Here is a 55052-nt window from a genome sequence, read left to right as displayed (position 1 = left end):
TGCACCGGTTCCAGCCCGAACAGCCCCAAAAATCCGCTCAGCCAGCCCGCCCGGCCAAAGACCGCCAGCAGCCCGAGAATGGCGACAATGACAGGCAGGATAAAGGGCGCGCCCAGCAATGCAATCAGCAGCCGCCGCCCAGGAAACCGCCGCCGCGCCAGCGCGCGGGCGACCGGAATGGCAAGGCCAACGCTCAGCAGCGCCGACAGGCACGCCTGGGTCAGCGTGAACCGCAGCGCGACATAGTCGCTGGCGGCAATCCCAGTCCCGGCCTCAGCCCTGAAGGCAACTGCCGCAAGGGTGCCGAGGATCAGCGCAGCAACAAGCACGGCTGCGCTGATCCCGGGCCATGCGCTTACTGGCTGAGCGCGTCCAGCCATTCGCCCAACGCCGCATCGCGCACTTCAGCGGCTTCGTTTTCGCTCAGCAACAGCGACTTCCCCGGCGCGATCAGGGTGTCAAACCCTTCCGGCAGACCCGCCGCCGGAGTGACCGCCGGATACATCCAATTGGTGGTCGGGATGATCGACTGGAACGCATCCGTCACCATGAAAGCAAGAAACTGATCCGCCAATTCCGGCTGATCGGTGTTTGCCAGCTTGCCAGCAACTTCCACCTGCATGTAGTGGCCTTCGCCGAATGCCGCGGCAGCCTTTGAACCATCTTCCTCCGCAATAAGGTGATAGGCGGGTGAGGTCGTGTAGGAGAGCACCATGTCGGCCTCGCCTTCCAGGAACATGCCGTAGGCCTCGGACCAGCCCTTGGTCACGGTCACCACGTTGTCAGAGAGGCCCTTCCAGATCTCTGGCGCCTCATCGCCATAGGCCGCCTTCACCCACAGCAGCAGGCCCAGCCCGGGGGTCGAGGAGCGCGGGTCCTGAATGACGATCTTGGTGTCGCTGGCGGCCAGCGCCTTGAAATCTGCAGGCGCCGCGGCGTCAGCATTATGGACAAAGGCAAAGTAGCCCCAGTCATAGGGCACAAAGGTCGCGTCGTTCCATTCAACCGGCAGCGCATAGTCAGCGCTGACCGAATGCTCGGCAAACAAGCCGGTTTCCTTAGCCGCCGCGGTCAGGTTGGTGTCGAGCCCCAGCACGACGTCGGCGTCCGAACGTTCGCCTTCCAGCTTGACCCGCGCCAGCAGCGCCGCGCCGTCGCCCGCGCCGACCAGTTTCAGGTCGCAGCCGCAGACCTCTTCAAAGGCCTTCTCCACTGCCGGGCCCGGGCCCCAGTCGGAAACAAAGCTGTCATAGGTGTAAACGACCAGTTCGGGCGTATCGGCAAACGCTGCCGAGGCGCCGAGCAGTCCCGCTGCAAATGCAAGATGTTTCATGCCATCCTCCTTTGCGGCTTTGGGCAAGGGTGGAGGCTGTCCAGTACCTTCCCTCCGCCGGTGTAATCCGGTTCAGGTTCAACGGGTGTCATCTCAGCGCTGCCGCGCACCCCGAGGTGGCGCGGACATTATGCCTCAGGTGCAGCAAAGACAAGCCAAACTCCGGTCAAGACCTATTGTTCAGGCCAACTGGAAAGCCCGGAATCAGGATCCCCTGTTCTTCTGGCCGAAAATATCCCGGGGGAGCCGCCGCAGGCGGCGGGGGCAGCGCCCCTGCCCGGTGTGCCGCACAGGAATCCTCTTGAGGCACACGCCCCTGCCCGCTAAGCACGGCCCAAAGGAGACCGCGCCGCATGTCGATGAACAGCTTTGGACACCTCTTCCGCGTCACCACCTGGGGCGAAAGCCACGGGCCCGCGCTTGGCGCCACCGTCGACGGCTGCCCGCCGAACGTGCCGCTGGAGCCGGAAATGCTGCAGCAGTGGCTCGACAAGCGCCGCCCCGGCCAGAACAAGAACACCACTCAGCGCAACGAGCCGGATGCGGTCAAGATCCTGTCCGGCGTGTTCGACGGCATGACCACCGGCACGCCGATCCAGCTGATGATCGAAAACACCGACCAGCGGTCCAAGGATTACGGCGAGATTTCCCAGACCTTCCGTCCGGGCCACGCCGACATCACCTATTTCCAGAAATACGGCAACCGCGACTACCGCGGCGGCGGCCGGTCCTCGGCGCGCGAAACCGCGGCGCGAGTTGCCGCGGGCGGTGTTGCACGTGAAGCAATCAAGGCGCTGGTGCCGGGACTGGAGATCAAGGGCTACATGACCCAAATGGGCGAGCTGGAGATCGACCGCAGCCGGTTCGACTGGGATGCGATCGAGCAGAACGATTTCTGGATTCCAGATGCTGGCGCGGTGCAGGAGTGGGAAAACTACCTGCAAGGCTTGCGCAAGGCGCATGATTCCGTTGGCGCCGTGGTCGAGGTGGTGGCCCGCAATGTCCCCGCAGGCATCGGCGCGCCGGTCTATGGCAAGCTGGACACCGACCTGGCCGCCGCGATGATGTCGATCAACGCAGTCAAAGGCGTCGAGATCGGCGAGGGCATGAACGCCGCGCGCCTCAAAGGCTCGGAAAACGCAGACGAAATCTTCATGGGCGATAACGGTCCGGAGTACTCCTCCAACCACGCCGGCGGCATCCTCGGCGGGATCTCCACCGGGCAGGATGTTGTGGTGCGCTTTGCGGTCAAGCCGACCTCCTCGATCCTCACCCCGCGCAAATCGATCCGCAAGGACGGCTCCGCTACCGAGGTGATCACCAAAGGCCGCCACGACCCCTGCGTCGGCATCCGCGCGGTACCGGTGGCCGAGGCAATGATGGCCTGCGTGATCCTCGACCATCTGCTGCTGCACCGCGGCCAGATCGGCAAAAACCAGGGCCGCATCGGCTAAGGATCAGGCTCTAACAAAGGGGTTTGCCCGAGTGCAGTTCGGGCAATTCCTCTCAGCCTGCGTACTCAACCGTGCTCGCCCGCGCATTGGCTGTGGTCGCCCAGCGCCGTCAGCACCTTGCAGCAGCCGCCATTGCCGCCGTCGCACAGGTGGCTGATCCGCTCCAGCTCAGACGCCAGTTGCTGCAGTTTGCGGATGCGGTCGCGGACATTGGCCAGCTGGCTGCGCGCAATCCGGTCGGCTGCGGCACAATCCGCACCCAGCTGCCCGTCCAGCCCCATCAGCGCCTTGATGTCCTCCAGCGAGAACCCGAGGTCGCGGGCATGTTTGATGAAGCCCAACGCCTCCATCCCGTCCTGCCCGTAGCGGCGCTGGTTGCCGGCATTGCGGCCCGGCTGCGGCAGCAGGCCGATCTCCTCGTAGTAGCGGATGGTGGGCACCTTGACGCCGGTGGCCTTGGACAGCTGGCCGATGGAAAACATTTCAAAGACCTCTTGATGCTCTAGTGACTAGAGGCCCTACATTGATCTCGAATCAGGAATGAGGACAAGAGCAATGGCAGGCTGCTGCAATCATGAGGCCCGGTTTGACGGAGTATCGGCGGACTACAAACGCAGGCTTTGGCTGGTGATCGCCATCAACGCCGGTATGTTCGCGGTGGAAATGGGTGCCGGGCAGATGTCTGGCAGCCAGGCGCTGAAGGCAGACGCGCTGGATTTTCTGGGCGACGCACTGACCTATGGCATTTCACTGGCGGTGATCGGCGCCACCCTGCGCACACGCGCACTGGCGGCCCTGGGCAAGGGTTTCAGCCTGTTGCTAATGGGAGCCTGGGTGTTCGGCTCCACCGTCTATCAGGTCTTCTACGTTGGCGTGCCGCAGGCACAGATCATGGGTGTGATAGGCTTCATGGCGCTGGCGGCGAACCTGATCTCGGTGCTGCTCTTGGCCCGTTACAAGGACGGTGACGCTAATGTGCGCTCGGTCTGGCTGTGTTCCCGAAATGATGCCATCGGCAATGTAGCGGTGATGATTGCAGCACTGGGGGTCTGGGGCACCGCTACCGGCTGGCCGGACCTCATTGTGGCCGGGATCATGGGCGGACTGTTCCTGAACTCCGCCTTCCAGATCCTGGTGCAGGCGGTTCGGGAATGGCGCGAGGAAGAGGCACACCACGCGGCGCATCAAAACTGAGGGCAGCACCCTCCCGTGGGGAGGGGCGGGCGCTGACCGGTCTGCCGGCCGGATGGAACAGTGCTTCAGCCAAACAGCCCTGCGTATTCCTCACGCAGGGCTTTTTTCTGCACCTTGCCCATGGTGTTGCGCGGCAGGGCCTCCAACAGGAGGATCTCCTTTGGCTGCTTGAACTTGGCCAATTGCCCGGTCAGAGCCGCTTTGATGGCCTCAGCGCTGGTGCCCTCCCCTTTCGGCACCACCACGGCCACCACACCCTCGCCAAAGTCGGGATGCGGCACCCCGATCACCGCGCTTTCCAGCACGCCGGGCAGGTCGTCGATCAGGCTTTCCACCTCCTTGGGGTAAACGTTGAAGCCGCCGGTGATGATCAGATCCTTCTCGCGCCCGACGATGGTGACATAGCCATCGGCATCGATCTTCGCCATGTCACCGGTGATGAACCAGCCATCAGCCTGCAATTCCTCCGCCGTCTTCTCCGGCATCTGCCAATAGCCCTGGAACACGTTGGGGCCGCGGACCTCCAGCACGCCGATCTCGCCGGCGGGCACCTCAGCCCCGTCCTTGATGACCCGCGCTTCCACCCCCGGCAGCGGAAAACCGACGGTGCCGGCCCGGCGCTCTCCGTCATAGGGGTTCGACGTGCTCATATTGGTTTCGGTCATCCCGTAGCGTTCCAGAATACGGTGTCCGGTGCGGGCCTCCCATTGCTCATGGGTATCCACGAGCAAAGGTGCGGAGCCGGAGATGAACAGGCGCATGTTCGCGGCACGTTCCGGCGTCAGCCGCGCATCCGCGAGCAAACGGGTATAGAACGTCGGCACCCCCATCAGCGCAGTCGCCGTCGGCATCGCGTCCAGAATCGCATCCGCATCGAACCCCGGCAGGAACACCACCTGGCAGCCTGCAAACAACGCCACATTGGTTGCCACAAACAGCCCGTGGGTGTGGAAGATCGGCAGCGCATGGATCAGCACGTCGTCCTTGGTGAACCGCCAGTAGCCCCGCAGGGTGAGCGAATTGGATGCCAGATTGTCATGGCTCAGCATCGCGCCTTTGGAGCGGCCGGTGGTGCCGGAAGTGTAAAGGATCGCCGCCAGATCATCCGCCTGCCGGACAACGGGTTCAAACCCGGGCTGCCCGTCAGCCAGATCCCGCAAGGTCCCCTGCCCCGCCGCATCCAGTGTCAGCACCTTGGCCTCCCCGGAGATCGCGCTGATCTCCTCCTTCCGCACAGGATCGCAGACCACCACCCGGGGCGTTGCATCGCCGACGAAATAGGCGACCTCCGGCCCGGTATAGGCAGTGTTCAAGGGCAGAAAGATGCCGCCCGCCATCACCGTGCCAAGGTAAAGCTCAATCGCCTGGATGGTCTTCTGAACCTGCACCGCCACCCGGTCCCCCGGCTGCACACCCTGCCCCGCCAGCGCCGACGCCATCCGCTCCGCCCCGGCAAACAGCGCATCGAATGTGACCGTGCCGCCACCGGGAAGCCGGGCAAAAACATCCTCCTCGCGACCCAGCGAGGATTCACGCAGCTGGCGGATCAAGTGGTTGGCGTCATACATCGGCGGCTCCTTCATCTGGCGGCGCCATTTGCGCGCCTTGACCTGCCGAAATCAAGCCATTGATCTTTGCGGCGCATGGGCGCAGGGTCGCGCCATGGCAGAATCCTTAACATCGCATCGGCCTGTGATGGCGGTCCTGCTGAAAGTGACCGCGATTGCACTGTTCACCGCGCTGTCAGGGATCATCAAGGCCACCTCAGAGACCGTGCCGGCAAGCGAGGCGGTGTTCTTCCGCTCCTTCTTTGCCATTCCGGTGATTGTGGTCTGGCTGGCGGCGCGGGGCCAGCTGCGCCAGGGGTTGATCACCAAAAAGCCGATGTTTCACGTGTGGCGCGGGCTGGTCGGCACCTCGGCGATGGGCATGACTTTCATGGGGCTGGCGCTGCTTCCGCTGCCGGAGGTCACCGCCATCGGCTATGCCACCCCGATCTTCACCCTGATCCTTGCGGCGCTGTTCCTGGGCGAGACCATCCGCCTGGTACGCATCAGCGCCGTCGCCATCGGCCTCTTGGGCGTGCTGATCATGATCTGGCCGCGCCTCGGCGGCGACCTGGGCGATGGCGCCATGCTGGGGGTTCTGCTGGTGGTCGGCGCCACGGTGGCGCGCGGCTTTGTGCAGATCCACATCCGCCGCATGGTGCAATCGGAGCATACCGCGGCCATCGTGTTCTATTTTTCGCTGACTGCCTCGGGACTCGCACTGCTGACCGCGCCTTTCGGCTGGGTGATGCCGGATGCGCAAACCGCCGCGCTGCTGGTCAGCGCCGGTCTGGTTGGCGGGGTGGCGCAGATCCTGGTCACGTCCTCCTACCGGTTTGCGCCGGCCTCAATGCTGGCACCTTATGACTATGCCTCGATGATCTTTGCCATCGTTATCGGCTATGTCTGGTTCGACGAATGGCCGACTCTGGTGATGCTGGCCGGTGCGGCGCTGGTGATTGTCGGCAATGTGCTGGTGATCTGGCGCGAGCACCGGCTGGGCCTGCAGCGCGGCAAGGCCAAGCCGTTGATCGACCCCAAGGGCGGATAACAGGCTCTAACTTGACCAAAAGCCTGCAATCATCGCCCCTAGCGCCACCACGTGGATCAGCATGATCGCGCGGTCATTCCACAAAACGCCAACCAGGAACCAGCCGGTGAGGCCCGCCAGGAACAGATAGATGTTCCAAGGGTGCAAACCCCAGGCGGTGGCAGAGTACCCAAGGATCTGCACGATGGACGCGGCCCATTTCAGAAGAAACGCCGGGCTGACCGTGGCCTGCCTTGGCAGGGACTGAACGTCAGATTGCACGGGTCAGTCCCCCGTCGACGCGGATGTTCTGCCCGGTGGTATAGGCCGCATCATCCGAGGCCAGATAGGCTACCAGCGCAGACACCTCGCGCGCGGTGCCATAACGCCCCATCGGAATGCGCGCCTTGCGGTCCTCGGTCTCCGGCAGGCTATCGATGAAGCCCGGCAGCACGTTGTTCATCCGCACACCCTGGCCTGCAAACTTGTCAGCAAACAGCTTGGTAAAGCTCGCCAGCCCGGCCCGGAACACGCCGGAGGTCGGGAACAGAGGATCCGGCTCAAACACCGCAAAGGTGGAGATGTTGATGATCGACCCCTTGCCCTGCGCGGCCATGATGGGCGCCACCAGCCGCGAAGGGCGGATCACGTTCATCAGGTAGTATTCCATCCCCAGATGCCAGTCGTCGTCGCTGATCTCCAGGATATCGCCCTTGGGCCCGTGGCCGGCCGAGTTGACCAGCACGTCGATCCGCCCCCAGCGATCCATCGCCTTGTCCACCAGCGCCTGCAGATCGCCTTGCTCCAGGTTGGAGCCTGTATGCCCCACTCCGCCCAGCTCCTGCGCCAGGGCCTCGCCCCTGCCGGAGGAGGAGAGGATCGCAACCTCATACCCCTGGTCGTGAAGGTGGCGGGCAGCATCCGCGCCCATGCCGCTGCCTGCGGCGGTGAAGAGAGCAACCTTGGTCATATCCATACTCCTTTGCTTGCTCCCAAGATGGCGGCTGAAGGCGCGCTTGACCAATCATGTCTCATCGCGCCAGACTGTAGCAAAACTACTGGCTGAGACCTCATGCGCCTGCCCAACCTCAATGCCCTGCGGATGTTCGACGCCGCCGCCCGCCACCTGAACTTCGGCCGCGCGGCCGAGGAGCTGCACCTGACTCAAGGCGCCGTTGCGCAGCAGGTGCGCAGGCTGGAGGCGGATCTGGGCCACAAACTGTTCCACCGCCACGCCCGCGGGCTGACGCTGACCGACACCGGGCGCAGCTACCACGTGCCGGTGCAACAGGCCCTGGCGCTGATCCGCGAAGCAACCGACAAGCTGGCCCCGGCTGTACAGCGGGTGACGCTGTCGGTGCCGCCCTCCTTTGCCTCAAAATGGCTGGTGCCGCGGCTGCCGGAGTTCGAGGCGCGGCATCCGGACATCGACCTGCGGGTGGTCGCCGAGGAAAGCCTGACAAATTTCAAGCGGGACGGCATCGACATTGCCATCCGCCAGGGCAGCAAACCGCAGGAGAGCAGTTTGAACTCCGCCCTCCTGTCGCTGGTGGATCTGGTGGCCGTGGCCAGGCCCGAGTCGGCTCTAACACAGGAAAAATCCCTGGAACTGGCCGATCTCGCCCAGCACACGCTGATCCAGGACGGACACCGGCACTGGGACCTTCTGCTGCGGCAGGAGGGGCTCACGGCCAAGGGCCGGGTCCTGCAATTCAACCAGACCGCGCTGGCCATGGATGCTGCGGTAAATGGCCAGGGCATCGCACTGGTGCCGCGGATTTTCCTGGGCGGCCAGCCGCTGGAGATCCTGTGGCAGGCACCACGCTTGGGAGACCAGGGATTCTACGTGATCTGGCCCAGCGCACAGGGCCGGGCCAAGACAGTGGTGGATTGGCTTTTGCGCCAGTAGCCCGCAAAGGCGGCACGGGGAGGCGCCGGACTGCTGTCAGCCGCAGCTTGCATCATTTACAAGGCATTGCATCATTCGCTGATATCCGGCCGGTCCTCACTGCCGCGGGTGCTCATCAGCCGGCTCATTGCAAGAATGCCTGCAGCCGCAAGGGCCAGAACCACCGCATGAACGTAATAGCCGAGCCCGGAGGCCATACCGACACTGCCGGCGACCCAAAGGCTGGCAGCTGTCGCCATGCCTCCAACCCGTTCTTCGCCTTGGATGATTGCCCCGGCACCCAGAAACCCGATCGCCCCTACCAGCCCCTGCATGATCCGCGTTGGATCCGCCCCCATCTCAAGGGTGAGCGCCTCCATCGACATTTCCATGGTAATCAGCGTGAAGCCAGCCGCCCCAAGCGAAACAATCATGTATGTCCGCATGCCCACCTTTCGGTGCCGCAGCTCCCGGTCCAATCCCAGAAACGCCCCGGCGGCGGCGGCGCAAATCAGGCGCAGGCCCAGTTCAAGATAATTCACATAGGCAATGTTCAGATCCATCGCGTTCCCGTTCCTCCTTTTCAGCCGCCGACTGCACATGACATGCAATGACCTTTTGGCATTGTGCCCGACTATGGCACAGTCCCGGAATGAGTGCAGGATTTTGGGATCAGCCGCTGCGCGCCGTTACCTGAAGTATTGCGCTGCAACCGAAAAGAAAAACCCCCGCTCAAGGGCGGGGGTTGTCGACTAATTCGCAGCCTAGGGCTTACGCACGAACCAGCTTCTCGTAATCTTCGGCGATTTCCCGGGTCAGGGCACCAACCTCGAACGTGTAAGGCCCGATCTCGCCCACCGGGGTCACTTCGGCGGCGGTGCCGGTCAGCCAGCACTGCTCGAACCCTTCCATTTCTTCCGGCTTGATGCGGCGCTCGTGCACGGTGATGCCCTTGTCCTTCAGCATCTGGATCACGGTCTGGCGGGTGATGCCATTGAGGAAGCAATCGGCCAGCGGCGTGTGCACCTCGCCGTCTTTCACAAAGAACACGTTGGCGCCGGTCGCCTCGGCCACATAGCCGCGCCAGTCCATGAACAGCGCGTCAGAGCAGCCCTTAGCCTCGGCCTTGTGCTTGGAGATGGTGCAGATCATGTAGAGGCCCGCTGCCTTGGCGTGAACCGGAATGGTTTCCGGGCTCGGGCGCTTCCATTCCGCGATGTCGAGCTTGGCGCCCTTCATCTTGGCGTCGCCGTAATAGGCGCCCCAGCCCCAGACCGCAATCGCCATGCGGACCGGGTTCTTGGCGGAGGCCACGCCCATGTCCTCGCCCGAGCCGCGCCAGACCAGCGCCCGCACATAAGCGTCCTGCAGGCCCGAAGCTTTCAGGGTCTCTTCCTTTGCCGCCTCGATCTGGTCGACAGTGTAGGGCATCGGCATGTCCAGCGCTTCGGCCGAGGCGATCAGCCGCTCGGAATGCTCGCGGCTCTTGAAAATCTTGCCGTTATAGGCCCGCTCGCCCTCGAAAACGGAGGAAGCGTAGTGCATTGCGTGGGTCAGGATATGCACCTTGGCATCCCGCCAGTCGACCAGCTCTCCATCCATCCAGATCACACCGTCGCGGTCGTCGTAACCAGCCATGCCGCACCCTCCTGAATTCTGCGGTGATTTTCATTTATTGCGCAAGTTGAGGCCGGAGCGGACACAATCTTGCGCCAAAGCTGCGATTCGATACATCTTCACCCTTGGAATGTCAACAACACTGACATAAACTCACCGCAAGACAGACGAGGGGGCACCACATGCCTGAGGGCCGGACAGGGCAGGGATATGGCAGCGAAAGCCTGCTGTTTCTGACAGATGAGCAGCTGCGCCAGGGGATAGAGGCAATGTTTTTTGCCTACCGCGGCTTTACCGCGGATCCGGACCGGATTCTGGCCGAAATGTCCTATGGCCGGGCGCATCACCGGGCCATCCACTTCATCAACCGCTCCCCCGGCACCACGGTGAACAACCTGCTCAGCATCCTTGGCGTCACCAAACAGTCGCTGAACCGGGTGCTGCGCACGCTGATCGGAGACGGGCTGGTGATCAGCAAGGTGGGGGAGCTGGATAAACGCGAACGGCACCTGTACCTGACCGATCAGGGCGCCGCGCTGGAGGCCACACTGTCGGACGCCCAGCGTGCCCGGATGCGCGCTGCCTACAAGGACGCCGGGCCCGAAGCGGTGCAGGGCTTCAAGAAAGTGCTTGAGGCGATGATGGATGCGGATATGCGCCGCGCCTACGCCAAGCTGCGGGACTGATCCGGCATGAGCACCCATGACGCCCATCTGCTGATCATCGATGATGACGAGCGCATCCGTGGCCTTCTGAAAAAGTTTCTGATGCGCTCCGGCTTTCTTGTGACCGCTGCACGCGACGCCGCCCATGCACGGCGGGTGCTGGCCGGACTCGATTTCGACCTGATCGTCATGGATGTGATGATGCCGGGAGAGGACGGAATTTCGCTGACCCGTGCGTTGCGCGAAACCATGACCACCCCGATCTTGCTGCTGACCGCCAAGGGGGAGACCGAGGACAGGATCGCGGGCTTTGAGGCCGGCGCGGATGATTACCTGCCAAAACCTTTCGAACCCAAGGAACTGCTGCTGCGCGTCAACGCGATCCTGCGGCGGATGCCGGACACCGTGGCACAGGAGGCCGCCCCCAAGGTGCTGCACCTGGGCGCTATCCGCTACGACATCGAGCGCGGCGAGATGTGGCAGGGGGATGAGCTGATCCGCCTCACCGGCACCGAGAGCCAGCTGATGAAGATTTTCTCGGCCCAGCCCGGCGAGCCCGTCTCCCGTACCAAGCTGGTCGAGGATCTGGGCCGCGACCGCGGCCAGGCGCAGGAACGCGCGGTAGACGTGCAAATCACCCGCCTGCGCCGCAAGATCGAGCCGAACCCGAAACAGCCGCAATACCTGCAAACGGTGCGCGGCGCCGGCTACATGCTTGCCCCCGATTGAAGCGCCCGCCTCTTCCTCTTGCGAAAAATTCCCCGGGGTCCGGGACAGCGCCCCGGGGTTTTCCCTTGCAGCCACGGCATACCCCCTCCTAGGGTCGCGCCAAGCCCCGCAGCCGGAGGAACGCGCCTATGACCACCGCCCTGATCACCCACGCGGATTGCCTGAACCACGTGACGCCCGAAGGCCACCCCGAACGGGTTGCCCGGCTGGAGCACATCCTGCACGCACTGGAGCCGCTGGACCTGAAACGGGTCACAGCGCCGATGGCCGCCGAGGACGACATCCTGCGCATCCACCCGGCTTCTTACCTCTCGGACTTGCGCAAGGCGTCCCCGGTAGAAGGCTGGGCGCAGATTGACGGGGATACCTTTATGTCTCCCGGTTCTCTGGATGCCGCCTTCCGGGCTGCCGGAGCGGTGGTGCGTGGTGTCGATATGGTGCTGGGCGGCGAGGTGCAGAATGCTTTTGCTGCGGTGCGCCCGCCGGGGCATCACGCCGAAACGGACACTGCCATGGGATTCTGCCTGTTCGGTAATGCCGCACTGGCAGCGAAACACGCGCTGGATCATCACGGGCTCAGCCGTGTTGCTGTGGTGGATTTCGACGTGCACCACGGCAACGGCACCCAGGACCTTTTGTGGGATGAGCCGCGCGTGCTGGTGATCACCAGCCAGCAAATGCCGCTCTGGCCCGGATCCGGCCGCCCGGATGAGGACGGCGCCCACGGCCAGATCCTCAACATGCCGCTGCCTCCGGGATCAGGCCGGGCGGAAATGCAGGCAGCTTATGAAACCCAGGCTTTCCCGCGCCTGCGCGACTTCAAACCGGAGCTGATCATCATCTCCGCGGGCTTTGACGCCCATCAGGACGACCCGCTTGCCAGTCTGAATTGGGCGACTGCCGATTTTGCCTGGATCACCGCCGAACTCTGCAAACTTGCAAGTGAACTCTGCGGCGGCCGTATCGTCTCGACTTTGGAAGGAGGATATGATCTGAACGCGCTGGCCGCGGCAACCCGTGCGCATGTGGAAGAATTGATGAAGGCACCGGCATGACTGAAACTCCCGTAGACCAGATGAGCTTTGAACAGGCGATGCGTGAGCTGGAGGGCGTGGTGGACCAGCTGGAGCGCGGCGACGTGGCGCTGGATGCCTCCATAGCGCTGTACGAACGTGGTGCCGCGCTGAAGAAACGCTGCGAGGATGAGCTGAAGCGCGCTGAGGAAAAGGTCGCTGCGATCACGCTGGACGCCAATGGCACCCCCAAGGGCACCCAGCCCCTGGACGCCGGCTGAGCCATGAGCGCCGCCGCAGATAGCCAAACACGCCCCTTTTCGGAGGCGCTGAAAGACGCACAGACCCGCATCACCGCGCATATGGCGATGCGGCTGGCTGGCGGCGATGAGCTGCACGCAGCGATGCGCTACGCTATCACGGGCGGTAAAATGCTGCGCGGCTTCCTGGTGCTCGAAAGCGCCCGGCTGCACGGTATCGCGGCAGAGGCCGCACTTGACGCCGCGCTCGCCATTGAATGCATCCACGCCTACTCGCTGGTGCACGACGATTTGCCCTGCATGGACAACGACGACCTGCGCCGCGGCCAGCCTACGGTCCATAAGAAATGGGATGAGGCGATGGCAGTTCTGGCAGGCGATAGCCTGCAAACCTTTGCCTTTGAGCTGCTGGCAGACCCTAAGGTTGGCCCGAATGCGCTGACCCTGATCCGCGGTCTGGCGCAGTCTTCGGGCAAGGACGGCATGGTGTCCGGCCAGATGCTGGACATTGCAGCGGAAAGCGCATCTGCACCGCTCAATCTCGAACAGATCACCAAGCTGCAAAGCCGCAAGACCGGCTGCCTGATCGAATGGTCCGCCACCGCCGGCGCCGTGCTGGCGGGCGAGAACCCGGCGCAGCTGCGGCAATACGCACGCGCCCTGGGCCTTGCCTTCCAGATCGCCGACGACATCTTGGATGTGGAAGGGGATGCCGCCAAGGTCGGCAAGGCAGTGCGCAAGGATGCCGATGCCGGCAAAGCGACTTTTGTCTCGCTGCTCGGTCTGGCAGAAGCAAAAGCTCGCGCACTATCGCTTTGCGAGGAAGCCTGCGCCGCGCTATCGCCCTATGGTGAAGACGCCGAAACCTTGAAGGAAGCCGCGCGCTTCGTTATTGCGCGCGACAGCTAACCCCGCGCGCCACGCCCCGGCATCCTGCCCGGCGCAGCCCAAGGAGACACCATGTCCGACCGGCCCAAAACCCCGCTTCTGGACCAGATCACGCGCCCCGCGGATCTGAAGGGGCTGACGGATACCCAGCTGGCGCTGGTGGCCCACGAGCTGCGCCAGGAAACCATCTCTGCCGTTTCCGTCACCGGCGGCCATCTGGGCGCGGGCCTTGGTGTTGTGGAGCTGACCACCGCCCTGCACGCGGTCTTCGACACCCCGCGGGACAAGGTGATCTGGGACGTGTCCCATCAGTGCTACCCGCACAAGATCCTGACCGGCCGCCGCGACCGCATCCGCACCCTGCGGATGAAGGACGGGCTCAGCGGCTTCACCAAACGCTCCGAGTCGCCTTACGATCCGTTCGGAGCCGCCCACAGCTCCACCTCGATCAGCGCAGCTCTTGGCTTTGCCGTCGCCCGCGACCTTGGCGGTGTGATCCCCGAAGGCAACGGCGACGCCATCGCGGTGATCGGCGACGGCTCGATGTCGGCCGGCATGGCGTTTGAGGCAATGAACAACGCAGGCCACCTAGGCAAGCGGCTGTTTGTGATCCTGAACGACAACGAAATGTCTATCGCCCCGCCGGTGGGCGCGCTGTCATCCTACCTGTCCCGCCTTTATGCCGGCGAGCCGTTCCAGGAGCTGAAGGCCGCCGCCAAGGGCGCGGTCTCGCTGCTCCCGGAACCCTTCCGCGAAGGCGCCAAACGCGCCAAGGACATGCTGAAGGGCATGGCGGTGGGCGGAACCATGTTCGAGGCGCTTGGTTTCTCTTACCTCGGCCCCATCGACGGCCACGACATGGACCAGCTACTGCCGGTCTTGCGCACGGTCAAAGCCCGCGCCACCGGGCCGATTCTGATCCATGTGCTGACTAAGAAGGGCAAAGGCTATGGCCCGGCTGAGCGCGCCCGCGATAAGGGTCATGCCACCGCCAAGTTCGACATGGTGACCGGAGAGCAGAAGAAAGCTCCCTCAAACGCGCCTTCTTACACCTCAGTCTTTGGCAACACTCTGGTCAAGCTCGCCGCCAAGGACGACAAGATCTGCGCTGTCACTGCTGCTATGCCCGATGGCACAGGCCTCAATCTGATGGCCGAGCGCTACCCATCGCGCACTTTTGACGTGGGCATTGCGGAGCAGCACGGTGTAACATTCTCCGCGGCGCTGGCCGCCGGTGGCATGAAGCCGTTCTGCGCGATGTACTCAACCTTTCTGCAGCGCGGCTACGACCAAGTGGTGCATGACGTGGCAATCCAGCGCCTGCCGGTGCGTTTTGCCATCGACCGCGCCGGCCTTGTGGGGGCGGATGGCGCCACTCACGCGGGCTCTTTCGACATCGGTTTCATGTCTAACTTGCCTGGCATGGTTGTCATGGCCGCGGCGGACGAAGCAGAACTCGCACACATGGTCGCGACAGCTGCCGCCCATAACGACGGCCCCATCGCATTCCGCTACCCCCGCGGTGAAGGGGAAGGTGTTGAAATGCCTGAAACTCCGGAGGTGCTGGAAATTGGCAAGGGCCGGATGATCCAAGCCGGCAAGCGCGTGGCGCTCCTGTCCTTCGGTACCCGGCTGGGCGAGGTTCGCAAGGCCGCTGAAGCGCTGGCGGCGAAAGGCATTACCCCGACGATTGCCGACGCCCGCTTTGCCAAACCGCTGGACCGCGGTCTGATCCTGCAGCTGGCCGCCGACCACGAGGCGCTGATCACCATCGAGGAAGGAGCGGTGGGCGGTTTCGGCTCCCACGTGGCGCAGCTTCTGGCCGAGGAGGGCGTGTTCGACAGCGGCCTCAAGTTCCGCTCCATGGTGCTGCCTGACACCTTCATCGACCAGGCTAGCCCGGCGGATATGTATGAGATCGCGGCCATGAACGCGCCGCAGATCGAGGCCAAGGTGCTGGAGGTTCTGGATGTCGCGACGATAGGTGAGAAGCGAGCCTAAGCTATTCAAGCGGCAGACCGAAGCCTGACCGGGGGCCGACTAGCGCGGGCCAGGGCACAAGCACCCTGGTTTACATGTTTTCACACCCCCGGCGGTTCCGCTGGCGGCACAAAACTTTCCATGTCCTCGGCCTCCAGCACCGCCCGCAGCCCTTCACGGTAAGTCGGGTAGAGCAGTTTCACCCCAAGCTCCTCCTTGATGCGGCGGTTTCTGACCCGTTTGTTCTCGCCATAGAAACTGCGCGCCATCGGAGTCATGCCGGCCTCGTCAAAGGGAACCTCGGCCGGCATTGGCAAACCGAGCAACTCGGCGGCATGGCCCAGAACATCCTGCGGCGGAGCTGGATCATCGTCGCAAACGTTGTAGATGGCGCCCGTGCGGGGCTGCGCGATGGAGGCCGCCAGCACTTGGGCGATATCGTCCACATGGATGCGGGAAAACACCTGCCCCGGCTTGATGATCCGCCGCGCCTTGCCCGCCATCAGCTTGGCAAAGGGCCCGCGGCCGGGACCGTAGATGCCGGCCAGCCGGAAGATATGCAGCGGCAGACCGGGGATGGCCTGCCATTGCGCCTCGGCCAAAGCCCGCCAGTCGCCGCGCTGGCTCGTGGGCGCAACTGGCGTGTCTTCATCGACCCAGGCGCCGTCGTGGTGGCCGTAAACGGCCGTCGTCGACAGATACCCCACCCATTCAAGGCTTTGGGCCTTGGCTATCCTGTCCCCCATCGCCGCCAGCACTGGATCGCCCTCAATAGTGGGGCCGATCGAGTTCAGGATATGCGTCATTCCGTCGATCGGCACCTCCTGCCCAGGCCAGGTCATCATCTCCACGCCGTCAGCCTCGACCGGTTCCCGCGAGGTTCCGATGACCCGCCAGCCCTCAGCGAGCAGATGCCGTGCAAGCACCCGGGCGGTATAGCCAAAACCAAGACAAAGCAGTGTTTTTCTCATGGCTCCTAGATGCGTTGGCCGCGCCCGGTGCGCAAGGGTTGATTCGAATCTCCTCTACGCCTTTGATGACCTGATGAAAAAACCGACACCCGCACTATCCGATGCCTATGCGCTGAGCACATCAGAGGACTCGCGGCGGCTGTATGCGGACTGGGCTGCCACATACGATCAGGATTTTGCAGCTGGGCAGGATTACCTGCTGCCCGCATTGACCGCCAAGGCTTTTGCCGCCGCCGGAGGTGAAGGGCCGGTGTTGGACGTCGGCGCTGGCACTGGCCTCTGCGGCCAAGCGCTGATGGCGCTTGGCGTGGGCCCCATCGACGCTACCGACATCAGCGCTGCCATGCTGGCCGAGGCGCTGCGCAAGGATGCATACCGGGACGTGATCGAGGCCGACTTGCTGCAAGGTATCCCGGTGCCGCGCGGGTCTTACCGCGGGGTGGTGTCTTCGGGCACTTTCACCCACGGCCACCTTGGACCCGAGGGACTGCCTGCCCTGCTGCGGGTGGCGGCGCCCGGCGCCTGGTTTGCCTTGTCGGTAAATGCCAGATTCTATGAAAAAGCAGGCTTTGCCGGGGCCTTAGACCGGCTGCTGCGCGGGCAATGGATCAGGAGCCTGACCCTACCCGAGGTGCGAATCTACGGTCCGCGCGCCACAGGGCCGCACAAGGACGACACCGCGCTGGTTGCTCTGTTCCAGAAGGTCTAGGCCCGTTTGTTTTCCGGGTCGAGGACGGCCACAGGCCGCCATGCATCAGCATGAGCGCAACTCCTTGAGGCGGATAGATCGGGAAACATACTCGGACAGGCTGCTTGAGGAGCAGACCTGCTCCTCAAGAGCTTCTCAGCGGGAAGAAAATGCCGGGCAAAGCGCGGCGCCGGGCCCGCGTCAGCGCCCTTTCCAGACCGGATCGCGTTTCTCGGCAAAAGCGCGGGCACCTTCCAGGTTGTCCTCGGAGCCGTAGAGCACATCCACCGTCTTGAGCTGGCGCTGTGTGATGCGGTTCATCGCGTCCTGGAACTTGCTGTTTTCGGCATCGCGCACGATCTCCTTGATCGCCGCATAGACCAGCGGCGGTCCGGAAGCGAGCAGCCGCGCCAGCTCCCAGGCCCGGTCCATCAGCTGATCCGCTGCCACGATCTCATTCACCAGGCCCCAGCGGTTGGCTTCTTCGGCATCAAACCAGCGCCCGGTCAGCAGAAGCTCCATGGCGATGTGATAAGGAATACGCTTGGGCAGCTTCACGCTGGCCGCATCCGCAACGGTTCCGGAGCGGATTTCCGGCAGCGCAAAGGTAGCGTGATCAGCTGCGATGATCATATCCGCCGAGAGCGCCAGTTCCAGTCCGCCGCCGCAGGCAATTCCGTTCACGGCCGCGATCACAGGCTTGTTCATGTCGCGCAGCTCCTGCAGCCCGCCGAAGCCGCCAACGCCGTAATCGCCATCCACCGCGTCGCCGTCAGCCGCGGCTTTCAAATCCCAGCCGGGACAAAAAAACTTCTCACCGCCGCCGGTCAGGATCGCCACCCGCAGCTCCGGATCGTCCCGGAAATCGCGGAAAACCTCCCCCATCACCCGGCTGGTCTGAAGGTCGATGGCATTGGCCTTGGGCCGGTCCAGCGTTACCTCCAGAATGGCGCCGTCGCGGCGGGTTTTTACAGGGCTTTCACTCATGTTGTCTCCTCCTGGCATGGGTCATGCCGTTCCTTGTCCGGGCCCGAAACCTCAGTATTTCCGGCGCATCAGCGCATCTGCGGCCACCGCATCCGAAGGCGTGCAGAGCAGCGGGTTGATCTCGATCTCTTCCAGGCCCAACGCGTTTTCCATCACATAAGCCTCAACCGCGCGGATGGCGCGCAGGATCGCTTCGTGATCCGCCGCCGGGGCGCCACGATACCCATCCAGCAGTTTCGAGACACGCAGCGAGGTGAGTGCCTCTTCGATTTCCGGATCCGAAGCCGGTAGCAGGAAAGAAGCGCTGTCCTCCATCAGTTCGGTCAGGGTGCCGCCCGCTGCCAGTGTCATGACAAAGCCATGCGCCGGATCCTTGACCACGCCAATCAGAAGTTCGGCCACAGCGCCGGTCACCATTTCCTCCACCAGAAAACGCTCCGCAGGCATATTGAAGGCGGCATCGCTCACTTCCTGACCCGAGTTCAGGTTCAGCGCCACCGCCCCTGCCTCAGTTTTGTGCGCGACGCCTTCGCCCTTCAGCACCACCGGGAAGCCGACATCCACTGCCACAGCGCGGGCATTGGTGGCCGAAGCCGCGCGTTTGGAGCGCGGCGTGCGCAACCCATAGCTGGCAAGCTGCCATTTGGCTTCGGCTTCCGGAACCAGATCGGGCTCTACAGCGGGAGTTGGCAGCAACAGCGGCGCGGGCGCTTCCGGCAGCAGCTGGCTGGCGGCTTCGCAGGCAGCAATTGCCTCGCTGAGACCGCAGAAAGGCACCACGCCCGCGTCCATCAGCCGGGCCGCCACATCCTCCGGCAGCAGCTCCGGCAGGGTTGCCACCAGAGCGACGTTGGCGCCGGTCCGCTCACGCGAGCCAATGGCGGCCTGAATGGTGCATTCCCAGTCCGAGGCATCGCAGCGGTCATCACGCGGGAAATCCACAATCAGCATGGTCATTGCCAGCTGCGGATCCATCATCGCCGAAAACGCCTTGGTCATCGCCTCGGTGTCGCGCCAGATATAGGTGTGATAGTCGAGCGGATTGGCCAGCGCCACCATCGGGCCCAGCGCGTCGCGCAGGTCCGTTTTCTGGCGGTCATTCAGCGGAGGGAACTCCACCTTCCGCGTATGGCCGGTGTCTGCGGCCAGGCTTGCCTCCCCGCCGGAGCAGCTGATGGTTGCAATGCGGTTCGAGGGCAGCCGCCCCGCCACATGCAGCAATTTCAGCGTCTCCAGGAAGGACGGCAGGTCATCCAGACGCGGAATGCCAAGGCGTGAGAGCAAAGCCCCGGCCCCCGCGTCACCGCCCGCAAGCGAGGCGGTATGAGAAACAGTTGCGGCCTGGGCCTCGGCCGATTTGCCGACTTTCAGAGCAATGACCGGCTTTCCCAACTCGCGCGCCCGTGCGGCCAGGCCCTCAAAGGCGCGCAGATCGCCAAAGCCCTCGATATGCAGGCCCAGCGCGGTGACGCGGTCGTCTTCCAGCAGCGCCTCGCCGATTGCAGCAATACCCGACTGCGCCTGATTGCCCGCGGTCACCACATAGGCCACTGGCAGCCCGCGTTTCTGCATGGTCAAATTGATCGCAATGTTGGAGCTCTGGGTGATCAGCGCCACGCCCTTCTCTACCCGCTGGCCGCCATGCTGGTCCGGCCACAGCAGCGCGCCGTCCAGATAGTTGATGAAGCCATAACAGTTGGGCCCAAGGAAGGGCATCTCTCCAGCGGCTTCCAGCAGCTGCATCTGCAGGTCTGCGCCTTCGGCGTCCTCAGCGGCGGCTTCCAGGAAGCCGGAGGCAAAGCACACCGCCCCGCCGGCACCGCGCGCCGACAGCGCCCGCACCACATCAATAGTGATGAAACGGTTCACCCCGATAAAGGCCGCATCAGGTGCGTCCGGCAGGCTGCCCACATCCTTGAAGGCAGGCAGGCCCGCGACCTCTTCTGCCTTGGGATGGACGGGCCAGATGGTGCCCTCGAATCCCATCTTCTGACATTGCTCAATCACCAGGCGGCACCATGCGCCGCCGCCGATCACAGCAATGGTTTTCGGGCGGAAAAGTCTGTTTAGAGACTGCATTTGATCTTATTCACCGGTCTTGCCGCGGTCCAGATGGCCGAGGTCTTGTTCAGGGTTGATCCGGCCGCGCACGCGGGTTTTCAGCTCTTTCACATCAGGAAAGCCGCCGTCCCGTTTGCGTTCCCAGACCAGCTCCTTATCAACATGGATCTCAAAGATCCCGCCCAAATCTCCGGGAACCAGTGTCACCCCGCCCAGCTGGTCCTGGAAGGTCTGAAGCAGCTCCTGCGCCATCCAGCCCGCCCGCAGCAGCCAGTTGCAGCCGGTGCAGTAGGTAATGGTCACAACGGGTTTCCCGGATCGGGTCATGCATCAGCCTCCGACGGCGCGCAGCATCTCGCGGCTGATGATGTGCCGCTGGATTTCACTGGTGCCTTCCCAGATACGCTCCACCCGTGCGTCGCGCCAGATGCGTTCCAGCGGCAGCTCGTCCATCAGGCCCATGCCGCCGTGAATCTGGATCGCCTCATCGGCGACAAAGGCCAGCATTTCGGTGGCCTTCAGCTTGGCCATCGACATATCAGATTCGGTGACGGTGCCCTGGTCGAACTTCCAGCCGGCTTCCCAGGTCAAGAGGTTCGCCGCCTTCAGCTCCAGCGCCATGTCGGCCAGCTTGAAGGAGATGCCCTGGAACTTGCCGATCTGCTGGCCGAACTGCTTGCGCTCGGCGGCATATTCGATCGAGTGCTGCAGCGCCCGCTCGGCGCGTCCCAGACAGGTGGCCGCCACTTGCAGGCGGGTGGCGCCCAGCCAGGTGTTGGCCACCTCGAACCCCTTGTCGACCTCGCCTAGGATCGCCGAGGACGGCAGGCGGCAGTCGTCGAATTCCAGCACCGCATTGGTGTAGCCGCGGTGGCTGACGTTGCCGTAGCCGTTGCGCACCTCGAAACCCGGCGTGCCCTTGTCGACGAAGAAGGCGGTGATCTTCTTTTTCGGCCCGCGCGGGGTGTCCTCAACCCCGGTCGCCATGAAGCAGATGGCGAAGTCAGCGATGTCCGCGTGGCTGATGAAATGCTTGGTGCCGTTCAGTATCCAGTCATCGCCATCTTGGCGCGCGGTTGCCTTCATGCCGCGCAGATCGGAACCGGCGTCCGGCTCTGTCATCGCCAGGCAGTCCCATTTCTCGCCCTTCATGCAAGGGAACAGATACTTTTCCTTCTGCTCTTCGGTGCCCGCCAGCAGGATGTTCGATGGGCGCGCAACGCCGGTCCAGTGCAGCGCATAGTTGGCGCGGCCCAGTTCCTTTTCGTACATCAGCCAGGTCAGGGTATCGAGGCCGGCGCCGCCCACTTCCTCGGGCATGTTTGCGGCATACAGCCCCGCTTCCATCGCCTTCTTCTGCACATCGCGGATCACATTCATGTCCAGATGGCCGGTGCGCTCGATCTCCGCTTCATGCGGATACAGCTCCTTTTCCACAAAGGCGCGGGTGGTTTCGACAATCATGGACTGTTCTTCGGTCATCCCGAACTGCATGGTGGTCTTCCTCTGCAAATCTGTTGCCAATCAGATTACGCCGCTTGCCGGCACTCATCATGCAGTGATAGACAGAATCATGCGAAGTTGGACAAAAGATGTCGCTGCAGTGCAGCAATTGGATGTGCTGCTTTTTGATGCGTTTTCGGCCCATTGCCTGGCCAACACAGTGGAGCCGCTGCGCGCCGCCAATACATTTGCCGGACGGCAGGTCTATATCTGGCGGTTCCTGACCTTGGACGGCGGCCCAGCTGTATCGTCATCGGGCATGGAGGTGCGGGCGCATGGGAAGCTGGGTGATTGCAGCGGCGATCTGCTGATCGCGATGCCGTCATACGACTTCCTGCGCCATGCCACCGTCACCACCGCCCGGGCGCTGAAGTCCGCCGCCCGCCGCTACAAGGTGCTGGCGGGGTTTGACACCGGCGCCTGGCTGCTGGCGCAGGCCCGCCTCCTGGACGGACGGCGCGCCACCATCCATTGGGAGGAATTGAACCGTTTCACCGAGGCCTTCCCCGAGGTTCAGACCGAACGTGCGCGGCAGGTCTGGGACGGAGACCGCATCACCTGCACCGGTGCGCTCGCGGCCTTTGACACCATGATGGAACTGATCGGCGAACAGCACGGTGCGGCGCTGCGGCTGGAGGTGGCAACACTGTTCATGGCGCCCGAGGCGACGGAGACACAGGACCCGATCCTGGTGCGCGGCAAATCCGTGGCCCGCGCGGTGGCGGTGATGCAGGCCAATCTGGAGGCGCCCTTGCCGATCGCCGCGGTTGCCAGGAAAGCAGGTCGCAGCCAGAAGGATCTGGAGGCGCGGATGAAAGCCGAGCTCGGCGCGACACCGCAGGCGGTCTACCGGCGGCTGCGGCTGATTCAGGCCAGAAAGCTCGTGTTGGAAACTGTGCTTAGCGTCTCGGAGATTGCCCTGCGCTGCGGCTATGACGACCCCAGCGCGCTGACCCGGGCCTTCAAGGCGGAGTTCGGAACCACTCCGCGCAGTTTGCGCAGCCAAGGCTAGGCCTGCTTGGCCGCCATCCACTGGTTCAGCCGCCACAGCCCCCAAGCCAGGGGGATCGCAGCCAGGCCGCCGATCACGTAGGCCAGCGGTTCATCCGCGAAGGATTCGAACATCTGCGTGTAGGCGTGGATAGCGGCAAAGGTCAGCGCCGCGTTGAAAAGCCCGCGCTGGTGCCGCTGCGCCGCCCAAAAGATCACCGCCGCCAGCACAGCTGCCCACAATACAGAATAGACGTTCTCAGAGATGAACAGCGCACTGTCGCGGAAGGCATCGCGCGCGGCGAAGTAGCTCTCCCAGTCCTCATAACCGTCGCTGTACCGGCCCGGCCCCCAGACGGTTTCACCCACCACGTCCCCCCACAGCGAGCCGACCAGCGCGCAAAGATTCGCAACCACAAACCCGAGGATCGCAAGAACGCGCAGATGCCGAGCGTCGCGCTCAGCCAGCCGGGAGGCACCCCAGACACAGAGCACGATCAGCAGCACCATCTGCAGGATCGTCAACGTCGATTCCGGCGAATAGAACACATAAGCCGCGTGGAAATAACTGGTGCCGGTTTCCAGCATCTGGGCAAAGGGCGCAATCGCCAGCGCGGTGACAAAGCGCACGTCCACCTGCCAGCCGGCCAGCGCCAGCGCCGCCGCGTAGTAAAGCAGCGCCAGGTTCCGCAGCGGTGAGCCGATGCCGTATTGCTGCAGCAGCAGCTCGATCCCGGCCAAATGCATCGCTAGTCCCATCAGCAGGATCGCCCCCAGCACAAAGCCGGTGGACCAGGCCCCATGCCGCCAGCGCCAGGTGCAGATCAGCGCCACCAGCGCGCCGGCGGGCAGCATCACCCAGCCGGCAATGTCCTCGTACTTATCGACCAGCTCAATCCCGGCGCCGCCCATCAGCATCCCTGCCCCGATCAGCGTGGCGGAATTGCCGAACATCCGCAGCATCTCGCCGCCGCGCGCCAGAACCGCCAGCCCGCCGCCCAGCATCAGGATGCCGGTCACGGCCACCGCCAGCGGATCGGCCAGCCAGAAGATGAAGCCGGCAGTGGCGGCGATGATCCCGAAGCACAGGATCGCATTCACCGCCAGCGACACCATCACCTCGCGCGAGCACGCCTCGATGGTGCGGGCCTGATCCGGGGTCAGAACACCCGCCTCGACCAAGGCATTCGTATCGGCAATGGCGTGCATCAGCGGTCCCTCGCAGCATCCAAATGGTTCCGCCCAGCATGGACCGGCTGTCGTCAAGGTGAAAGGGGTGGAATTTCCGCCGCTTACCCCTTGGGCCGGCTGGGGACCCAGGCATAGCCATTTTCACACAGGATATAGGCCTCGCGCAGGCCATGCGGCTTGTCCGTTGGCGGCTGCAGAACGGTAAAGCCCGCCGCCGCCGCCCGCGCCGAGGCCTCATCCGGATCGGTGTCGTAAAGGCGGATTTCGATCCCCGCCCCACGCGGCGGGTTTTCCGGCAGCAGACCCAGCAGCGGGTTTTCTGCATAAGTGCCGTCACTGTGCAGCTGAAACACCTGACCGCCATAGGTGACAATGGCAAAATCCTTGCTCACCTGATGGCCCTTCATGGAACAAACAGTCTCTAAAAAGGCAATTTCTGCCGGAACATCCCGCACCAGAAGATTGAGACCGATCCCCCGCAGGGAGCGGCCGAAACTGCCCGCGTCTGTTGTGTCATAATCCATGGCGGCAGTCTTCTCCAGCCGCCGCCCTGCGGCAATGCCAAATGCGTCAGCCTGCGGCGCCTTTCCACCATCCGCATGAAGCTTTGATGGCAAAGCCAGCAATCCGCTTGCCTTCCCGCCCGCAATCGGAACAATTGGATTATGTCAGATAATATTTTCCCGAGCTGGCCCGACACCGCCCCGCAATTGATCGAAGTAGCCGCAGGCCGCGCGCCGGCCGATACGGTGATCCGCCAGGGCATTTGGGTCAATGTCCACACTCGCGAGCAGCTGCCGGGCCATGAAATTGCGATCAAGGCGGGCCGCATCGCCTATGTCGGGCCGGATGCCTCCTATTGCACCGGTCCGGAGACGCAGATCATAGAGGCAAACGGCCGCTACATGATCCCCGGCCTGTGCGACGCACATATGCATATTGAGTCCGGCATGCTGACGCCTGCGGAATTTGCCCGCGCGGTGATCCCGCATGGCACCACCTCGATGTTCACCGACCCGCATGAGATTGCAAATGTTCTGGGTCTGGACGGCGTGCGCTACATGCATGACGAGGCGCTGATGCAGCCGGTCAACATCTTCACCCAGATGCCGAGCTGCGCGCCCTCGGCGCCGGGACTGGAAACCACCGGATATGAAATCTCGGCCGAGGACGTCGCCGAGGCGATGAACTGGCCGGGCATCATTGGCCTGGGGGAGATGATGAACTTCCCCGGCGTCGCCAATGCCGACCCCAAGATGCTGGCCGAAATCGCCGCCACCCAGCGCGCAGGCAAAACCGTGGGCGGCCATTACGCCTCCCCCGATCTGGGCCCGGATTTCGCGGCTTATGTGGCGGGCGGCCCGGCGGATGACCACGAGGGCACCTGCGAGGCCGACGCCATTGCCCGGGTGCGCCAAGGGATGCGCTCGATGATGCGGCTGGGCTCGGCCTGGTATGACGTCGAAAGCCAGATCACCGCGGTGACCGAGAAGGGGCTGGACCCGCGCAACTTCATTCTCTGCACCGACGACTGCCATTCAGGCACGCTGGTAAATGACGGCCATATGAACCGGGTGGTGCGCCACGCCATTGCCTGCGGCTGCGACCCGGTGATCGCGCTGCAGATGGCGACGATCAACACAGCTACTCATTTCGGGCTGGAGCGCGAGATCGGCTCGATCACCCCCGGCCGCCGCGCCGATGTGATCCTGACCTCCGACCTGCACGAACTGCCCATCGAAGTGGTGGTTGCCCGCGGCCGGATCGTGGCGGAATCAGGCTCTATTAAGGTCGAATGCCCGCATTACGACTGGCCCGCCAGCGCCCGCGGCACTGTGCATTTGGGCCATGAGCTGACCGCCCAGGACTTTGAGCTCGCCGCCCCTGAGGGCGCCAATGCGGTCACTGCCAATGTAATCGGCGTAGTGGAAAACCAGGCTCCTACCAAGGCGTTGAAGGCTGAACTGCCGGTGGCCGGCGGGCTGGTCGAAGGCACAGGAGATGTTTGCCAGATCGCTCTGGTCGAGCGTCACCGTGCCACCGGCGGCGTCACCAACGCTTTTGTTCAAGGCTTCGGTTACACCGGCAGTATGGCGATGGCCTCCACCGTCGCGCATGACAGCCACCACATGATCGTCGTCGGCACCGACCGCACACAGATGGCGCTGGCAGCCAACCGGTTGGCGCAGGTGGGCGGCGGCATCACGCTATACAAAGACGGTCATGAGCTGGCGCTGGTGGAATTGCCGATAGCCGGCCTTATGTCTGACAGCCCCGCCATCGAGGTCGCTGCCAAGGCGCAGGTCATGGTGGAAGCTATGCAGGCCTGCGGCTGCGCCCTGAACAACGCCTATATGCAGCATTCGCTGCTGGCCCTTGTGGTGATCCCCGAACTCAGGATCTCCGACCTGGGCCTTGTCGACGTGCGCACCTTCGAGAAAATCCCGGTAATAGAGCCTGCCCAATGATAACAACAAAACACCCCGGCCACCCGCCGGCCGAAAGCTTCAATGACGCGACCGAGGCTGTGGACCGGCTGGAACTGCTGTACCGGCAGGCTACCGGATTCCTGTGCGACGAGTTCATCCGCGCCATGGCTGACGGCGCACCGGATAACCAGCGCATCCGCGCTTACTACCCGGAGATCCGCTTTTCTACCCTGACCTTTGCACAAGTGGACAGCCGCCTCAGCTTCGGCCATGTCTCTGCGCCCGGCACCTATGCCACGACGGTGACGCGGCCGGACCTGTTCCGCAACTACCTGATCCAGCAAATCGGCCTCTTGATCCGGAACCACGGCCAGCCGGTAACCATCGATGTTTCCGACACCCCGATCCCGGTGCATTTCGCGGTCGCTTCGCGCCCCGATCTGACGGTGCCGCAAGAAGGTGCCGCCGGATTCACGCTGCGTGATGTCTTCGATGTGCCGGATCTGTCGACCACCAATGACGACATCGTCAACGGCACCTGCCAGCCCGCCAGCGGCACCGGCCCGCTGTCGCTGTTCACTGCCCAGCGCATCGACTACTCGCTGGCGCGCCTCAGCCACTACACCGCCACCAGCCCGGAGCATTTTCAGAACCACGTTCTGTTCACCAACTACCAGTTCTACGTGGCAGAGTTCGAAGCCTATGCCCGCGCCCAGCTAGCGGACCCGGACAACGGCTACACCAGCTTTGTGAGCACCGGCGATCACGAGATCACCGATCCCGCCGCCGTTACGCCCGAAGCTGGCAAACTGCCGCAGATGCCCACTTACCACCTCAAGAGGGACGACGGGAACGGCATTACGCTGGTCAACATAGGCGTCGGCCCTTCCAATGCTAAAACCGCCACCGACCACATCGCGGTGCTGCGCCCCCATGCCTGGCTGATGGTCGGACATTGCGCGGGGCTTCGGAACACCCAGGCGCTGGGGGACTTTGTGCTGGCCCACGGCTATCTGCGCGAGGACCACGTGCTGGACGATGACCTGCCCATCTGGACACCGATCCCGGCGCTGGCGGAAATCCAGGTCGCGCTGGAGGAGGCGGTGGCGGAGATAACCGAACTTGAAGGCTTCGACCTCAAGCGGATTATGCGCACCGGCACCGTTGCCACCATCGACAACCGCAACTGGGAACTGCGCGACCAGTCCGGCCCTGTACAACGCCTCAGCCAGTCGCGTGCGATCGCGCTGGACATGGAAAGCGCCACTATCGCGGCCAATGGTTACCGCTTCCGCGTGCCCTACGGCACGCTGCTCTGCGTCTCCGACAAACCTCTGCACGGGGAGCTGAAACTTCCGGGCATGGCGTCGGACTTCTACCGGACCCAAGTTGCGCGGCACCTGCAAATCGGCATAAGAGCGATGGAACGCCTGCGTGGCATGCCGTTGGAACGCTTGCACAGCCGGAAATTGCGCTCGTTCGATGAAACGGCCTTCCTTTAGGGCCGTTTTTGGCAGATTTCCTAGAAAAAATGCCCATTTTTGCCTGCGCTGAGCACACAAGAAGTTGTGTTATCATACAACATAACGATAATGTCACGCGATGAGGCCCCAGAGTTCGGGCAGCTTTAAGGAGACGAAGAATGTCCAAACCGATGACCAAAACCCAGCTTGTTGCCGCTCTGGCAGAGGAAATGGGCAGCGACAAGAAAGTCGCAGGCTCCGCCCTGGAAGCGGTCTGCTCGCTGATCACCCGCGAAGTGTCGGGCGGCGGCGCTGTGACCCTGCCGGGCGTCGGCAAAATCTACTGCCGCGAGCGCCCCGAGCGCGAAGTGCGCAACCCGGCCACCGGTGAGAAATTCACCAAGGAAGCTGACAAGGTCGTGAAAATGACCATCGCCAAAGCGTTGAAAGACAGCGTGAACGGCTGATACCGGATCCAGTCCGGACGGTTACAGGGCTGCCCTTCGCGGGCGGCCCTTTTTTGCGAGCATCTTCCCCCGAAATCGTTTCGCCCGCCGCCGCACCGTTCCGCCTTGCCAATGCGGCGCATCAGGCGCACCCTTCCTGCATGCCGGGAGGAGGGCCGCCGCATGACCGATGTCAACCTAGCACTGATCCTTGGTGCAGCGCTGCTGGCGGGAGCAAGTCCCGGCCCCGCCACCCTGACCATCGCCGGCACCGCCATGCAGCGCGGCCGCGCCGCCGGGCTGGCGCTGGCCGCCGGCGTCAGCAGCGGCTCACTGATCTGGTCGGTCTCCGCCGCCTTCGGCCTTGGCGCGGTGATGCTGGCCAACGCATGGATGTTCGAGGTGGTCCGCTACTTCGGCGCTGCTTACCTGATGTATCTCGCGATCCGCTCTGCCCGGTCCGCCTTGCGTTCCGGCGCCCCGGAACTGCGCACCTCTGCCGCCCCGTCGCTGCGCGCCGCCTATGCAAAGGGTCTGGCGCTGCATCTGACTAACCCAAAGGCGATCCTGTTCTTCGGCTCCCTTTACGCCATCGGCATTCCGCCCGGCACCGAGCCCTCGGCGCTGCTGGTGGTGATCGCAGCCATCGCGGTTCAAAGTTCTCTGGTCTTCCACGGTTATGCCCTTCTGTTCTCCAGCGCTGCCGCCAGCCGCATCTACATCCGCCTGCGAAGGCTGTTCGAAGCGGCTTTCGCCGCTGCCTTCGGTGCCGCCAGCTGGCAGATCTTTGCGGCCCGTCTCAACTGACAGGGGTTGATCCCGCCGCGTGGTTCCCTGAAGGTCCGCAGCAGCAGAGAGGATTAGGACGATGGACGCACGCGCAATTGCCATGGGGCTGGCCTTTGCCCTGATGTGGTCTTCGGCTTTCACCTCCGCCCGGATCATCGTGCAGGACGCCTCACCGCTGTTCTCGCTGGCGGTGCGCTTCCTCATCTCCGGCCTGATCGGTGTTGCCATCGCCCGCGCAATTGGCCAGTCTTGGCGGCTGACACCCGGTCAATGGCGCGCCACGGTGATCTTCGGCTTCTGCCAGAACGCGCTTTACCTTGGCCTGAACTTCGTTGCCATGCAATGGATCGAGGCTTCGCTGGCCGCCATCATCGCCTCCACCATGCCGCTGCTTGTCGCGCTGGCCGGCTGGATGCTGTTCGGCGAGCGGCTGCGCCCCTTGGGTTATGCCGGACTCCTGGCAGGCATCCTGGGTGTCGCCCTGATCATGGGCACCCGCCTCAGTGCCGGGGTGGACTTGTTTGGTGTGGTCCTTTGCGTGATTGGCGTGCTGGCGCTTACTGCTGCCACCCTCGCCCTGCGCGGCGCCACCTCCGGCGGCAACTTCATGATGGTGGTGGGGCTTCAGATGCTGATCGGCTCTGCCATCCTGTTCTTGGCCGCGCCGCTGAGTGAGGACATCTTTGTCATTCCAACCTGGCGGCTGGCGGCGGCCTTTACCTACACCACCATCGTGCCGGGACTGATGGCCACCTTCATCTGGGTGCTGCTGTTGAACCGCATCGGCGCGGTGCGCGCGGCCACCTTTCACTTCCTTAATCCAGTGTTCGGTGTTGCCGTCGCCAACGTGCTGCTTGGAGAAAAGCTGGGCCCGCTCGACGTGCTGGGCGTTGCAGTTGTCACCGGCGGCATCCTCGCCGTGCAGCTGGCCCGCCAGCCAGGGCGCCCCCAAACCGGTCTCTCCCCCGCGGCAAAACCGGGCTGATGCCTTCCTGCTTCTTGTGATCCCGCACCGCAGGCGCGGCGCGGACCCGTTGCAAGTTCCTTGGTTTCCGCCTTAACCTGATCCGCAAATACACAAGCAGGAGGACGCGGCATGAGCACGCAATTATCCCAGGTGCTGAACGCCATCGACGCCGCCAACGCCAAGGACCCCAACCTGGAAAACGGCCAGCCCGCCGCTCTGCTTTACGGCCAGCGGATGAGCGCAGAACAGGAACGCCTGTTCCCGGATGCTACCGAGGCGCTGCAGATCGCCGCCCGCGGCCAGCACGTGGAACGCTGGAAGCTCGCGCGCGAGGCTTTCCCGGAAGGCCGCGCCGGCTACCTCGCCTGGCGCAAGGCCGAGGCAGAGCACCACGCCGAAGTGGTCACCGCCTTGATGCACGACGCAGGCTATGGCGCAGAGGACGTGGACGCAGCCGCCCGCATGCTGCGCAAGGTGGGCATCAAGCGCGACGACCAAGTGCAGGCGCTGGAGGACATCATATGCTTTGTCTTCCTGAAATGGTACTTTGAGCCTTTTGCCGCCAAACACCCGGCGGACAAGGTGCAGCGCATTGTAGAAAAGACCGCCCGCAAGATGTCGGCAGAGGCCCGCGCCCGGGTGCTGGGCGAGTTCACCCTGCCCGCAAAGCTGGCAGGCGCCTTCGCTGCCTGACCTGCACCCGCTACACGGCTTTGCGAGCCACCTGTAACAGGGCTTTGCATTTGCCTATCCAGACCCCATGTTCTGCAGCAACGCGAACAGGCGGGAGGACACCATGACCAAATACTTCAAGAACCCGGACGCCGTTGCCGCCCTGTCCGAGGAAGAGTTCTATGTGACCCAGAATGCGGGCACCGAACGCCCCGGCACCGGCAAGCTGCTTAATAACAAGGAGCCGGGCATCTATGTCGACATCGTCTCGGGCGAGCCGCTGTTTGCCTCCTCCGACAAGTATGAATCCGGCTGCGGCTGGCCCAGCTTCACCAAGCCGATCGAATCCGCGCACATCCAGGAACTGGAGGACCGCTCCCTCGGCATGATCCGCACCGAGGTCCGCTCCACCCATGGCGACAGCCACCTGGGCCATGTGTTCCCGGACGGGCCACTGGATCGCGGCGGCCTGCGCTATTGCATCAACTCTGCCTCCCTGCGGTTTGTGCATCTGGACGACATGGAGGCCGAGGGCTACGGCGCCTACATCAACCAAGTGGAGGTCGTGAAATGAGCACCACCGAACGCGCCGTCCTGGCAGGCGGCTGTTTCTGGGGCATGCAGGAACTGATCCGCAAACGCCCCGGCGTTATCAGCACCCGCGTCGGCTATACCGGCGGCGACGTGCCCAACGCCACTTACAGGAACCACGGCACCCATGCCGAAGGGATCGAGATCATTTTCGACCCGGCAGTGACGTCTTACCGCGAGATGCTGGAGTTCTTCTTCCAGATCCACGACCCGACCACCCTGAACCGCCAGGGCAATGACATCGGCATGAGCTACCGCTCGGCGATCTACTACACGGACGAGACGCAAAAGGCCGTGGCCGAGGACACCATCGCCGACGTCAACGCCTCCGGCATCTGGCCCGGCAAGGTGGTGACCGAGGTGGAACCGGTGGGCGACTTCTGGGAGGCCGAGTCCGAGCATCAGGACTATCTTCAGCGGCTGCCTACTGGCTACACCTGCCACTTCGCACGCCCCGACTGGGTGCTGCCGAAACGCGGCGCTGCTGCAGAATAGGCCCTAACACAGCGCTTTCAGCCCCGCCGCACTCCGGCGGGGCTTTTGCTGCGGTGTCCCTCGCGCTGATGCCTAGGCGTGCGCCACCCGCGGCCGCCCGCTGGCTTCCACCGTCAGCGTGCCTTCGACAAACACCTCCCGCGACTCCACCTGCGCAGTGCGGATATCCCGCTCCACATGCACATGGATGTCCTCGGCTCCGGCCTGTTCCGCCGCGCCGCGGGCCTCACCCGCCAGCGCCGCCTCCAGCGCAGCCAGCGCCTCGTCTGAAGCCTGGTAATCCACCGGCCCACTCTCCAGATGCACCCGGTATTTGCCCTCGGACGGAGAGGTCACGGTGCCGCTGCGCCGCATGGTGACCCGACCCACTACAGCACCGATGGCGTTGGCCACGCCGGCGTGCTCCGGCAGGATCATGTTGCAATGCAGCCGCTCCCCCACCGCGGGGTAATAGCCGGGGGCAGAGGCTCCAAGCCCCACCACATCCACATTCATCGACGCATCCAGCGCCAGCAGCCCGCGGTGTTTCGCCAGCCCGCGCCGCATCAGCACATGCCGCGCCAGCTGATCCTCAGGCAGGCCAAAGCTTTCGGCCTCTTCGGCAAAGGCAGACTCCAGCAAGGTCAAAGCGGTCTGTTCGGTCAGCTGATCAATGATCATCTGCGCCAGCGTTTCAGCATCTTTTGCTACCATGTCGCCGCTGCCGACCCGGCGCCGCGCAAACAGCGTCAGCGCCTTTTCTGCCGCCTCGCGGTCCCAGGCATCCACCCGGCCCAGCACATGACTGGCATCCGAGGGCGTCACGCCAGAGACCTGCACCAGCCCGCGGTCCACCAGCCGGCCCAGCGAGCCATGCTCCATCCGGGTGCGCAAGATCTGGCCCAAGGGATGCACCTGCATCCCGATCCGCGCCAGCAGCCCGGCCTCACGCTCGCTCAGCCCCGCCACCGGCACCCCCGGCACCGCCCGCACAAAGCGCCCGTCAAACTCGCCCACGGTGGAGTTGCGCAGCTGTTCGTCCAGCGCCGCATGCACCACCTCGGGCGCGTCGGTGGCAATCAGCGAGACCGGCACCACCCGCCGCGGCCCCAGGGTCAGCCCGCCAGACAGCCCGCTGGTGTTCAGATGCACCTGGCTGTCACCGCCCAGACCCGTGGTGCGCATCGCCACAGCTTCGACCATGGTGCGAAATGCCCCGACCCGGGCGCCGGCGGGATCAATCGCCGGCTTGCCGTCCTTGATCAGCGCCACATCCGTTGTTGTGCCGCCAATGTCGCTGACCAGCGCATGCTCCACACCGGTCATCCAACGCGCGCCGACGATGGAGGCTGCGGGGCCGGACAGGATGGTTTCGATCGGCCGCTCCCGCGCCTGCTCGCCGCTCATCAGCGCGCCGTCACCGCGCACCACCATCATCGGCGCCTCGATCCCCAGATCGCGCAAAGTGTCCTGCGCCCGCCCGATTAACCGGTCAATCATGCCGATCAGACGCGCGTTCAGCACCGCCGTCACCGCGCGCTTGGGCCCGTTCAGCTTGGCCGACAGCTGGTGCGAGCAGGTGGCTGGCGCACCGGTCATCTCGTGAATGATCCGCGCCGCTTCCACCTCATGCGCCGGATTGCGGGTGGCAAAAACACTGGCCACGGCAAAACCCGTCACCCCCTGCCCTTCGGTGCGCAGGAACATCTCCAGCGCCTCCGTGTCCAGGGGTGCCGCCTCGCTGCCCGCATGGGTATGTCCGCCCCCGATCACCAGCGCCGGATCGCCCTTCAGCGCGTCCCGCAGCCCGTGCCGGTCCAGATCGTCCTCCTTAAAGCCGACATAGATCAGCGCCACCCGGCCGCCTTGGCCCTCGACCAGCGCATTGGTCGCCAGCGTGGTGGACAGCGCTGCCAGCGACACCTCCTGCGGCTTCACCCCGGACTGTTCCAGCACCGCCCGGATCGCGCCGCCAACGCCAATCGCCAGGTCCTGGCGCGTGGTCAGCGACTTGGCCGAGGCGATCACCTCCTTCTCGTCGCGGATCAGCACCGCATCGGTATAGGTTCCGCCCGTGTCCACTCCCAGCAGCAACGCCATGCCCAGCCCTCTCAAACTCTGTTCGCCGGACCGGGTGTAACGCCTATTTGCGGCCCGTCCATCCTGTTTGCGTCATGAAAGCCGTTGAACCGCCCACCGCGCCGCATCCGCCACCGCCGGATCCGGGTCCTCCGCCAGCCCGCGCGCCACTTCCCGCAGCTCCACCAGGCCGGAATTGCCAATCGCATAAAGCACATTGCGCACAAACCTATCGCGCCCGATGCGCTTGATCGGCGAGCCGGAGAACATCGCCCGGAACGCTGCGTCATCCAGCACCGCGAGCTCTGCCAGCCTCGGCGCCTTCAACTCCTCGCGCGCGGCATAGCGCATGTCGCTGGCCGCCACCGCGAACTTGTTCCACGGGCAGGCCGCCAGGCAGTCGTCGCAGCCGTAGATCCGGTTGCCCATCTTGCCGCGCAGCTCTTCGTCAACCGGCCCCTTGTGCTCAATAGTCAGGTAAGAAATGCAGCGCCGCGCGTCGACCTGATAGGGCGCCGGGAAAGCATCGGTCGGGCAGCTCTCCAGACAGGCCCGGCAGGACCCGCAGCGGTCCGGCTCAGCCCTGTCCGCAGGCAGATCCAAAGTGGTCAATACAGAGCCTAAAAAGGCCCAATTGCCCCAATCCCGGCTCACCAGGTTGCTGTGCTTGCCTTGCCAGCCCAGTCCGGCTGCCTGTCCCAGCGCCTTCTCCGGCACCGGCGCGGTGTCGACAAAAACCTTGACCTCGCAATCCGCCCCGGCCTCCGCAATCAGCCAGCGCGCCAGCCGCTTCAGCCGTTTCTTGACCAGATCGTGATAGTCTTTGTTGCGGGCATAGACCGAGACCGCGCCGCGGTCCGTCTGCCCCACCACCGCCATCGGGTCCTCCTCAGGCGTATAGCTTTCGGCCAGCATGATCACCGACCGTGCCTCCGGCCACAGCTGCGCCGGATCGCCTCGCCAATGGCTGCGCTCCGCCATCCAGCCCATCTGCCCGTGATAGCCCGCGTCCAGAAACGCTTGCAGCCGCCCGGGTACCTGCGGCACGTCCCAGGGCCGACAGATCCGGCAGGAGACAAACCCCTCCGCCAGCGCCTGAGCGACCAGTTTTTCCTTGATACCGGACCCGTCTTTCATCTTTTGCCCAAATACTCCGGGGGAGCGGCCCATTGGGCCGCGGGGGCAGCGCCCCTCAACCGGTTGATATCAGAAATCCAGATCGGTGTAATGCGGCGGCGGCCGGAAGCCCGGTACTTGATCGGCCAGAATAGACCGGAACGCGGGCCGCGACTTGATCTTGGCATACCAATCCTTGACCACCGCCGAGCGGTTCCAGTCCACATCCGAGATATAGTCCAGCGACGACAAATGCGCCGCGGCGGCAAAATCCGCCAGCGTCATCATGTCTCCAGCCAGCCAGCGCCGGTGATCCAGCAGCCAGGCCATGTAGTCCAGATGGTACTTGATCGCCTTGGCGCCGGCCTTGACGTTGCGGCTGTCCGGGTAGCCCTGGCCGGTTATTTTCTTGTTTACCCGCTCGTAGAGCAGTTTCGATGTCACCTCATGGTGGAACTTGTCGTCAAACCAACTCACCAGGCGGCGCACTTCATACCGGCCCTCCGGATCCTTCGGCATCAAGGACGGTTCAGGCCTGGTTTCTTCCAGGTATTCGCAGATCGCAGCGCTCTCGGCCATCATCTGGCCATCCAGCCGGATCACCGGCACCTTGGCCGCCGGGTTGCGGCGCAGGAAATCCGGATCCTGTTCCCAATAGCGTTCCTCGACAAGCTCAACCTCGATCTTCTTCTCTGCCAGCGACAGCCGCACCTTGCGGCAATAGGGGGACAAGGGAACGTGGTACAGGCGCGCCATGGCTACAGGGGATCTCCAGAAAACTTACAACGGTTGCTTCAGCAATGCCTTGGGCGGGGGAAAGATTCAATCCTCGAAACAATCCGCCCGCCCGTCTGCGCGAATGGTGGCCGCCCCGTCCTGGATCTGCCGCGCCCGGCGCTGCACATAGCTGGAGGGTTTGCGGGCCGAACGCTCCTTGGGATTGGGCAGGACAGCGGCAATCAGAGCTGCCTGACGGGCACTCAGCTGGTCCGGCCCTACCCCGAAATACTTGCGCGCTGCCGCTTCGGCGCCGAACACGCCCTCGTCCATTTCGGCAACGTTCAAATAGACTTCAAGAATGCGCCGCTTGCTCCAGACCAGTTCCACTGCCGGGGTCAGCAATGTTTCCAGCACCTTGCGCGGCCAGCTGCGGCCTTGCCACAGGAATACGTTTTTAACCACCTGCTGCGAAATGGTAGAGCCGCCACGGCTGCCGCCCGCCTCGATCGCGGCCTGTAGGGCGCGGGCGTCAAACCCCCAGTGTCTACAAAATTGAGCATCCTCCGCCGCCACGACAGAGCGTGCCAGCACCGGTGCAATCTCTTCCAGCGGCACCCACATCCGGTCCACTTCACCCAGCCGACGCTGTTCGGCCCAGATCGTATGCGTCAGCGGCGGGTTCACCACCGAGAAGAGCAGGATGAGCGCAAGGAATACCACCGCAACGGCCATCGCCGCGCGCAGGGCCCAGCGCCGCAGCCAGCGCAGCGGCTGGATCTTCAGCTTCGCTGTCTTCTTGCTGCTCTTGGACTTCTTCTTTTTTGCAATTGCCTTTGCCATGCCCCTCTATAAGCCAGCACCCCCCCGGTAACCAACCGCCAAAAGAAAAACCCCGCAAGCAATTGCCTGCGGGGCCTTTCATTCAGGCTCTAACCCGGATCATTCCGCCGGCATCGCCGCCTGTTCCTGCATTACCGGATGCGGCAGTTTGTCGAGCATCTCCTTCGGGCAGACTTGCACAAAGTTTGCTTTCTCGATGTCCCAGTGCTGCAGGATCTCAGCGGCCTTGCGGCTGCCGGTTTCATCCAGATGGCGGGCAATTAGCCCTTTCAGCTCCGACTCCCAGTGGGCGACGGTGAGCGGGCAGGTGACCAGTGACTCCATGTTCATCATGGTTTCTGCCTTGCCTTCAGGGTCGTAGAGATAGGCCATGCCGCCGGTCATACCGGCACCGAAATTGGCACCGATCGAGCCGAGTATCACAGCAATACCGCCAGTCATGTATTCGCAGCCGCAGGCTCCGCAGCCCTCGATCACCACCTTGGCTCCCGAGTTGCGCACAGCAAAGCGTTCACCCGCGCGGCCCGCCGCAAACAGGTAGCCATCGGTGGCACCGTACAGAACGGTATTGCCAATGATGGTGTTCTCGGACGCAGTCAGTGGGCTAACTTGCGGCGGGCGAACCACGATAGTGCCGCCGGACAGGCCCTTGCCGACGTAGTCATTGGCATCGCCCGACACTTCCAGCTTCAGCCCCGGCGCTGCAAAGGCACCGAGCGACTGGCCAGCGGAGCCTTGCAGCTTCACCGTCAGGTGATCCGGCTGGAAGGAATTCCGCATGCCGAAGTTGCGCACGATATGGCTGGATGTGCGGGTACCGACAGTGCGGTGGGTATTCTGCACCGCGTAGGACAGCTGCATCTTTTCGCCGTCCTGCAGGAAACGGGCCGCGTCGCGCACAATTTCCGCGTCCAGCGTGTCCGGCACCGCGTTGCGGTCCTTGTCACGGTTGTAGGCGATGTTGGCGGAGCCATCGACGGTGATCAGGAGCGGGTTCAGGTCCAAATCATCCAGGTGGGCAGAGCCGCGAGACACCTGCGCCAGAAGGTCAGCCCGGCCGATCACCTCATCAAGCGAGCGCGCACCAATGGAGGCCAGGATTTCCCGCACTTCCTGAGCGTAGAAGGTGATCAGGTTCACCACCTTGTCCGCGTTGCCGGTGAATTTGGCGCGCAGGGATTCGTCCTGGGTGCAGACGCCCACCGGGCAGGTGTTCGACTGGCACTGGCGCACCATGATGCAGCCCATCGCGATCAGCGCCGCTGTGCCAATGCCGTATTCCTCGGCGCCCAGCATTGCAGCCATCACGATATCCCGGCCGGTGCGCAGACCGCCGTCGGTGCGCAGCGTCACCCGCTCGCGCAGGTTGTTCATCGCCAGTACCTGATGCGCCTCAGTCAGGCCCATTTCCCATGGCAGACCCGCGTATTTGATCGAGGTCGCAGGCGACGCCCCTGTACCGCCGTTATGGCCGGAGATCAGGATGATGTCGGCCTTCGCTTTGGCCACGCCCGCGGCGATGGTGCCAACGCCGGAGGAGGCCACTAGCTTCACCGTCACCTTGCAGCGCGGGTTGATCTGCTTCAGGTCGTAGATCAGCTGCGCCAGATCCTCGATCGAGTAGATGTCATGGTGCGGCGGCGGCGAAATCAGGGTCACACCCTTGGTCGAGTGGCGCAGGCGGGCAATCAGGTCGGTGACCTTCATCCCCGGCAGCTGGCCGCCCTCGCCGGGCTTGGCGCCCTGGGCCACCTTGATTTCCAGCTCTTCACACTGGTTCAGGTATTCGGCTGTCACGCCAAAGCGACCCGACGCAACCTGCTTAATCTTTGCGGACGGGTTGTCGCCGTTCGGCTCCGGCACGAAGTGTGCCGGATCCTCGCCGCCCTCGCCCGAGTCCGACTTGGCGCCGATGCGGTTCATCGCCACGTTCAGGGTCTTGTGCGCCTCCGGGCTCAGTGCGCCCAGGGACATGCCCGGCGTGACGAAACGTTTGCGGATCGAAGTGATCGATTCCACTTCCTCGATCGGCACCGCCTTGCCCAGCGGCTTGATCTGCAACAGGTCGCGCAGGTGGATCGGCGGATTGCTCTGCATCTTTGCCGAATACTGCTTCCACAACTCATAAGACGCGCGGTTGCAGGCCATCTGCATCATATGCATCGAGGTCGCTTCCCAGGCGTGGGTCTCACCCGACTTGCGCGCCTTGTAGAAACCGCCGATGGGCAGCACGCCTTCTGGTGCCTTCCAGGCCTTGGCGTGGATTTCCTCCAGCTTGGCCTGGATGCCGGTCACACCGATGCCGGAGATGCGGCTGGTCATGCCCGGGAAATACTCGGCACACATGGCGCGGGACAGTCCCACGGCTTCGAAGTTCAAACCGCCCCGATAGGAGGAGACCACCGAGATCCCCATCTTGGCCATGATCTTCAGCAGGCCCTGGTCGATGGCCTCGCGGTAGCGGGCAACGTTTTCGGTCAGGGTGCCGTCCAACAGCCCGCGCTCGATGCGGTCGGCCAGCGAATCCTCGGCCAGGTAAGCGTTAACAACAGTGGCGCCGCAGCCGATCAGCACCGCGAAGTAATGCGGGTCGATACATTCTGCGGAGCGCACGTTCAGCGAGCAGAAGGTCCGCAGCCCCTTGCGGGTCAGATGCGAATGCACGGCTGAGGTTGCCAGGATCATTGGCATTGCCACCTTGTCCGCATTCGAATGCTGGTCAGTCAGCACGAGATGGCCGGCGCCGGACCGCACCGCCTCTTCGGCTTCGGCCCTGATCCGCTCCAAGGCCGCATTCAGCGACCCGCGGCCCGGCTTGAAGGAACAGTCGATCTCCGCCAGCGGGGCATTGAACTGCTCAACCAGCTTGTCCCACTGGGTATTGCCGACAAACGGGCTCTCCAGAACGATGATCTCGGTCTGCGAGCTGTCCTCGTCCAGCACGTTCTTCAGGTTGCCGAACCGGGTCTTCAGCGACATCACCCGGAATTCGCGCAGGCTGTCGATCGGCGGGTTGGTCACTTGGCTGAAATTCTGCCGGAAGTAATGGCTCAGCGGGCGGTACATCTTAGACAGCACGGCGGAGGGCGTGTCGTCGCCCATCGAGGCAAGCGATTCCTTGGCATCCTCTGCCATCGGCGCCAGGATCTGCTCCAGTTCCTCGATCGAATAGCCGGCTGCAACCTGGCGGCGGCGCAGCTCCTCACCGCTGAACAAGGGCTGTTCAGTCACTTGGGCCAGGGTCGCGTCCAGATCGTTGATCCGCTTGACCCAATCGCCGAAGGGTAGCGCGCGGGCGAGCTTGTCTTTGATTTCGGTGTCGTGGAACAGCTTGCCCTTTTGCATATCAACGGCAAGCATCTGGCCCGGCCCCAAAGCACCCTTCTCAACAACCGACGCCTCGTCGATCGGAACCATGCCCGCTTCGGAGCCGGCGATCACCAGCCCGTCGCCGGTCACCACATAGCGCATCGGGCGCAGTCCGTTGCGGTCCAGGCCCGCGCAGACCCAGCGGCCGTCGGTCATCGCGAGCGCTGCAGGACCGTCCCAGGGTTCCATCACGGAGTTGCAGTAGGAATACATATCGCGCCAAGCCTGCGGCAGTTCCACTGCCTGCTTGGACCAGCTTTCCGGCACCAGCATGGTTTTCGCCATCGGCGCGGAGCGGCCCGCGCGCACCAGGACCTCGAACACCCCATCCAGCGCCGCGGAGTCGGAGGCACCGCCCGGAACGATCGGCTTGATGTCCTCGGCATAGTCGCCAAAGGTCGCCGAGGCCATGCGGATCTCGTGGCTCTTCATCCAGTTCAGGTTGCCCTTCAGCGTGTTGATCTCGCCGTTGTGCGCCAGCATGCGGAACGGCTGCGCCAGCCACCACTGCGGAAAGGTGTTGGTGGAATAGCGCTGGTGATAGATCGCAAATGCGCTCTCAAAACGCTCATCCATCAGGTCCGGGTAGAACACCGCAACCTGCTCGGCCAGCATCATCCCCTTGTAGATGATCGAGCGGCAGGACAGCGACGCGATGTACAGGCCTGAGATCGCCGCGGCATTGGCCGCTTTCTCGATCCGGCGGCGGATCACATAGAGTTCGCGCTCGAAAGTTTCCTCATCCACGCCCTTCGCGTTGGAGATCAGGATCTGCTCGATCTCCGGGCGGGTCGCGTTGGCCTTTTCGCCCAGGCAGGTCACATCCACCGGCACATGTCGCCAGCCATAGATGGAATAGCCCATGCGCAGAACTTCGGTCTCCACAATGGTCCGGCAGCGCTCCTGGGCGCCGAAATCGGTGCGCGGCAAAAACACCTGACCCACCGCCATCAGCTCATCCTGGCGCGGCTCGTGGCCGGTGCGGCGGATTTGGTCATAGAAGAACGGAACCGGGATCTGCACATGGATGCCCGCACCGTCGCCGGTCTTGCCGTCGGCATCCACCGCGCCGCGGTGCCAGATCGCCTTCAGCGCGTCGATGCCGGCCTCAACCACCTTACGGCTTTTCTTGCCGTCAACCGAGACCACCAGGCCCACACCGCAGGAGGAATGCTCCTCCTCCTCGGAATACAGGCCGTTTTCAGCCATCCACTTGCGCTTGGCTTCCTCGGCGCGCACCCAATCGGCATCATATTTGGTCATTGGCTGGTTCCTTCTACGGAGGGGGCGAACATCTTGATCACGTCAGCGCCGGTCAGTTTCCGGCTGCCGCTGTCGAAGGCGTAGCCCGCTGGCTTTTTGTCGATGTAAAGTTCCAGGCGCAACTCATTGCCGCCTGCGTTTTCAAACAGGCCAGCCGACATCTGCGTCTGGCCTTTATGTTCTCCTGCGGTCATCCGGTACCACAACGCCGATCCGCATTTGCCGCAGAACGCCCGCTCGGCCCAGCCGGAGGACTCATATGTTTGCACCGGCCCCAGCGCGGCATAGCCGCTGGATGCCTGAAAGCTCAGGAACGGGCCGCTGGACCAGCGTTGGCACATTCCGCAATGGCAGGCGGAAACGGAGGCGCGTGCAGGGGAAGCGGTGACGGTCACCGCGCCGCACATGCATTGTCCCTTCAACTCGCTCATTTCCATGTTCCTTCTGCTGGCTGGGTCAGCATTACTGACCTTGCTGCGGTTCGCTCGCTGCTCCGCCGGTGCACAGGGGGTGCCGGCTTATTCCGCGGCCACCGCGGCCTTGCTGTTGAAGTTGTCGAGGATCGCTTCGGCGCAGTCGCGGCCGTCTTTGATTGCCCAGACCACCAGCGAGGCGCCGCGCACAATGTCGCCCACCGCATAGACGCCGTCCAGTTCGGTGGCACCGGTCTTGAACGCGGCCTTGACAGTGCCCCAACGGGTCACCGGCAGCTCCGGCTGGTTCCAAAGGGTCGGCAGTTCTTCCGGCTCAAAGCCCAAGGCTTTGATGACCAGATCGGCCTCCTCGACATAATCCGCGCCTTCGATCACTTCCGGCGCCTGGCGGCCCGAAGCATCCGGCTGGCCCAGGCGCATCTTCTGCACCATCACGCCAGAGACCTTGCCGCTCTCATCGGTAAAGCCCTTAGGTGCCGACAGCCATTCGAAGACCACGCCTTCTTCCTCGGCGTTCTGGGTTTCGCGTTGCGAGCCGGGCATGTTGGCGCGGTCGCGGCGGTAGAGGCATTTCACAGATGTCGCGCCCTGACGGATCGAGGTGCGCACGCAGTCCATCGCGGTATCGCCGCCGCCGATCACCACGACCTTCTTGCCCGCAGCGTTCAGATCGCCGTTGTCGAAGGCTTCGACCTCGTCGCCAAAGCTTTTCTTGTTCGAGGCGCACAGGAAGTCGATCGCCTTGACGATGCCTTCGGAACCGCTGCCCGGCATCGCCAGATCGCGGGATTTATAAACGCCGGTGGCAATGATCACCGCATTGTGCTTGGAGCGGATCTCCTCGAACGAGATGTCCTCGCCCACATTGCAGTTTAGCTTGAAAGTGACGCCGCCGTCGGCCAGCAGCTTGTTGCGGCGCTCGACCACGTCCTTTTCGAGCTTGAAGCTGGGGATACCGTACATCAGCAGCCCGCCGGCGCGGTCGTAGCGGTCATAAACAGTGACTTGCACGCCCGCCTTGCGCAGCATGTCCGCTGCTGCCAGGCCGCCGGGACCGGCGCCGATGATGCCAACGCTCTCGCTGCGCTCGGCCAGCGGCGCTGCCGGCTTGACCCAGCCGTTTTCCCAGGCGGTGTCGGTGATGTATTTCTCAACCGAGCCGATGGTGACAGTGCCGTGGCCCGACTGCTCGATCACGCAGTTGCCTTCGCACAAGCGGTCCTGCGGGCAGATGCGGCCGCAGATCTCGGGGAAGGTGTTGGTGGCCTGGCTGGTCTCATAGGCCTCTTCCAGACGGCCGGAGGCGGTCAGGCGCAGCCAGTCGGGGATGTTGTTGTGCAGCGGGCAGTGGCTCTGGCAATAGGGCACGCCGCACTGGCTGCAGCGGCTGGCCTGCTCCTCGGCCTTGGCGGCGGCATATTCCGCGTAGATCTCATTGAAGTCTTCCTTGCGTACGCTCGCGTCACGCTTTTGAGGCATGTCGCGTTCGATCTGCACAAATTTCAGCATCGGTTGCTTGGCCACGGGCTGGACTCCATCGTTTGTCTGGCTGCGCAGGCACCTTTTCGGGCACCGGTACGCTTTTATGTCAACTTTGCTGACCTACTTTGCCAGCTCTTGATTCCTGATACCGTGTTTAGCGGAAATGTACAGGATTTTTAGGTCCGAAGCGGACCATAATATCCGCTTTCCAATCCCGAAGCGGGATTTATACAGAGTCCCGATAGTTTAAGGCCCATCCGCGGCCAGCGAGGGACGCTTTCAACATGCCGCTTTTCCAGCTGATCCTTGTGGCATTGATCCAGGGCATCACCGAATTCCTGCCAGTCTCTTCCTCAGGCCACTTGATTCTGCTGCCCGGGCTCACGGGGCTGAAAGACCAGGGCCAGGTGATCGACGTCGCCGTGCACGTGGGCACCCTGGCCGCGGTGATGATCTATTTCTGGGGCGACGTGCGCGAAGGGCTGGGCGGATTGCCCCGCGCTCTGACCGGCCGCACCGACACGCCAGGCTCCCGGCTTGCCATGGGCCTGATCGTGGCCACGATCCCCACCGTCATATTCGGCGCCGTGCTGCATTTCACCGGCCTCAGCGATGCGTTGCGATCTATGGCGGTGATCGGCTGGACCATGCTGGGCTTTGGTCTGGTGCTGTACTGGGCCGACCAGAAAGGCGCAGAGGTGAAACAAGCCGGCGACTGGGGCCTGCGCGATGCTCTGATCATGGGGTTGTGGCAGATGCTGGCGCTGATCCCCGGCACCTCGCGCTCCGGCATCACCATCACTGGCGCTCGCCAGCTGGGCTACAAGCGCGAGGACGGAGCCCGCATTGCCATGCTGATGTCGATCCCCACCATCATCGCTTCGGGCGTGCTTTTGGGAACCGAAGTTGCGCTGGAATCCAATACTGCGCTGATGCGCGATGCGGGGGTTGCGGCAGTTCTGGCAATGGTCTCGGCGCTAGCCGCGCTCAGCCTGATGATGCGGCTTCTGCGCTCGGTCAGCTTCACGCCTTATGTGATCTACCGGGTGATCCTGGGCGCGGTGCTGCTGACCATTGCCTACGGCAGTTAGGCCGGAAAAGAAAAAGCGCGGGATTGCCCCGCGCTTGCAACTCCAGAAAACGCTTCGCGCGTCAGGCGCCGTTGCGCAGATTGCGGGCGGAGCTGGTCATCTCGTCATATTGGCCGGAGGGGCGGAACTTCCAAAGGTAGTCTGGCAGCACCGAACCAACTGACACCGGGTCAATGCCCAGATCCGCGAAACCCTTAGCTGCCTCGGTCACTACATTGTCCGACTTCAAGCTTTTCAACTGGTCTCGGGTCAGCATCTTGTTCTCGATCAGCTGGAAACTGGCATACTGCAGAAGATCAAAGCCGAAGGCCACCAGTTTCGCAACAAACCCAGGCAGTGAAATGATGACACGGCGGCGATGGATCACCTCCAGCATCTGCTCCATTAGCGCGCGGAAGGTTTTGACCTCTGGGCCGCCCAGTTCATAAACCCCGCCCTCTGCCTCACCAAGGGCGCCTTTGACTGCCGCCTTGGCTACATCGTCGACAAACACCGGCTGGAACCTGGTGCCGCCCGCAGCAATCGGCAGGAACGGCGAAAGGCGGGTCATGCCGGCGAAACGGTTGAAGAAGCCGTCTTCAGCCCCGAAGATCACCGAGGGGCGCAGGATCACCGCACCCGGGAAATGCTGCTGCACGGCAGCTTCGCCGGCGGCCTTGGTGCGGGAATATTCGCTGGCGGCATCCGCATCGGCGCCAATGGCCGAGATATGCACCATACTGGCGACGCCCTGCTGCGACGCGATGCGCGCAATGCGACCGGCGCCCTCGGCATGGATAGCGCCAAAAGTGTTCTTGCCCAGCTCGTTCAGCACACCCACGCAGTTCACCACTGCATCCGCGCCCTGCATCACAGCCGCCACCGACATGTCGTCGCGGATATTGCAGAACACCGGCTCCACCTGGCCTGGAACACCGTAAGGCTTCACATGAATGGCTTCATTGGGACGGCGCACTGCGACGCGCACCCGCCAGCCCTCCTTAGCCATGCGCCGCGCAATGTAGCGGCCCACGAAACCGGATCCGCCATAGATCGTGACCAGTTTGGACATCTTTTGGCTCCTGAATTTAGCTGCATATATGCTCTAGCGCCGCAAGAGGCGCCGAACAAGGCGCAATTGGCCGCCGCTGCCGCCCAAGCGTTCTGCCTGCATCAATTTTTCAGGCCACGCGGCAGCCGCCGACCTCTCCCCTGCGAAGATTCCTTGAAAAATCCGTTTGACGCCCATCGGGAAGCTGCTTATACGCCCTCCTCACGACACCTGCCCAGGTGGCGGAATTGGTAGACGCGCTAGCTTCAGGTGCTAGTGTCCGTATGGACGTGGAGGTTCGAGTCCTCTCCTGGGCACCATCTCCCGAAAGTCAGAGTTTTGATACTCCCGGTTTTCCGGATGTGCCGAAAATTTCTTCCGTCAGCCATGCAAAAAGAAAACGGCAGGACAAGCCCGCCGTCTTTCGTGGTTTGCTTTTGACTTGGAGCGATGTCAGGTCGCCTCTCTAACCGTGTCTTTCGCCTCTCCGTCTTCCTCCTCGGCGGCTTCCAGGATCTCGGCATCTTCGGCCGGCGCAGCAGTCTTGTCCTCAAGCACACCAGTGATCAGCGGCAGCATATAGGCTGCGGCTGTACTTGCCACCTCAGGTGTTTCCGGGCGCTTCCAGGACAGCGTGTCAAAACTTGAGCAATGCTCGCAGACCGGTGCCCATTCCGCATGGATGTGGTTACAGCTGTCGCAAACCCACTGAGGCCCTCGTGGCGCGGTCAGTGCCTTGGCCAGCCAGCCCTGCACCACCTTGTCGCTGGCCCCTTCGCCACGCTCGATCGCGGCCATCAGTGTCAGAGCGCGTGCATCCGGCGCCCGTTTGGCCAAATCGCTCAGCCAGCGGCGGGCTTCGGGGAAGTCTTCAGCGACAATATTCAGTTCCGCCATCACTAGGCGGGTTTCATCGTTCAGCGGCTTGATCCGCGCCAGCTGGTCGAACCTCTTGACGCGTTCAGCGGCGGTTTCCTCAGGTTCGATTTCGGCAAATGCATGGGCCAGGTCGGGATGCGGCTGGCTTTCCCAGGTCTTCTTCAGCAGCCGGACAGCCGCTCGCTTCTTGCCCCGGGCTATATAGGCGCGGGCCGCCATTGCGGCGGCTGGAACCAGATCCGGCGACAGGCGGTTGGCCTCAATCGCCTGCTCCTGCTGCTCAACCGTGGCGTTTTCATCCAGGATGCTCTTGGAGGACGACAAGGCCAGCACCGCATCGCGGCGTTTGAATACATCGCGCGGCAGGGTGCCGGTCTTGAGCTTGGTCGACAATGTTTTGCGCGCCCCGGCCCAATCTTCAGCCTGAGCCTGCAAGCGCAGCAGCGTGTCCTGCACTTCCTCGTGCTTGGGCCTCAACGCCAGTGCCTTCTCCGCCAGCTGGCGGGCAGTATCCGTATCCCCTTCGGAAAGCTTCTGCTTCATGATCCCGCGCACGCCAACAAAACGCGTCGGCTGGTTCGACAGCAAGCGTTTATAAGCTTCGGCCGCCTTGTGCGTATCGCCGCTCATCTCTGCCGCCTGGGCCACCAGCAGATCGGTCAGCTCCGGCTTCTGCAGGTATTTCTCAGCCCGCGCGGCCTTGGCCAGCGCCAAGCGCCCCTCCCCCGAGGCCAATGCCATCAGCCCGTCAGCAAGCGCCTGATAGCCCTTGCGTTCGCGGCCCTTGTCCCAGTAGCGCGACAGGGCGGTTTCATCACCGTTCAGGAAATGCAGCGTGGCGACCAAAAGCGACAAAAGTTTCAGGAAAAGCCAGACGCCCAGCACCAGCACACCCAGCGCGATTACCGATTGCAGAGCGCTGAGAGTGTATTCGGTGCCGGCAACAGTGATCTGCATACCACCTGCGGTTTCCATCAACAGACGGCCCCCGAACGCAAGAAGCGCGACGATTGCGACAAATACGAGGATCTTCAACAACGACCAGAGCATGGAGGCTTCCTTATTTGGCTTGCAGGCTTCGCGCCAGATCAGCAGCGGCAGTTACAGCCGCAACCCGCGTGTTTGCCCTGGCTTCCCAGTTTGAAAGAGCGGTACGCGCGGAGCCGGGAAGCGCAGTCAATTCGCTCAACGCATCCTGAAGCTTGCCTGCGGCTACCGCGGCTTCAGCCCGGGAGAGAATCGCATCCGGGCTGTCTCCCTGCTGCGGCGTCACCGAGCGTGCGCCCAAATGGCGGTTCACGTAATCCAGCAAACTGCCGCTGCCTTTGGTCTCTTCCCGTGCGGCGGCCAGCGCATCGCGCGCCGCAGGGGCGAAACTGTCGCGCAGGGCAGAAATCGTGGCCACGCCGTTTTCAGCCGGGCCGGACAGTGCAGCGGGCACATCCACGCCAAGGGCGGCAAGCTCCTGCACGCTGGCGGCATAGCTGTTACCGCTGTCGAGCGCTGAGCGCAGATGCGCCAACTGGGTCTGTGCGCTGGCGATCCTTGCAGCTTCCGCACTGGCAGCGTCCATCGCCTGGGCGTCCGCCAGCATCTGCTCGACTTCAGAGCGCTGCGCAGCAAGGCTATCCTGCAGCTTCGCCAATTCAGATTCAAACGCGGCCAAGGCCTCCGGCGACGCGCCCTCCAGCGGCCGGGTTTCCAGTGCGGCTACGCGATCAGCCAAGGATTCGAGGTCCGTCCGCAAATCCGCATCCGGTGCCGGCGCGGTTTTCAACAGCTCGATTTCACCTGCCATCGTTTCAAGACGGGCGGTAAGCGGACCAATATCGGGAACCTGGGTGGCCTCAACCTGCTCTTTCATTGCAGCCAATGCGGCTTGCAGATCCGACTGGCCAGTTTCCAAAGCCGCCAACTCTTCGCTATTTTGCTGCATCGACGGAGGCAAGAAGCTGTTGAGCCAGCCAGCCTGGCCTGCCACAAAACCGATCATAGCTGCAACTGCGCCGCCAAGGACCGCGGAACCGAAACCGCCGCGCTTTTCCACCACGCGCTCGATTTCCCGGGAAACATCTGCTGCAACAACCGGTTCCACGGAAACCTCTTCCCGCCCTGCAGCCGCATCTCCATCGAAGGACGCAACTGCGGTCTCGGTCTCGGTCTCGGTCTCGGTCTCGGTCTCGGTCTCGGTCTCGGTCTCGGTCTCGGTCTCGGTCTCGGAAACCGGGGACGCTACATCCTCAGAGGTGTCAACAGGCTCAGAACCGGTTTCACCCGCCGAACCCTGCTCAGAGGCCGCGGCGGTGTCCTCAGCCGGCTTGGGTGCACCGGGGCCGGGCTCAAACGCGTCTTCCGGATTTTTCTTTTCAGCCACGCCGGCTTCCCCCTCGATTCCTAAAATACATTCCTGCGAACACGCTGGACCCTACTCTGCGCGCCCCTCGCCCTCAAGCCGGGACAGCTGCGCTGCGGCATCAAGAACAGCCGTTGTCATGGCCGCTGCATCCGGTGTCCTACTTACGCTCAAAGCCTTGCAACTCAAGCCTTTCAACGGATCTGCAACTGCCTCGCTAAGCGCAATCAGATGCAAATGCGAAGCATCCTTGCAAAGATTGGCAAAATGGCGCGCAGTCCTAGGCGAAAATAGCGGCACAATCACGTCATTTTGCGCAGAAAGCACGGTCTGCGCCTCTTCCGTCAACGGCAGAAGCACCTGATCATACACGATTTGCTCACGGCAGGGGAGACCGCCATCCGTCAACCGCCGGGCGATGCTGCCGCGGGTGTAGGCACCTCGCAGATGCAGAAGCGGTGCGTCAGGCCTCTCTTGCAACAGAGCTTCTGTCAGCTCATCCGCGCGCTGCCCCAGGCAACGCGCCTGCCATCCGGCATCCGCCGCAGTCCGTGCGGTGTTCTGCCCGACGCAGTAGGCTGGCAGCCGCTTTGTGGTTTCACGTGAAGCGGCCGACACCCCATTGGAAGAAGTGAAAATTACGCCCTTCACCCCTTGCAGTTCGACCGGCGCCTGCGCGGGCCTGACCTCAATCAGCGGTGCGTAGATCACATTCAGCCTGGCGCGCGCCGCCGCAGGCAAGCCGCCAGCAAACCGCTCTGCCGCTGCCAGCGGGCGTGTCATCAGCAAAGGCACCATCGCGAGGCTCCCGGGATTGTTTGCACCCCGCTTCGGTGGTAGCCCCGGCAACAGTTTGATGCAACGGTAAGGCTATGACTAAGACCCTGACAATTCTGGGGCTGGAGAGCAGCTGCGACGACACCGCCGCCGCCGTGGTGCGGCAGGCCGAGGGTGCACGGCCCGAGGTCCTGTCCTCGATCGTGTTCGGCCAGACTGAGCTGCACAGCGCCTTTGGCGGCGTCGTGCCGGAGATTGCGGCGCGCGCGCATGCGGAAAAACTGGACATCTGTGTGCGTGATGCACTGGCAGAGGCCGGGCTGACCCTGAAGGACATGAATGCGGTCGCCGTGACTGCCGGCCCGGGACTGATCGGCGGCGTGATGTCCGGCGTGATGTGCGCCAAGGGGATTGCCGCATCCACCGGACTGCCGCTCATCGGAGTGAACCATCTGGCAGGCCACGCGCTGACGCCGCGGCTGACGAACGGGATCGCCTATCCCTATCTGATGCTGCTGGTATCCGGTGGGCACTGCCAGTACCTTCTGGTGCGCGGGCCGGAAGATTTCTCCCGCTTGGGCGGCACAATTGATGATGCTCCTGGCGAAGCCTTTGACAAGACCGCCCGCCTGCTGGGGCTGCCCCAGCCCGGCGGACCATCGGTGCAGGCTGAGGCAGAACAAGGCGACCCCAAGCGGTTCCGCTTTCCCCGCCCCTTGCTGGACCGGCCGGACTGCAACCTGTCGTTCTCCGGCCTGAAGACCGCGCTGATGCGGATGCGGGACCAGATCGTGGCAGAGAAAGGCGGTCTTACCCGGCAGGACCGCGCTGACCTGTGCGCCGGCTTTCAGGCTGCCGTGGTCGATACCTTGGCAGAAAAAACCCGTCGCGCGATCCGCCTGTATCTGGCGGAACAACCGGGGCAACCGACTGTGGCCGCTGCCGGCGGTGTTGCGGCAAATACAGCCATCCGCGCGGCGCTGGAGACCGTGTGCGCCGAGGCAGGCGCCGCCTTCACCGCGCCGCCGCTGCGGCTGTGCACCGACAATGCTGCGATGATCGCCTATGCCGGTCTGGAGCGGTTCAAGGCGGGAGCGCGGGACGGGCTGGATCTGACTGCCCGCCCCCGCTGGCCGCTGGATCAGAGCAGCCCGGCATTGATCGGATCAGGCCGCAAGGGAGCCAAAGCATGACCATTTCGGTACTGGGATCGGGTGCCTTTGGCACCGCCTTGGCGATTTCGCTGGCTGAAAAGGGCCCGGTGTCCCTATGGGCCCGCAACCCGATGAAGGCCCAGGCGATGCAGGACAGCCGCCGCAACGGCACCCGCCTGCCCGGGGTGGAACTGCCTGAGAACCTCTCCATCACTGCGGACATGACTGAGGCTTGCGAATCCGAAATCCTGCTTCTGGCGGTCCCGATGCAAACTCTCCGCAGCGTGCTGTCGGAAAACAAGGCAAAACTGGCAGGAAAGACACTTGTCGCATGCTGTAAGGGAATTGAGCTGGATTCCGGCCTGGGTCCGGTTGCCGTCATCCGGGAGGTTCTGCCGGACGCGCAGGCTGCACTGCTAACCGGCCCAAGCTTTGCTGCCGACATAGCACGCGGGCTGCCAACTGCGCTGACGCTGGCTTGCGAAGATGCGGAGGCCGGCAAGAAGCTGCAGGAACAGCTGACCACGGCCAATCTTCGCCTTTACCGCACAACGGATACCACAGGCGCCGAAATCGGCGGCGCATTGAAGAATGTGATGGCAATCGCCTGCGGTGCTGTCATCGGTGCCGGGCTGGGCGACAGCGCCCGTGCCGCCCTGATGACCCGAGGCTATGCGGAAATGCAGCGCATGGCGCTGGCCAGCGGCGCCAAGGCGGAAACCCTGGCCGGGCTTTCGGGGTTTGGCGACCTGGCCCTGACCTGCACCTCGGACCTTTCGCGCAACTACCGGCTGGGCCTGTCCATCGGCCGCAGCGAGGAATTCGACCCCAGCATTACAGTGGAAGGCGCCGCAACCGCACGGGCGGTTGCAGCGCAGGCGCAGCGGATGGGGCTGGATATGCCGGTCACACTCACGGTAACCAATTTGATAGATCAGCGCTTGACGATCAGCGAAGCAGCGGCACATTTGCTTAAAAGACCATTAAAAGAGGAATAAAATGCTCATCGCATTGATCGCCCGCGACAAACCTGGCCATTTGCAGACCCGCCTGGACAACCGTGACGCCCACCTGGCCTATATCAACGACACCGGCGCCGTGGCCCAAGCCGGCCCGCTCCTGGATCAGGATGGCAATATGGCCGGCTCTCTGGTTATTCTGGACGTCGAAGACATGGCAGCGGGTGAAGCCTGGGCAGCAAATGACCCCTACAACAAGGCCGGCCTCTTTGAAGCCGTCGAATTGATCACCTGGAAAAAGGTCATCGGCTGATGCGTTACTGGCTGTTCAAATCCGAACCTTCCACCTGGAGCTGGGATGACCAGGTTGCCAAAGGGGATGCAGGGGAGGAATGGGACGGCGTGCGGAACTACCAGGCGCGCAACTTCATGCGCGAGATGAAGATTGGCGACCGCGGCTTTTTCTATCATTCGCAGAAAGAGAAATCCGTGGTCGGCATCGTTGAGGTTTGCGCCGAGTCGCATCCCGACAGCACCACCGCAGACGACCGCTGGGAGTGCGTCGACATCAAGGCGGTGCGCCCCTTCGCCAAGCCGGTGAGCCTGGATCAGATCAAGGCCGACCCGCGGCTCGAAGAGATGGTTCTGGTGAAGAATTCCCGCCTGTCCGTCCAGCCGGTGAGCGAGGCAGAATGGGAGTGCATTTGCACGCTGGGGGAGACAGATCCCAGCTGATCTGCCAATCTGCTCTCAAGTGGTTGAAACCATTGAGGAGAGCATCATGGGATTTCTAAGCGTGATTGTAGCGGCTGCGGCCGCGTTTGCCCTCGGCGCTGCGTATTACGGCGCCTTGGCCAAGCCGTGGATCGAAGCCTCCGGCGTTGAATGTGATAGTGACGGCAAACCGAAGGGCGGACAAAGCCCGATGATCTTTGCCATGGCCTTTGTGCTGCAGCTGATCGTCGTTGGCATGATGCGCCATGTGTTCAGCTTGTCAGGCATCGAAACCCTGGGCGCCGGCCTGGTCGGCGGCGTCGGCATCGGCCTGTTCTTCATCAGCCCCTGGATTGCGCTCAACAACATGTATGGAGTGCGGCCGGTGAAACTGACACTGATTGATGGAGGATATGCCACCCTAGCCTGTGCGGTAGCCGGACTGGTACTGACTCTGTTCTGAGTTGACGATAGTCCAAACTGAAAAGGGAAGGACCTGAGGACAATCAGGACCTTCCCTTCCACCCCGCGTGCTCCACTATCCACCACACGCGTATGAAAATCTGGTTCCTGGCCGTCCTGGCCGGTTTCTTAGGTATAGGCCGCCCAGCGCCGATTCCGCAAAACAATAACCCGGACAATGCGAGCTAAATCAGAAGGGACGGGAAGCAAACCAGAAGGTTTCATCTTCCGGTATTGCCAGCTGAGCCGCGTGCTTCCTCTGGGTCCACAGTTCCAGATCCCTCAATCAAGTTGCCGCCGCCATTCGCTGCCAGAGCGGATGCCTTTCCGGTCCAGGGACCTATATCGAGGCCTGCGTACCAGTGACACGGAGGAGGTTATCCTATGCAAAGGTTTCTCATCGAACGGGACATCCCGAAGGTCGGCAGCATGAGCGGTGAAGAACTTGGCGGCGCGGCGCGCACCTCCAATGACGCGCTGGCCAAACTGGCCCCCCGGGTCCAATGGCAGCACTCCTATGTTGCCGGCGACAAGACCTTCTGCATTTACCTGGCCGACTCCGAAGACGCGATACACGAGCATTCAAAGCTGAGCGGCTTTCCGGCCAGCAAAATCACCAGAATCGAAACTGTCATCGACCCCACCACCGGAAACTTGGGTTAGGCAAAGAAAAACGCCGCCGGATTTCCCCGGCGGCGCTTTCTGGAGTTCTGCTTTTTCCGCTTAGTAGCGGTAGTGCTCCGGCTTGAACGGGCCTTCCGGCTTGACGCCGATATAGGCGGCCTGTTCGGCGCTCAGCTGGGTCAGCTTGACACCGATACGGCCCAGGTGCAGCCGGGCGACTTTCTCGTCCAGGTGCTTGGGCAGGATGTAGACGTCGTTTTCGTAGTGATCGCCGCGGGTCCACAGTTCGATCTGGGCCAGCACCTGGTTGGTGAAGGAAGCCGACATCACAAAGGACGGGTGACCGGTGGCGTTGCCGAGGTTCAGCAGGCGGCCTTCGGACAGCAGGATGATGCGGTTGCCCGAGGGCATCTCGATCATGTCCACCTGGTCCTTGATGTTGGTCCATTTGTGGTTGCGCAGGCTGGCAACCTGGATCTCGTTGTCAAAGTGGCCGATGTTGCCGACAATCGCCATGTCTTTCATCTCGCGCATGTGCTCGATGCGGATCACGTCCTTGTTGCCGGTGGTGGTGATGAAGATATCGGCGGAAGACACGACATCCTCCAGCAGCACCACTTCGAAACCGTCCATTGCCGCCTGCAGGGCGCAGATCGGGTCGGCCTCGGTCACTTTCACACGGGCGCCGGCGCCGCGCAGCGACGCAGCAGAGCCCTTGCCCACATCGCCATAGCCGCAGACCACGGCCACCTTGCCGGCCATCATGGTGTCGGTGGCACGCCGGATGCCGTCGACCAGCGATTCCTTGCAGCCGTATTTGTTGTCGAATTTCGACTTGGTGACCGAGTCGTTGACGTTGATCGCCGGGAACGGCAGCTGGCCGTTCTTCTGCAGATCATAGAGGCGGTGGACGCCGGTGGTGGTTTCCTCGGACACACCCAGGATCGCGTCGCGGGTTTTGGTGAACCAGCCCGGGGAGGCTTCCATGCGCTTCATGATCTGCGCCTTGATGACCGCTTCCTCTTCGGACTGCGGCACCGGGATGATGTCCTCGCCCGCTTCGGCACGGGCGCCCAGCAGCACATAAAGGGTGGCGTCTCCGCCATCATCCAGGATCAGGTTTGCGCCCTCGGGGAACATGAAGGATTTGTCTAGGTAATCCCAGTGCTCTTCCAGGGTTTGGCCCTTGATCGCAAAAACCGGGATCCCGGCTTCGGCAATTGCCGCGGCGGCGTGGTCCTGGGTCGAGAAGATGTTGCAGGAGGCCCAGCGCACATCCGCGCCCAGCGCCACCAGCGTTTCGATCAGCACCGCGGTCTGGATAGTCATGTGCAGAGAGCCGACAATGCGCGCGCCCTTCAAGGGTTTGCTTTCACCGTACTCCTCACGCAGGGCCATCAGGCCCGGCATTTCGGTTTCGGCGATGTCCAGCTCCTTGCGGCCAAAGCCTGCCAGCGAGATGTCCTTGACGATATAATCCCCGGCCATAGTCTGCTCCATTCCGGTTACGAGTACATTTGCAGCAGGGCCTAACACTGCAAGTGTGTATATTCAACGAAGATACCCGCAACCGGAGCCGATGGCTCAGGCATTTCATCAAGTGTCAGGCTGTTTTGGGGGAGCCTGTCAGGCAGCCGACGTCAGCTGGCGGTGCCCGGATCCGGCGCTTTTTCCGTGATATGGAAGAAAGAGGAACCGGTTGCGACAACGCAGCTGATCCCGTTTGCATGGGTGACCAGAACCGTGAAAGTGCCGGTTTCATCCGACGCCCAGACTTCAATCACTGTCGCTTCAGGCCGGCTTTTCTGCAGTCCGCCGGCCGTCAGCCGTTCGGAATACCCGCTTTCCAGCTTCTGCGTCATAGCCTCGCGGTCGCCGCAACTGCC

Annotated in this window: 55 protein-coding genes, 1 tRNA gene and 1 riboswitch (2 of these 57 running past the window's edge); of the genes, 28 read left to right on the top strand and 28 right to left on the bottom strand. The window is 63.2% G+C overall.

Annotated elements, in window-relative coordinates; translation table 11 throughout:
* Together KUV26_RS12575 and thiB are read right to left on the bottom strand one after the other, a co-directional pair.
* Nucleotides 1-380 carry the start of a thiamine/thiamine pyrophosphate ABC transporter permease ThiP gene (locus KUV26_RS12575; protein ID WP_222508575.1) on the bottom strand. It extends 1177 nt beyond the left edge of the window, so only the first 380 of its 1557 coding nucleotides appear in the window; its start codon is at nt 378-380; its stop codon lies beyond the left edge, outside the window.
* On the bottom strand, nt 356-1333 hold the full coding sequence (thiB, locus tag KUV26_RS12570) for a thiamine ABC transporter substrate binding subunit (RefSeq protein WP_222508574.1): 978 nt from the start codon (nt 1331-1333) through the stop codon (nt 356-358). The genes KUV26_RS12575 and thiB overlap by 25 nt, the downstream gene beginning before the upstream one ends.
* A gap of 32 nt (nt 1334-1365) precedes the next feature.
* Nucleotides 1366-1457, bottom strand: a riboswitch (TPP riboswitch).
* A 229-nt stretch (nt 1458-1686) separates the two neighbouring features.
* Here thiB and aroC point away from each other — a divergent pair.
* Nucleotides 1687-2787, top strand: coding sequence for a chorismate synthase (gene aroC / locus KUV26_RS12565; protein WP_222508573.1), 1101 nt, complete (start codon nt 1687-1689; stop codon nt 2785-2787).
* A gap of 65 nt (nt 2788-2852) precedes the next feature.
* Here the strand turns inward: aroC and KUV26_RS12560 are convergent, their stop codons facing one another.
* A complete protein-coding gene (locus tag KUV26_RS12560; RefSeq protein WP_222508572.1) occupies nt 2853-3269 on the bottom strand; it encodes a MerR family transcriptional regulator in 417 nt (138 codons plus the stop codon).
* A gap of 73 nt (nt 3270-3342) precedes the next feature.
* Between KUV26_RS12560 and KUV26_RS12555 the strand changes: the two genes are divergently transcribed.
* Entirely contained in the window at nt 3343-3981 is a 639-nt protein-coding gene (locus KUV26_RS12555) for a cation transporter (RefSeq protein WP_222508571.1), read from the top strand.
* A 65-nt stretch (nt 3982-4046) separates the two neighbouring features.
* Here KUV26_RS12555 and KUV26_RS12550 read toward each other — a convergent pair whose 3' ends face one another.
* Nucleotides 4047-5549 (bottom strand): malonate--CoA ligase, encoded by a 1503-nt coding sequence (locus KUV26_RS12550; RefSeq protein WP_222508570.1) that lies wholly within the window; start codon nt 5547-5549, stop codon nt 4047-4049.
* A gap of 94 nt (nt 5550-5643) precedes the next feature.
* Between KUV26_RS12550 and KUV26_RS12545 the strand changes: the two genes are divergently transcribed.
* Complete coding sequence (locus tag KUV26_RS12545; protein ID WP_222508569.1) at nt 5644-6579, top strand: DMT family transporter; 936 nt, start codon at nt 5644-5646, stop codon at nt 6577-6579.
* A gap of 6 nt (nt 6580-6585) precedes the next feature.
* On the opposite strand, the gene KUV26_RS12540 is transcribed toward KUV26_RS12545, so the two are convergent.
* Together KUV26_RS12540 and KUV26_RS12535 are read right to left on the bottom strand one after the other, a co-directional pair.
* Nucleotides 6586-6840 carry a DUF6552 family protein gene (locus tag KUV26_RS12540; RefSeq protein ID WP_222508568.1) on the bottom strand — a complete coding sequence of 85 codons (255 nt, stop codon included), beginning with the start codon at nt 6838-6840 and terminating at the stop codon, nt 6586-6588.
* The gene (locus tag KUV26_RS12535; RefSeq protein ID WP_222508567.1) at nt 6830-7534 is read right to left on the bottom strand and encodes an SDR family oxidoreductase; all 705 of its coding nucleotides are present in this window, start codon (nt 7532-7534) and stop codon (nt 6830-6832) included. The genes KUV26_RS12540 and KUV26_RS12535 overlap by 11 nt, the downstream gene beginning before the upstream one ends.
* 96 nt (nt 7535-7630) lie before the next feature.
* Between KUV26_RS12535 and KUV26_RS12530 the strand changes: the two genes are divergently transcribed.
* Nucleotides 7631-8467 carry a LysR substrate-binding domain-containing protein gene (locus KUV26_RS12530; RefSeq protein WP_222508566.1) on the top strand — a complete coding sequence of 279 codons (837 nt, stop codon included), beginning with the start codon at nt 7631-7633 and terminating at the stop codon, nt 8465-8467.
* A gap of 71 nt (nt 8468-8538) precedes the next feature.
* Here the strand turns inward: KUV26_RS12530 and KUV26_RS12525 are convergent, their stop codons facing one another.
* Together KUV26_RS12525 and KUV26_RS12520 are read right to left on the bottom strand one after the other, a co-directional pair.
* Entirely contained in the window at nt 8539-9009 is a 471-nt protein-coding gene (locus KUV26_RS12525) for an MgtC/SapB family protein (RefSeq protein ID WP_222503730.1), read from the bottom strand.
* 208 nt (nt 9010-9217) lie between these two features.
* Nucleotides 9218-10084: a branched-chain amino acid aminotransferase gene (locus KUV26_RS12520; protein WP_222508565.1), complete on the bottom strand. Its 867-nt coding sequence runs from the start codon at nt 10082-10084 to the stop codon at nt 9218-9220.
* A 161-nt stretch (nt 10085-10245) separates the two neighbouring features.
* Between KUV26_RS12520 and KUV26_RS12515 the strand changes: the two genes are divergently transcribed.
* From KUV26_RS12515 to dxs, 6 genes are all read left to right on the top strand, one after another.
* Nucleotides 10246-10749, top strand: a complete 504-nt coding sequence (locus KUV26_RS12515) for a MarR family winged helix-turn-helix transcriptional regulator (RefSeq protein ID WP_222503728.1) — start codon at nt 10246-10248, stop codon at nt 10747-10749.
* Nucleotides 10750-10755: 6 nt separating this feature from the next.
* A complete protein-coding gene (locus tag KUV26_RS12510; protein WP_222503727.1) occupies nt 10756-11457 on the top strand; it encodes a response regulator in 702 nt (233 codons plus the stop codon).
* 128 nt (nt 11458-11585) lie between these two features.
* On the top strand, nt 11586-12512 hold the full coding sequence (locus KUV26_RS12505) for a histone deacetylase family protein (RefSeq protein WP_222508564.1): 927 nt from the start codon (nt 11586-11588) through the stop codon (nt 12510-12512).
* Complete coding sequence (locus KUV26_RS12500; protein WP_019297546.1) at nt 12509-12751, top strand: exodeoxyribonuclease VII small subunit; 243 nt, start codon at nt 12509-12511, stop codon at nt 12749-12751. Before KUV26_RS12505 ends, KUV26_RS12500 begins: the two co-directional genes overlap by 4 nt.
* A gap of 3 nt (nt 12752-12754) precedes the next feature.
* The gene (locus tag KUV26_RS12495) at nt 12755-13639 is read left to right on the top strand and encodes a polyprenyl synthetase family protein (protein WP_222508563.1); all 885 of its coding nucleotides are present in this window, start codon (nt 12755-12757) and stop codon (nt 13637-13639) included.
* 51 nt (nt 13640-13690) lie between these two features.
* Nucleotides 13691-15619, top strand: coding sequence for a 1-deoxy-D-xylulose-5-phosphate synthase (gene dxs / locus KUV26_RS12490; RefSeq protein ID WP_222508562.1), 1929 nt, complete (start codon nt 13691-13693; stop codon nt 15617-15619).
* 80 nt (nt 15620-15699) lie between these two features.
* Here dxs and KUV26_RS12485 read toward each other — a convergent pair whose 3' ends face one another.
* The gene (locus KUV26_RS12485; protein WP_222508561.1) at nt 15700-16569 is read right to left on the bottom strand and encodes an SDR family oxidoreductase; all 870 of its coding nucleotides are present in this window, start codon (nt 16567-16569) and stop codon (nt 15700-15702) included.
* Nucleotides 16570-16642: 73 nt separating this feature from the next.
* Here KUV26_RS12485 and KUV26_RS12480 point away from each other — a divergent pair, with 73 nt between their 5' ends.
* Nucleotides 16643-17278 carry a class I SAM-dependent DNA methyltransferase gene (locus KUV26_RS12480; RefSeq protein ID WP_222508560.1) on the top strand — a complete coding sequence of 212 codons (636 nt, stop codon included), beginning with the start codon at nt 16643-16645 and terminating at the stop codon, nt 17276-17278.
* A gap of 180 nt (nt 17279-17458) precedes the next feature.
* Here the strand turns inward: KUV26_RS12480 and KUV26_RS12475 are convergent, their stop codons facing one another.
* Genes KUV26_RS12475 through KUV26_RS12460 form a run of 4 tightly spaced genes read right to left on the bottom strand, consistent with a single transcriptional unit; the run spans nt 17459 to nt 21799 of the window.
* Nucleotides 17459-18244, bottom strand: coding sequence for a carnitinyl-CoA dehydratase (locus tag KUV26_RS12475; RefSeq protein ID WP_222508559.1), 786 nt, complete (start codon nt 18242-18244; stop codon nt 17459-17461).
* 51 nt (nt 18245-18295) lie between these two features.
* A complete protein-coding gene (locus tag KUV26_RS12470; RefSeq protein WP_222508558.1) occupies nt 18296-20323 on the bottom strand; it encodes an acetate--CoA ligase family protein in 2028 nt (675 codons plus the stop codon).
* A 6-nt stretch (nt 20324-20329) separates the two neighbouring features.
* Complete coding sequence (locus tag KUV26_RS12465; RefSeq protein WP_222508557.1) at nt 20330-20632, bottom strand: SelT/SelW/SelH family protein; 303 nt, start codon at nt 20630-20632, stop codon at nt 20330-20332.
* Nucleotides 20633-20635: 3 nt separating this feature from the next.
* Nucleotides 20636-21799 (bottom strand): acyl-CoA dehydrogenase family protein, encoded by a 1164-nt coding sequence (locus KUV26_RS12460; protein WP_222508556.1) that lies wholly within the window; start codon nt 21797-21799, stop codon nt 20636-20638.
* A 79-nt stretch (nt 21800-21878) separates the two neighbouring features.
* Between KUV26_RS12460 and KUV26_RS12455 the strand changes: the two genes are divergently transcribed.
* Complete coding sequence (locus KUV26_RS12455) at nt 21879-22820, top strand: GlxA family transcriptional regulator (protein WP_222508555.1); 942 nt, start codon at nt 21879-21881, stop codon at nt 22818-22820.
* Here KUV26_RS12455 and KUV26_RS12450 read toward each other — a convergent pair.
* Entirely contained in the window at nt 22817-24007 is a 1191-nt protein-coding gene (locus tag KUV26_RS12450; protein ID WP_222508554.1) for a hypothetical protein, read from the bottom strand. The genes KUV26_RS12455 and KUV26_RS12450 overlap by 4 nt on opposite strands.
* An 83-nt stretch (nt 24008-24090) precedes the next feature.
* Nucleotides 24091-24513 (bottom strand): glyoxalase, encoded by a 423-nt coding sequence (locus tag KUV26_RS12445; protein WP_222508553.1) that lies wholly within the window; start codon nt 24511-24513, stop codon nt 24091-24093.
* A gap of 141 nt (nt 24514-24654) precedes the next feature.
* On the opposite strand from KUV26_RS12445, the gene ade reads away from it, so the two are divergent.
* The 8 genes from ade (at nt 24655) to msrA (ending at nt 31841) form a co-directional block, all read left to right on the top strand.
* Nucleotides 24655-26457 carry an adenine deaminase gene (ade, locus tag KUV26_RS12440; RefSeq protein WP_222508552.1) on the top strand — a complete coding sequence of 601 codons (1803 nt, stop codon included), beginning with the start codon at nt 24655-24657 and terminating at the stop codon, nt 26455-26457.
* On the top strand, nt 26454-27920 hold the full coding sequence (locus tag KUV26_RS12435) for an AMP nucleosidase (RefSeq protein WP_222508551.1): 1467 nt from the start codon (nt 26454-26456) through the stop codon (nt 27918-27920). The genes ade and KUV26_RS12435 overlap by 4 nt, the downstream gene beginning before the upstream one ends.
* A gap of 140 nt (nt 27921-28060) precedes the next feature.
* A complete protein-coding gene (locus tag KUV26_RS12430; protein ID WP_019297532.1) occupies nt 28061-28348 on the top strand; it encodes an HU family DNA-binding protein in 288 nt (95 codons plus the stop codon).
* Between the two features lie 162 nt (nt 28349-28510).
* Nucleotides 28511-29134 (top strand): LysE family transporter, encoded by a 624-nt coding sequence (locus KUV26_RS12425; protein ID WP_222508550.1) that lies wholly within the window; start codon nt 28511-28513, stop codon nt 29132-29134.
* A 61-nt stretch (nt 29135-29195) separates the two neighbouring features.
* On the top strand, nt 29196-30101 hold the full coding sequence (locus KUV26_RS12420; RefSeq protein ID WP_222508549.1) for a DMT family transporter: 906 nt from the start codon (nt 29196-29198) through the stop codon (nt 30099-30101).
* A 111-nt stretch (nt 30102-30212) separates the two neighbouring features.
* Nucleotides 30213-30776 carry a DUF4202 domain-containing protein gene (locus KUV26_RS12415; RefSeq protein WP_222508548.1) on the top strand — a complete coding sequence of 188 codons (564 nt, stop codon included), beginning with the start codon at nt 30213-30215 and terminating at the stop codon, nt 30774-30776.
* A 103-nt stretch (nt 30777-30879) separates the two neighbouring features.
* Nucleotides 30880-31329: a peptide-methionine (R)-S-oxide reductase MsrB gene (gene msrB, locus KUV26_RS12410; RefSeq protein ID WP_222503711.1), complete on the top strand. Its 450-nt coding sequence runs from the start codon at nt 30880-30882 to the stop codon at nt 31327-31329.
* Complete coding sequence (gene msrA / locus KUV26_RS12405; RefSeq protein WP_222503710.1) at nt 31326-31841, top strand: peptide-methionine (S)-S-oxide reductase MsrA; 516 nt, start codon at nt 31326-31328, stop codon at nt 31839-31841. The genes msrB and msrA overlap by 4 nt, the downstream gene beginning before the upstream one ends.
* Before the next feature lie 72 nt (nt 31842-31913).
* Here msrA and KUV26_RS12400 read toward each other — a convergent pair whose 3' ends face one another.
* From KUV26_RS12400 to KUV26_RS12370, 7 genes are all read right to left on the bottom strand, one after another.
* Nucleotides 31914-33920, bottom strand: a complete 2007-nt coding sequence (locus KUV26_RS12400; protein WP_222508547.1) for a hydantoinase/oxoprolinase family protein — start codon at nt 33918-33920, stop codon at nt 31914-31916.
* Nucleotides 33921-33992: 72 nt separating this feature from the next.
* Nucleotides 33993-35036, bottom strand: a complete 1044-nt coding sequence (gene queG / locus KUV26_RS12395) for a tRNA epoxyqueuosine(34) reductase QueG (protein ID WP_222508546.1) — start codon at nt 35034-35036, stop codon at nt 33993-33995.
* Nucleotides 35037-35105: 69 nt separating this feature from the next.
* Nucleotides 35106-35771 carry a glutathione S-transferase family protein gene (locus tag KUV26_RS12390; protein ID WP_222503707.1) on the bottom strand — a complete coding sequence of 222 codons (666 nt, stop codon included), beginning with the start codon at nt 35769-35771 and terminating at the stop codon, nt 35106-35108.
* A gap of 66 nt (nt 35772-35837) precedes the next feature.
* Entirely contained in the window at nt 35838-36575 is a 738-nt protein-coding gene (gene mtgA, locus KUV26_RS12385) for a monofunctional biosynthetic peptidoglycan transglycosylase (RefSeq protein WP_222508545.1), read from the bottom strand.
* Nucleotides 36576-36674: 99 nt separating this feature from the next.
* Complete coding sequence (gene gltB / locus KUV26_RS12380) at nt 36675-41207, bottom strand: glutamate synthase large subunit (protein ID WP_222508544.1); 4533 nt, start codon at nt 41205-41207, stop codon at nt 36675-36677.
* Nucleotides 41204-41614 (bottom strand): GFA family protein, encoded by a 411-nt coding sequence (locus KUV26_RS12375; protein WP_261399866.1) that lies wholly within the window; start codon nt 41612-41614, stop codon nt 41204-41206. The genes gltB and KUV26_RS12375 overlap by 4 nt, the downstream gene beginning before the upstream one ends.
* Before the next feature lie 111 nt (nt 41615-41725).
* On the bottom strand, nt 41726-43165 hold the full coding sequence (locus KUV26_RS12370; RefSeq protein WP_222508542.1) for an NAD(P)-dependent oxidoreductase: 1440 nt from the start codon (nt 43163-43165) through the stop codon (nt 41726-41728).
* A gap of 242 nt (nt 43166-43407) precedes the next feature.
* Here KUV26_RS12370 and KUV26_RS12365 point away from each other — a divergent pair, with 242 nt between their 5' ends.
* A complete protein-coding gene (locus tag KUV26_RS12365) occupies nt 43408-44214 on the top strand; it encodes an undecaprenyl-diphosphate phosphatase (RefSeq protein WP_222503702.1) in 807 nt (268 codons plus the stop codon).
* A gap of 61 nt (nt 44215-44275) precedes the next feature.
* On the opposite strand, the gene KUV26_RS12360 is transcribed toward KUV26_RS12365, so the two are convergent.
* The gene (locus KUV26_RS12360) at nt 44276-45265 is read right to left on the bottom strand and encodes a complex I NDUFA9 subunit family protein (protein ID WP_222508541.1); all 990 of its coding nucleotides are present in this window, start codon (nt 45263-45265) and stop codon (nt 44276-44278) included.
* A 212-nt stretch (nt 45266-45477) separates the two neighbouring features.
* Between KUV26_RS12360 and KUV26_RS12355 the strand changes: the two genes are divergently transcribed.
* A tRNA-Leu gene (locus tag KUV26_RS12355) sits at nt 45478-45564 on the top strand.
* Between the two features lie 133 nt (nt 45565-45697).
* Here KUV26_RS12355 and KUV26_RS12350 read toward each other — a convergent pair.
* The 3 genes from KUV26_RS12350 to KUV26_RS12340 are packed head-to-tail and all read right to left on the bottom strand — an operon-like array spanning nt 45698 to nt 49187.
* Nucleotides 45698-47173 (bottom strand): heme biosynthesis protein HemY, encoded by a 1476-nt coding sequence (locus tag KUV26_RS12350; RefSeq protein WP_222508540.1) that lies wholly within the window; start codon nt 47171-47173, stop codon nt 45698-45700.
* Between the two features lie 10 nt (nt 47174-47183).
* Nucleotides 47184-48497 carry a COG4223 family protein gene (locus KUV26_RS12345; protein WP_222508539.1) on the bottom strand — a complete coding sequence of 438 codons (1314 nt, stop codon included), beginning with the start codon at nt 48495-48497 and terminating at the stop codon, nt 47184-47186.
* Nucleotides 48498-48548: 51 nt separating this feature from the next.
* Entirely contained in the window at nt 48549-49187 is a 639-nt protein-coding gene (locus KUV26_RS12340; protein ID WP_315900112.1) for a uroporphyrinogen-III synthase, read from the bottom strand.
* Between the two features lie 161 nt (nt 49188-49348).
* Here KUV26_RS12340 and tsaD point away from each other — a divergent pair, with 161 nt between their 5' ends.
* The 6 genes from tsaD (at nt 49349) to KUV26_RS12310 (ending at nt 53205) form a co-directional block, all read left to right on the top strand.
* Nucleotides 49349-50446 (top strand): tRNA (adenosine(37)-N6)-threonylcarbamoyltransferase complex transferase subunit TsaD, encoded by a 1098-nt coding sequence (gene tsaD / locus KUV26_RS12335; RefSeq protein WP_222508537.1) that lies wholly within the window; start codon nt 49349-49351, stop codon nt 50444-50446.
* Nucleotides 50443-51405, top strand: coding sequence for an NAD(P)H-dependent glycerol-3-phosphate dehydrogenase (locus KUV26_RS12330; protein WP_222508536.1), 963 nt, complete (start codon nt 50443-50445; stop codon nt 51403-51405). Before tsaD ends, KUV26_RS12330 begins: the two co-directional genes overlap by 4 nt.
* A gap of 1 nt (nt 51406) precedes the next feature.
* Nucleotides 51407-51679: a YciI family protein gene (locus tag KUV26_RS12325; protein ID WP_019295350.1), complete on the top strand. Its 273-nt coding sequence runs from the start codon at nt 51407-51409 to the stop codon at nt 51677-51679.
* Nucleotides 51679-52101 carry an EVE domain-containing protein gene (locus KUV26_RS12320; protein ID WP_222503695.1) on the top strand — a complete coding sequence of 141 codons (423 nt, stop codon included), beginning with the start codon at nt 51679-51681 and terminating at the stop codon, nt 52099-52101. The genes KUV26_RS12325 and KUV26_RS12320 overlap by 1 nt, the downstream gene beginning before the upstream one ends.
* 46 nt (nt 52102-52147) lie before the next feature.
* Nucleotides 52148-52543, top strand: a complete 396-nt coding sequence (locus KUV26_RS12315) for a DUF1761 domain-containing protein (RefSeq protein ID WP_222503694.1) — start codon at nt 52148-52150, stop codon at nt 52541-52543.
* A 383-nt stretch (nt 52544-52926) separates the two neighbouring features.
* The gene (locus KUV26_RS12310) at nt 52927-53205 is read left to right on the top strand and encodes a DUF4242 domain-containing protein (protein ID WP_222508535.1); all 279 of its coding nucleotides are present in this window, start codon (nt 52927-52929) and stop codon (nt 53203-53205) included.
* Between the two features lie 60 nt (nt 53206-53265).
* Here KUV26_RS12310 and ahcY read toward each other — a convergent pair whose 3' ends face one another.
* Both ahcY and KUV26_RS12300 read right to left on the bottom strand, forming a co-directional pair.
* Nucleotides 53266-54654, bottom strand: coding sequence for an adenosylhomocysteinase (ahcY, locus tag KUV26_RS12305; protein WP_222508602.1), 1389 nt, complete (start codon nt 54652-54654; stop codon nt 53266-53268).
* Between the two features lie 152 nt (nt 54655-54806).
* On the bottom strand, nt 54807-55052 hold the 3' portion of the coding sequence (locus KUV26_RS12300) for a hypothetical protein (protein WP_222503691.1). Its footprint extends 69 nt past the window's final position; only the last 246 of its 315 coding nucleotides appear in the window; the start codon falls outside the window, past its right edge — the gene reads right to left on this strand; it ends in the stop codon at nt 54807-54809.

It is taken from the genome of Leisingera daeponensis (genome assembly GCF_019801465.1).
Classification (GTDB): domain Bacteria; phylum Pseudomonadota; class Alphaproteobacteria; order Rhodobacterales; family Rhodobacteraceae; genus Leisingera; species Leisingera daeponensis_A.
This window is presented reverse-complemented; position numbering and strand designations above follow the sequence as displayed.

What these genes read in the sequence shown, in the direction of transcription:
- KUV26_RS12310 (WP_222508535.1), top strand. Translation starts at nt 52,927, where the DNA reads ATGCAAAGGTTTCTCATCGAACGGGACATCCCGAAGGTCGGCAGCATG.
- KUV26_RS12560 (WP_222508572.1), bottom strand. Translation starts at nt 3,269, where the DNA reads ATGTTTTCCATCGGCCAGCTGTCCAAGGCCACCGGCGTCAAGGTGCCC.
- KUV26_RS12450 (WP_222508554.1), bottom strand. Translation starts at nt 24,007, where the DNA reads ATGCACGCCATTGCCGATACGAATGCCTTGGTCGAGGCGGGTGTTCTG.
- KUV26_RS12530 (WP_222508566.1), top strand. Translation starts at nt 7,631, where the DNA reads ATGCGCCTGCCCAACCTCAATGCCCTGCGGATGTTCGACGCCGCCGCC.
- gltB (WP_222508544.1), bottom strand. Translation starts at nt 41,207, where the DNA reads ATGACCAAATATGATGCCGATTGGGTGCGCGCCGAGGAAGCCAAGCGC.
- msrB (WP_222503711.1), top strand. Translation starts at nt 30,880, where the DNA reads ATGACCAAATACTTCAAGAACCCGGACGCCGTTGCCGCCCTGTCCGAG.
- KUV26_RS12325 (WP_019295350.1), top strand. Translation starts at nt 51,407, where the DNA reads ATGCTCATCGCATTGATCGCCCGCGACAAACCTGGCCATTTGCAGACC.
- msrA (WP_222503710.1), top strand. Translation starts at nt 31,326, where the DNA reads ATGAGCACCACCGAACGCGCCGTCCTGGCAGGCGGCTGTTTCTGGGGC.
- KUV26_RS12460 (WP_222508556.1), bottom strand. Translation starts at nt 21,799, where the DNA reads ATGCAGTTCGGGATGACCGAAGAACAGTCCATGATTGTCGAAACCACC.
- KUV26_RS12430 (WP_019297532.1), top strand. Translation starts at nt 28,061, where the DNA reads ATGTCCAAACCGATGACCAAAACCCAGCTTGTTGCCGCTCTGGCAGAG.
- tsaD (WP_222508537.1), top strand. Translation starts at nt 49,349, where the DNA reads ATGACTAAGACCCTGACAATTCTGGGGCTGGAGAGCAGCTGCGACGAC.
- KUV26_RS12445 (WP_222508553.1), bottom strand. Translation starts at nt 24,513, where the DNA reads ATGGATTATGACACAACAGACGCGGGCAGTTTCGGCCGCTCCCTGCGG.
- KUV26_RS12500 (WP_019297546.1), top strand. Translation starts at nt 12,509, where the DNA reads ATGACTGAAACTCCCGTAGACCAGATGAGCTTTGAACAGGCGATGCGT.
- ahcY (WP_222508602.1), bottom strand. Translation starts at nt 54,654, where the DNA reads ATGGCCGGGGATTATATCGTCAAGGACATCTCGCTGGCAGGCTTTGGC.
- KUV26_RS12465 (WP_222508557.1), bottom strand. Translation starts at nt 20,632, where the DNA reads ATGACCCGATCCGGGAAACCCGTTGTGACCATTACCTACTGCACCGGC.
- KUV26_RS12545 (WP_222508569.1), top strand. Translation starts at nt 5,644, where the DNA reads ATGGCAGAATCCTTAACATCGCATCGGCCTGTGATGGCGGTCCTGCTG.
- KUV26_RS12480 (WP_222508560.1), top strand. Translation starts at nt 16,643, where the DNA reads ATGAAAAAACCGACACCCGCACTATCCGATGCCTATGCGCTGAGCACA.
- queG (WP_222508546.1), bottom strand. Translation starts at nt 35,036, where the DNA reads ATGAAAGACGGGTCCGGTATCAAGGAAAAACTGGTCGCTCAGGCGCTG.
- KUV26_RS12420 (WP_222508549.1), top strand. Translation starts at nt 29,196, where the DNA reads ATGGACGCACGCGCAATTGCCATGGGGCTGGCCTTTGCCCTGATGTGG.
- KUV26_RS12525 (WP_222503730.1), bottom strand. Translation starts at nt 9,009, where the DNA reads ATGGATCTGAACATTGCCTATGTGAATTATCTTGAACTGGGCCTGCGC.
- mtgA (WP_222508545.1), bottom strand. Translation starts at nt 36,575, where the DNA reads ATGGCAAAGGCAATTGCAAAAAAGAAGAAGTCCAAGAGCAGCAAGAAG.
- KUV26_RS12415 (WP_222508548.1), top strand. Translation starts at nt 30,213, where the DNA reads ATGAGCACGCAATTATCCCAGGTGCTGAACGCCATCGACGCCGCCAAC.
- KUV26_RS12315 (WP_222503694.1), top strand. Translation starts at nt 52,148, where the DNA reads ATGGGATTTCTAAGCGTGATTGTAGCGGCTGCGGCCGCGTTTGCCCTC.
- KUV26_RS12350 (WP_222508540.1), bottom strand. Translation starts at nt 47,173, where the DNA reads ATGCTCTGGTCGTTGTTGAAGATCCTCGTATTTGTCGCAATCGTCGCG.
- KUV26_RS12360 (WP_222508541.1), bottom strand. Translation starts at nt 45,265, where the DNA reads ATGTCCAAACTGGTCACGATCTATGGCGGATCCGGTTTCGTGGGCCGC.
- KUV26_RS12390 (WP_222503707.1), bottom strand. Translation starts at nt 35,771, where the DNA reads ATGGCGCGCCTGTACCACGTTCCCTTGTCCCCCTATTGCCGCAAGGTG.
- aroC (WP_222508573.1), top strand. Translation starts at nt 1,687, where the DNA reads ATGTCGATGAACAGCTTTGGACACCTCTTCCGCGTCACCACCTGGGGC.
- KUV26_RS12475 (WP_222508559.1), bottom strand. Translation starts at nt 18,244, where the DNA reads ATGAGTGAAAGCCCTGTAAAAACCCGCCGCGACGGCGCCATTCTGGAG.
- KUV26_RS12400 (WP_222508547.1), bottom strand. Translation starts at nt 33,920, where the DNA reads ATGGCGTTGCTGCTGGGAGTGGACACGGGCGGAACCTATACCGATGCG.
- thiB (WP_222508574.1), bottom strand. Translation starts at nt 1,333, where the DNA reads ATGAAACATCTTGCATTTGCAGCGGGACTGCTCGGCGCCTCGGCAGCG.
- dxs (WP_222508562.1), top strand. Translation starts at nt 13,691, where the DNA reads ATGTCCGACCGGCCCAAAACCCCGCTTCTGGACCAGATCACGCGCCCC.
- KUV26_RS12520 (WP_222508565.1), bottom strand. Translation starts at nt 10,084, where the DNA reads ATGGCTGGTTACGACGACCGCGACGGTGTGATCTGGATGGATGGAGAG.
- KUV26_RS12425 (WP_222508550.1), top strand. Translation starts at nt 28,511, where the DNA reads ATGACCGATGTCAACCTAGCACTGATCCTTGGTGCAGCGCTGCTGGCG.
- KUV26_RS12330 (WP_222508536.1), top strand. Translation starts at nt 50,443, where the DNA reads ATGACCATTTCGGTACTGGGATCGGGTGCCTTTGGCACCGCCTTGGCG.
- KUV26_RS12510 (WP_222503727.1), top strand. Translation starts at nt 10,756, where the DNA reads ATGAGCACCCATGACGCCCATCTGCTGATCATCGATGATGACGAGCGC.
- KUV26_RS12495 (WP_222508563.1), top strand. Translation starts at nt 12,755, where the DNA reads ATGAGCGCCGCCGCAGATAGCCAAACACGCCCCTTTTCGGAGGCGCTG.
- KUV26_RS12535 (WP_222508567.1), bottom strand. Translation starts at nt 7,534, where the DNA reads ATGGATATGACCAAGGTTGCTCTCTTCACCGCCGCAGGCAGCGGCATG.
- ade (WP_222508552.1), top strand. Translation starts at nt 24,655, where the DNA reads ATGTCAGATAATATTTTCCCGAGCTGGCCCGACACCGCCCCGCAATTG.
- KUV26_RS12470 (WP_222508558.1), bottom strand. Translation starts at nt 20,323, where the DNA reads ATGCAGTCTCTAAACAGACTTTTCCGCCCGAAAACCATTGCTGTGATC.
- KUV26_RS12505 (WP_222508564.1), top strand. Translation starts at nt 11,586, where the DNA reads ATGACCACCGCCCTGATCACCCACGCGGATTGCCTGAACCACGTGACG.
- KUV26_RS12550 (WP_222508570.1), bottom strand. Translation starts at nt 5,549, where the DNA reads ATGTATGACGCCAACCACTTGATCCGCCAGCTGCGTGAATCCTCGCTG.
- KUV26_RS12435 (WP_222508551.1), top strand. Translation starts at nt 26,454, where the DNA reads ATGATAACAACAAAACACCCCGGCCACCCGCCGGCCGAAAGCTTCAAT.
- KUV26_RS12375 (WP_261399866.1), bottom strand. Translation starts at nt 41,614, where the DNA reads ATGTGCGGCGCGGTGACCGTCACCGCTTCCCCTGCACGCGCCTCCGTT.
- KUV26_RS12485 (WP_222508561.1), bottom strand. Translation starts at nt 16,569, where the DNA reads ATGAGAAAAACACTGCTTTGTCTTGGTTTTGGCTATACCGCCCGGGTG.
- KUV26_RS12320 (WP_222503695.1), top strand. Translation starts at nt 51,679, where the DNA reads ATGCGTTACTGGCTGTTCAAATCCGAACCTTCCACCTGGAGCTGGGAT.
- KUV26_RS12555 (WP_222508571.1), top strand. Translation starts at nt 3,343, where the DNA reads ATGGCAGGCTGCTGCAATCATGAGGCCCGGTTTGACGGAGTATCGGCG.
- KUV26_RS12515 (WP_222503728.1), top strand. Translation starts at nt 10,246, where the DNA reads ATGCCTGAGGGCCGGACAGGGCAGGGATATGGCAGCGAAAGCCTGCTG.
- KUV26_RS12365 (WP_222503702.1), top strand. Translation starts at nt 43,408, where the DNA reads ATGCCGCTTTTCCAGCTGATCCTTGTGGCATTGATCCAGGGCATCACC.
- KUV26_RS12455 (WP_222508555.1), top strand. Translation starts at nt 21,879, where the DNA reads ATGCGAAGTTGGACAAAAGATGTCGCTGCAGTGCAGCAATTGGATGTG.